Raw genomic sequence first — 56,198 nt, forward strand, 5'->3', positions numbered from 1 at the left:
CATCGCGCCGGGGGACAGCCGCACCGTGACCCTGCCGTTCCGGTTCAGCGCGGACTCGGACTGCACCACCGGTGCCGTCATGGACTTCCAGGTCCAGTACTTCTACTACGAGTACGCCCAGGGCACCTACCAGGCCGGCGAGATCCCCGCCCCGCCCGCCGTCAGCAGCCTGGTCTGCCCGCCCGCACCGTAGCGCCGCCCCCGGTCCTTCCCCTGCTCCCGGCCACCACGGCCGCCGGGAGCAGGGGCCACCGCAGCCCCTCGCGGGGTTGCCGCACGGCTGTGGGCGGCCGAGTTCCTCCCGCTGCGACCAGGCGGGCAGCAGCTCGTCGCCGATCCGGCGCGCACCGCCCTGGTGGAGGACGGACCGGCCGTCGCCGACGGCGGCGAAGGACGCCCACGAGGTGGCACCGTCGTGGATCCAGGCGTCGACCCCGTCCGCGTCCTGGCCGCGCTCCGGCCGCGTCAGAGGTGTGCGGAAGCGCATCCGGGGCGCCCGGAAGAGTGGGAAGTCGGCCGGGCCGACTTCCCACTTCGGCAGAAGCGGATGTCGGGGGCGCCTGGAGGCCGCCTCTGCACGGTGTCCTCGCCGGGTACGGCGGAGATCACGGTGAAGCCACGTGAGGCCCGCCCTGCGCCGGGCGGGCCTCACGGTCGTCGGTCGCGCCCCGTTCAGCGGACCTCCCGCCGGCGGACCAGCAGCCAGGCCACGGCCAGGAACGCGGCCGTGAGGCCCGTGACGGCGAGCGCGGCCGGCCAGGGGGCGAGGATCGCCGTGACGTCCTCGCAGAGGCCCTCGGCGGTGCACTTCGCCGGCGGGGGCGGTGCAAGCTCGGTCGCGGAGGGGATCAGCACGGTCAGCATCCAGGGCCGCAGCCCGGTCAGGACGTTGCGGACCAGGGCCTCCGCGAAGAGCACGTAGACGAACACCGTGGCGAAGGGGACGACCGCGCTGCGCGCCGCCCAGCCGAACGCGACGCCGAGCGCGCCGAGGGCGGCCACGACCAGCGTTCCGCGCAGCGCCGCCTGGAGGATGTCCGCGATCCAGGCGCCGTCGACACCGCCGGTCGTACCGCGGGTCGCGGCGGTCACCGCCGCGGCGGCCCCCACGATCGCCAGAACCACCGCGGCGAGGGCGGCGCCGGCCAGTGCGACGACGGACACCCGGGCGAGCAGGAGGCGGTGCCGGCGCGGCTCGGCCAGGATCCAGACGTTCGCCGAGCGGCTCTGCCAGTCCGCGCCGCCGAGCGACGCGCCCAGGATGAACAGGATGCAGGCGGTCACCGAGGTCGCGACCGTCAGGTCGTCGGGCAGCGCGTCGGCCAGGAGGTACCGGGGGTCCGTGTAGAACTGGTCCGCGTCGACCAGGGACGGGCTCACGCCCATGCGGGCGATCAGCTCGGCGCGCCGGCTCTCGGCGTCCGCGTGGGCGGCGGCCAGGTCCGTGTTGTGGGTGAGCCACAGGCGGACGCCGTAGCAGACCGTGGGCACGGGGGCGATCACGGCCGTGATCCGGAATACCCTGGCGCTGCGCAGCCATTGGCCGGAAACGGCGAGCAGCCGGCCCGCCGGCGGTGCGCCGCGGACGGTCGCAGGCGCGGGGGGGCTCGGGTGGGTCATCGTCATGCTCCGCTTTCCGGCTTCGTCTCGTCGCCGGAAACGCTGGCGAGGAACAGTTCTTCAAGGCTCGGGCGGTGCCGCCGGACTTCCAGCGGTGTCTGCCCGGCGTGGACGAGGGCCTCGACGGCCTTGTCCACGGGAATGCCCCGGACGTCCAGGCCGTCCAGGCCGCCGGTCGCATCGGCGCCGGCGTCCCGCAGGACGTCCGCGGCGGCGTCCGGGTCGGGGCAGGTGATCAGGGCCCGGTCGGCCTGGGGGGGTGATGAGTTCGTCGACCCGCCCCGTCAGGAGGGTCCGCCCGGCCTCCACGACGACGACGCTGTCGCAGACGAGTTGGGCCTCGGAGAGCAGGTGCGAGGAGAGGATCACGGTGCGCCCCTCGTCCCTGAGCCGTCCGAGCAGGGAGCGGAGCCAGCGGATGCCCTGGGGGTCGAGGCCGTTGGCGGGCTCGTCGAGCACCACCAGGGCCGGGTCGTGCACGAGGGCGAGCGCGATGCCCAGCCGCTGGCGCATGCCCAGGGAGTAGCCGGTGACGGCCTCGTCCGCGCGGTCGGCCAGGCCGACGAGTTCGAGCGTCTCGGCCACGCGGTGCCGGGGGAGGCCGGCCAGAGCGGTGACGTGGTGCAGGAAGTGGCGGGCCGTCAGACCGCGTGGCACCGGGGAGGATTCGATCAGCGCGCCGACCGAGCAGGATATCTCCGGCAACTGGTCCGGCACCTTCCGGCCGAGCACGGTGATCGTTCCGCCGTCGGCGCGGGTCATCCCGAGCAGGCAGCGCAGGGCGGTGGTCTTGCCGCTGCCGTTCGGCCCGAGCAGCCCGAGGACCTCACCCGCCCGTGCCGTCATGCTGAGCCCGTCGAGCGCCGCCCGGTGCCGTTTGCCGCGGCCGTAGAACTTGGTGAGCCCGTGCAGTTCGACCGTCATCCAGCCGCTCCGGCGCCCGCGGCCTGCGCCTGGGCGTCGAGCATCGGAGCCCCGAGAAGCCGTCGGTCACTGCTGAAGATCGCGCACACCACCCGCCGCTCGCCGGAGGCCCAGGCCTCCTCGCCCACGGGCGTGACCGGGAACAGGCTCAGGCGTCCGGTGGGGCGCTCGCCCTTGAACACGGCGTTGGCGAGCTTGTCGGCGCAGAACGGCACCAGCGTCTTGACCATGGTGTCCTGCTTGCCCGGGTAGGTCCCGCCGGGCGGGAGGTACGCGAGGGCGGGCGAGATGACCTCGTACATGTGGGGGCTGTCGCAGGGCACCGTGGCGACGTTCCTGCCGTCCTTGAACTCCTCGCCCGAGAAGCACTGCCCGGGCGTGAGATCGTACCAGGCCACCGGCTGCGACTCCGCGGTGACGGTGCTCGTCGCATAGGGCATCGTGTCGTCCACCGGCGTCGGCGCCTGCTTTTCCTCCCCTCCCGAGCAGCCGATCGCCGCCGTCGAGACGATCAATCCCATGGCACACAGAAGACCTTGACGGTGGCTCATTTCAAAAAGACCCACAGCTCACCCCACCCGGCGACCGCGCCGCACGAAAAGAAGGTTTCCCCCGAACCTTCCACACCTTAGGTGCTTCCCGGCGAGGCGGCAGCCTTTTCGCCGATCGACCCAAGGGGTGTAAAGCACCTGTAAAGAAAGGGACTTCGGCCACGATCGGTCGGCTGGCGTCAGGATGGGTGGATGAGGCGGCTCTCGTAGGCGAAGATCACGGCCTGGATCCGGTCGCGGAGTTCGAGCTTGTGGAGGATGCGGCCCAGGTGGGACTTCACCGTGGCCTCCGCGAGGTGCAGGGTGGTGGCGATCTCGGTGTTGGAGAGGCCGTGGGCGACCTCGACGAGTACCTCGCGTTCGCGGGGGGTGAGCCGGTGCAGCCGGTTGTCGTGGGGGGTGTCGGTGCCGGCGGGGAGGTGCGGGCGGACGCTTTCCAGGAGCAGGCGGGTGATCCGTGGGGAGACCACCGCGTCGCCGGCGGCGACGCTGCGGATGGCGGTGAGGAGTTCCTCGGGCCTGGTGTTCTTCAACAGGAAGCCGGAGGCGCCGGCGCTGAGGCCGGCGAAGGCGTACTCGTCGAGGTCGAAGGTGGTGAGGATCAGCACCCTGCTCTCCGGGGAGGCCCGGACGAGCCGCCGGGTCGCCTCGATCCCGTCGGTCCCGGGCATCCGGACGTCCATGAGGACGACGTCGGGCCGCAGTTCGCGGGCGAGGCGGACCGCCTCGGCGCCGTCCGCGGCCTCGCCGACCGCGGTGATGTCGGGCTGGGCGTCGAGGACGGTGGAGAAGGCCATCCGGAGCAGTGCCTCGTCGTCGGCGATCAGGACGCGGATCGTCATGCGGACACCACTCCACTGCCGCCGAGGTTCAGGCGGGTGTGGACGCCCCAGCCGCCGTCCGGGAGCGGTCCGGCGCGCAGCGTCCCCCCGTAGGCGGCCGCGCGCTCGCGCATCCCCGGGATGCCGTGGCCGGCGGGCGCGGCGCCGGGGCGCGGCGAGCCGGGGCCGCTGTCGGTGACGTCCACCGTGACGGCTCCGGCCGTGCACCGCACCCGGACCTGCGCGCGGGTGCCGGGGGGCGTGTGCTTGAGCGCGTTGGTCAGTGCCTCCTGCACCAGGCGGTAGACGGTCAGTTGCGCGGTGGCGGGAACGCCGGTGCCCCCGCCGTCGACCTCGATCCGGGTCGGCAGTCCGGCGGTGCTCATCTGCTCGGCAAGGTCCCGGAGTTGGGCGATGCCGGGCAGCGGGTGGCGCTCGGCGTCGGGCTCGTCGGCGCGCAGGACGCCCAGCGAGCGCCGCATGTCGGTCAGGGCCTGGCGGCCGGTCTCGGAGATCTGGAGCATCGCCGCCGTCGCCTTGTCGGGCGACCGGTGCTGCGCGCAGACGGCGGCGTCGGTGAGCGCGACCATGACGGACAGGTTGTGGGTGACGATGTCGTGCATCTCGCGGGTGATCCGGGCCCGCTCCTCGGCGACGGCCAACCGCGCCTGCTGCTCCTGTTGTTGCTCCAGGCGCGCGGCCCGTTCCTCCACGGCCGCGAGGTAGGCGCGCGTGGTCCGGACGTTCATGCCGAGGACGGCGGCGGCGACGGCCATCGCGCTCACCGCGACGAACGGCGTCAGGAACGCGCCGTCCGCCGCCCAGCGGTTGCAGGCCAGCAGGGCCCCCGCCTCCACGACGGCGAGGGCGGCCAGTGTGCCGCGCCGCCCCGAGGCCGCGGCCACCGTGTAGAGCGCCACCAACAGGGCGACGTCCGCCGGGAGTTGGACGTCCAGTAGCCACTGGACGAGGGCTGCGGCCGCCACCACGCCGAACGCGGCGTGCGGTGCCCGGCGCCGCCACAGCAGCGGCAGCGAGAGCGCGGCCGTCAGCGCCACGGCCTCGGGCAGCTCCTGCGGCGGGTGCGTGGTCAGGACGTTGAGGAGGAGCAGCGCCGGCAGCAGCGCGTCCCACACCACGGCCGGCAGCCGGGAGGCCCGGCGCCGGGCGGCGCCCACCGCTCGCGCCGCCCGTGCGGAGGCCGGGTCGGCGTACCTCGTCAGCGGTGCGGCCATCGACGTTCCTGTCGCTTCGGTGTTCCGGCGGGCCCGGTCGGGCCTGCCACCGCGACCCACGGTAGGCGGACGGTCGGCCGCACCGCATGAGCCCACCGTCTGATCGCGCCGCGCCGGGGTACGACCGCAGGAGGAGGCCCGCCACCGACCGTGGTCGCAAAGCGTCCGTCGATCACGCGGGTTCGCCTGCGACCCCGGTCGCAAAGGGCCCCGCCGAGGGTTGCGCCCCAGGTGGCAGGCGGCGGCGACCCGCGAGCGATGTGGCGGCGCGCACCCCGCGCCGACGATGGCCCGGTGACCGAAATCATCGCGGGACCGCAGCTGTCCCCCCTGGAGATCCTCGCCCTGCTGGGCGCCGTGGCGCTGGTGGCGGCGCGCTGGCTTCCCGCCGCCGCCCGCGAGCCCGTCACCGTCGCGGCCGGTTCGCTGTTCGCGCTGTGCGCGGTCGGGCTGGGCGTGACGGGCCTGCGCTGGCAGTTGCTGCCGGTGCTGGCGGGCGGCGCCCTGGCGTTGCCGTTCGCCGTCGCCCCGCTGGTCCGGCGGCGTACCGGCCGGCCGGCGCGGCGGGCCCGGTGGTGGGTGGCGCTGCCGGGCACGGCGCTCTGCGTCGTCCTGACCGCCACGGGCCCGGCGGCAGCCTGGGCCTTCCCCGTCCCCGAACTCCCCGCGCCGACGGGGCGGTTCGCGGTCGGCACCCGGGTGATGCAGTGGATCGACCCGGACCGCCCCGAGACCGCCACCCCCGATCCCGAGGACCGGCGCACGGTGGTGGTGCAGCTCTGGTACCCCGCGCAGGAGAGTCCCGAGGGCACGCCGCGGGCGCGGTACCTGGGCCGCACCGAGCAGGAGGCGCGCACCGTCGCCGACGCGCTGGCGAGCTACTCCAGTCTCCCGGGCTTCCTGATGGACGGTGTCCCGCGCGCCCGCAGCCACGCGGTCGTCGACGCCCCGGTGGCCGGCGAGGGCGGGCGGTTCCCCGTGGTGCTGTTCTCGCCCGGGCTGGGGGGCGTGCGGACGCAGAACACCGCGTGGGCAGAGGAGTTGGCGAGCCACGGCTATGTGGTGGCCGCCCTCGACCACCCGTACGACTCCGCCGCCGTCGTCCTCGCCGACGGCCGGACGATCGGCACCGAGAACGCCTCCACCGGGGACGACGCCGAGGACGACCGGCGGGCCGCCGAGACCACGCGCATCCGGGCCGCGGACCTGGGCTTCGTCCTCACGCGGCTGGAACGCCTGGACCGGGGCGAGGGCGACGCCGCGCTCACCGGACGCCTGGACACCGCCCGGGCCGCGGCCACCGGCCACTCGCTGGGCGGCGCCGCCGCGCTGCAGGCGGCCCGGCAGGACGGCCGCTTCACCGCCGTCATCGACCTGGACGGCTACCCCCGCGACCCCGAACGGCTCCCCTTCCACCAGCCGGCCCTCGCGCTCACCCAGGCCATCGGCCCGCAGACCGACGAGCGCTACATCCCCCGCCTCACCGAGGTCCTCAAGCTCGGCACCGCGACCGGCTACCGGCTCACCGTCCCCGGCACCGCCCACCTCACCTTCACGGACGCCCCCCTCTACCTGCCGCCCCTGCCCTCCCTGGTCGGCTCCCTGGACGGCCGCGGCGAGGGCCCGCGCGTCGTCGCCGCGGCCACGCTCGCCTTCCTGGACGCCACCCTGCGCCAGGAACCCGGCGACCTGGCCGGCACGCTGTCGGCGTACGGCGACCTCACCGTCCACCGCCCGGGCGGCAGCGGCTGATCGGCGTGCGAGGTGCGCGGAGTGGGAAGTCGGCCCGCCCGACTTCCCACTCCGCCGCGATGGGAGGCGCCCGCCGGGCTCCGCGGATGGGTTCCGCGGAGCCCGGCGATCACCGGTCGGTGCTCAGGTCAGCAGGGGATCGGGGTGCTGATGGAGACCGGGGACGGGTACCAGCCGAACTTGGAGACGCTGAAGGTGCCGCTGACGACGTTGTTGCACGGCACGGTGGCGCTCGGGCCGTTGACGGTGACCGTGCTGGCGAGGAAGTTCACGCCCTGGTTGACGGAGCCGAGCGAGGCGCCGTTGACGACCTGGCCGGAGAGCGTGGTGATGAGGTCCTGGGGCTGCGGCGGGTAGCCGGGGGACGGCGGGCCGGCCAGGGCGATGCGGCCGAGGAACTGGACGCTGGTGCCGTTGACGGAGGCGCAGACCTGGGTGTTCAGACCGCTCTGCAGCGACCACGGGCTACAGGTCTCGAAGGTCGCGGTCGTGGTGGAGGTACCGGTGGTGGCGGCCTGGGCCGGGGCGGCCATCAGCGCGGCGGTGGCCATGCCCGCCGCGATCACGGTCAGGCCCTTCAGGGAACGGTTCATCGGGAGCTGCTCCTTGTTGACGTGGTGTGCCCGGCGCATTGCCGGGCAGTGAATCCCATCTGACATGTGAAATTTCACATGTCAGATGGAATGATCTTGCACCAGTTCTGAAGCCAGATGGGGCTCCTGGCGATGGAGAGTGTGCATCAGGCTGGAAAATGACCTTCGATGGCGAGATCCCATCGAAGCCGCCCGTGGCCGGCGCCGTACAGTTGCCGTCTGTCGGGTCGGGTATCCCGCGTTCCGATCAGGGGGGTGACGGCATGTCGGACGGACTGGCCGGGCTGGACGAGTTCTGCGCCAGGGCGCTGGCCGATCACGGCTGCGCGTCGGTCTCCGTCGCGGTGGCCGAACGGGACGAGGTCGTACTCGCCCGGGCCTACGGCACGGCGAGCGTGGCCGACCGGCGGCCGGCCACTCCGGAGACGGTCTACGGCCTGGCCTCCGTCACCAAGGCCTTCACGGCGACAGCCGTCTGCCTGGCCGCCGACGAAGGCCTGCTGGACCTCGACGCCCCGATTCCCGGCAGCTTCCGGTGGACCGCGCCGACGCCGCGTCAGCTACTGCGGCACCGTGGCGACCTCCCGGCGTTCTACAGCTTCCACTACGGCAACGGTCCGCTGCCCGTCGGCATCGACCGCTACCGCACGCTCGTCCGCGAGCCGGGTACGGACTTCGAGTACGCCAACCTCGGCTACCACGAGCTGGGCCGGGTGGTGGAGGCCGTGACCGGCCGGGACCTGGGCGACCACCTGCGTGAGCGGATCGCCGAACCACTGGGTCTGCGCGGCTTCGCCTACGGGCCGGCCTACGACGGGCCGGCGCCCGTCGCCCGGCGCTACTCCGCCGACGGTCGCGCCTACGCCACCTGCTTCAGCGGCCACCCCGCCGCGACCGCGGGGTGGGCGACCGCCGGCGATGTCGCACTCTTCGCCCGGACGGCCTCCCGGCTGCTCAAGCCCGCCACCGTCGCGGCCATGCACGACGCCGTGCCGATCAGCGAGCACCTCGGTACGGGTTCGGCCGGGTCACATCGCGCGGCGCCGGACCGGTGATCCACAGCCATGGCGGCGGCATGGGCGGCGTCGCCACGATGATGATCGACATCCCCGAGCGCGAACTCTCGGTCGCGGTCCTGGCCAACTCGACGGACAAGGCCGCCCGCGACGCCGTCGTCGGCCATCTCATGGGCGTCCTGGCGCCCGGCTTCTCCAGTGAGCAGATCAACCCGATCACCGAGCAGGCCCGTCCGATGACGCTGGCACAGGGCGATTGGGCCGGGGAGATCGGCACGGGGGAGGGGGAGGTTCCGCTGCGGATCAGGGTCCTGTCCGGCTGCCGGGTGGAGATCCGGCCGGCGGACGGACCGCCGGTCACCGCCCCGGCCACCGCCTCCCGGCGCTGGGACCTGTGCGCGATTGCCCCGATCCAACTGCCCACCGCCGACGCCCGGCTCAACAGCCCCAGCACCGGTCTCGAACTCCGGGCGGAGCGGGACCGGCTGGTGGGCCGGGCCATAGCGTTCAAGGACGGCGACCGGGACGGCTGGCTGGGTTCCTATCTGGTCCACCCCTGCGCGCTGAGGCCGAGCTGATACGACGGGCCTGGCCCGGCAGCACCCAACGGCGCTCGCACCGGCATGCGGACGCCCCCCGGCCCACGGCGACCTCACCGTCCACCGCCCGGGCGGCAGCGGCCGATCACGCGCGAGATGCGTGGAGTGGGAAGTCGGCCGGGCCGACTTCCCACTCCGCCGCCGCCGGGAGCCGGCCGGGGTGTGCGGGATACTTCCGGGGTGCTGTTGACATGGATCGCCGAGGTGGCGGATGAACCGTTGGTGCTGGAGCCGAGCGATCGGCGGGTGGAGTGGGCGACCAACACCTGGTTGCTGGGGGCGGAGGGGGATGACAGGCATGCCTTGTCCGTGTCGGAGGTGGTCGCCGCCTTCGAGCGAACCGCCGAGAGTCTCCGGCTCCGGATAGGCAAGGCGGGCTTCGCAGGTCCGGCGACGTTCTACGTGTGGCACGACGAGCAGGCTGAGCAGCTCCGGTGTTCAACCGGATCGGTGGCGGCAGACGATCTGCCTTTCGGCGGCGCCTACGTGGCGACCGACGATCTTGGTGCTGTCGTTGAGGGCTTCCTGCGTGAGCGGGAGCCGGGCCTGGTTGCCTGTTCGGACCCTGAGGCCGAGGACGGCCGGTCCGAGCAGACCGCTCCCGCGCCGGAGGCCGCACCTTTTCCGGTGTGGGTCCGCAGCGTTGGACCGCTCTCAAGCGACGGCGGGCCTTGATCCGGCTTCGGCGCTCTGTCGGTGGATCAAGTATCCCAAAGTCCGGACGGCCCTGCGAGGGGCCCGAGCGCATGGACGCACGCCGTGCAGTTCTCGATCGCTCCTGTCCAGCCCGCTGGAAGAGGCTGAGAAGCTGTAACAACCACTTACGTGCCGGGATGCCGCGGCAGGGCGAGCCAGTCCGACCAGGAGGTCTCACGGCCGAGGAAGCGCGGCTGCTCGAACGGCCAGTCGGCGGCGATCCACTGCGGCACCAGCGCGTCGAGGGCCTGCTCGACCTCGCCGCCCACCAGCTCGTCCACCACCCACCAGGAGATCTCGCCGTCCGCGCCGGCCCTCTCCGGCGGGTCGATGTAGACACAGCCGAGCAGGACCGTCTCCGCCGCGTCGAACAGCGCGTAGTTGAAGGACTCGTGCGCGGCGATCTCCTTCTCGTGCCGCAGGAGGTCGGCCTGGTCGGACTCGTAGGTCATGGTGTCCGCGGGCCAGCCCCAGGCCGGGCCGAAGATGGTCCACAGCCGCTCGCGCGAACCCATCACCGCCGGATAGTCGAGCGGGGTGTCCGCCTCCCGGATCGGCCGCAGGTGATGGCCACCGCCCGGCAGCGGTACCAGGACGGGGTGGACGAAGTCATCGGGAAGCCAGCTCATGGCGCCCGACCGTAGCAGCGCGCGGCCGTCCGCTCCCCTGGATTTTCCCGCCCATCAGCACGCCGCTGGGGCGGCGAAGAAGGGGGACCTCCGGAAGGAGCCGCCGGGCGGGATCCAGAACCAACGAGCCCTGCCGCAAGCGGTGGCCGTCACGGACGAACGCGGAGACTTCGCGGGCCTCTCCCGCGTTCAACGCGACGTCGCGATCGCAACCAGCCTAGCGACGAGGGCGTGCGGAACCACCTCCTCAACCGGTTTCGCAAGTGAGGGCCTTGCCGTAGACGGCGGAGCTGTGGCGGACCGTCATGCCCACCCGCTGGTACAGGGACAGTGCGCCGGTCTCCGAGTGGGTCCACAGCGTGCACGTGCGGCGGCCTTGGCGGTAGGACGCCTGGAACGACGCCCGCAGCAGCATGCGGGCTATCCCCCGGTTGCGGTGGTCCTTCCGGACGGCGACGCGTTCGACGTAGCCCTCGTCGGTGCCCGGGACGTCCAAGGACAGCACTACACCCACCATCTGGCCGCCGGCGAACGCCACGGGGGAGAGCGCGGGTGCGAAGGTGTCGAGTCCGACGGTGTGCCGGGCCCACTCCTCGTAGGGCTTCCGCCGCATCTGCCACTCGTCGAACGCGTCCTCGGTGAGCCGGTACGCGGCCCGCTCGTCACCGGGCCGGAAGAAACGCCAGGTGATGCCGGGTGGCGGGCCGGGCACCTCGGGTTCGGCGGGCAGCCCGATCTCAAGCTGCCACTGGGCGACGAACGGCTCGTACCCGCGTGACCGCAACAGCCCCACCGCCGCCCGGTCGTTGTCCGGGACCGTCTGGCTCAGCCGTTCGCCACCCGCTTGCCGCGCCCGTGCCTCGGCCCAGTCGAGCAGCGCGCTGCCGAGTCCCTTCCCCTGATGGCCGGGGTGGACGTCGACCGCGCTGCGCCGACCACCGTGGACCCAGGCCCGGCCGACGAGAGACCCGGCCGAGTCGTACACCAGCCGGGTGTCGGCGGCCGGGTCGAGGTCGGGCAGTGCGAGGTCGGCGGCAATGCGGTCGGCTTCGGTGGTGGGACGGCCCAGCAGCCCGCGCTCGCGGGCGCCGACCAGCGCGTGGATGGCGGGGGCATCGGCGACGGTCGCCGCCCGCCACCGGTAGGACGGGGGGAGTGAGGGGGGAGACAGATCGGCCATGACCGTGACTCTGGTCCAACCGATCTCGTTCTGTCGACTCAGATACGGATGTTCGCTGCGAAGTTCACGAAGGCCTGCCAGGCGGCGGGCTCGAAGGTGAGGTGGGGGCCGGTCTTGTCCTTGGAGTCACGGATGTGGACGGTGCCGGGGGTCTCGGCGATCTCGACGCACGCGGCGTCCTCGTTGCTGCTGTGGCTGCTCTTGAACCATGTCAGCTCGGTCATGGGACCAGGATGCGCCGACGGCCCGCCGCGGGGAAGCGGCGGGCCGTCGGGGTGGTGCTGTTTTCAGACGTCGGCGTTCGCGGCGAACGTGACGAACGCCTTCCACGCGGCCGGCTCGAAGGCCAACTGTGGGCCGCTCTTGTCCTTGGAGTCACGAACGTGGACGGTGCCGGGCGTCTCGGCGATCTCGACGCACTGGGCTTCCTCGTTGGTGCTGTGGCTGCTCTTGAACCATGCCAGCTCGGCCATGCCTACCGCTCTCCCAGAATCTTCTCGATCAGGGCCAGGGACTCCTTCAGGCTCAGGGCCTGAGCCCGGATGCTGCTGTACCGTGCGGCCATATTACGGACCTCGACGGGGTCCGTGACCAACCGATTCACGTGCTGAGCAGCCGCGTATCCGATCTGCGGCCGATTGGGCGGTGTCAAGACTGTGAACGAGCCACCCATTCCGGCGTGAGTCAGCCGGTCGAGCGGCATGATCTGAAGTTCAGGGCCTCGCATCTGCCCGATTTTGAGGAGGTGCTGAAGTTGCTCGGCGTGGACGTCCCAACCGCCCACAGGACGCCGAAGAACGCTCTCGTCGATCACCCACGTCACGACCGGCAGCGGCCAACGGGTCAGGATCTCCTGCCGGGTCTGTCGCGCTGCCACCCACTCGTTGATCTGCTCGGGGGAGAGTAGCGGCCGGCGCATTTCGTACAGTGCCCGGATGTACGCCTCGGTCTGCAGGAGTCCGGGAATGACCATCGTGCTGTACTCGTGGATCTCAAGCGCCCTCGACTCCTCCTGCGTGAAGGCCCTGGACGAGGCCGGGTGCCGCTCGCTGATCCGGATCTTCGCCTTCATCACGTCGTCCGCGATGAGCTTCAGCGCACCCCCCGCCCCCACGGCGTCGTCCACCTTGACCAGGATCTCGACTCTCGGCGTCCGCTTCCCCCGCTCGACCGCGCCGAGCATGTCCTCGCTGTAGCCGATGATGTCGGCCAGTTCGCGCTGCGTCAGCCCCGCACGCTCGCGGAACATCTTCATCAACTTGCCCACCGCGCTGTAGAACTCCGCGACCCCGTCCGAGTTCTCCGCCGTCTCCCCGTCGTCGAAGACCGTGCGCTCGACACCACTCACCATGGGAATCACCCCTGCTCACACGTGTTTGCGACCGAATGATCCGGGCCGCCCCGACCTGCCGACCCTCCGCGTCCGCACAACCACCCTCCGTGCTTGCCGGACTCGTGGTCAGCGTACGTCCAGGCCGCCACGCTTTTCCCCATGACGACTGAAATTCCGCTGGACAACCCCCGCCGTCACACCATCACACTCGACGCCACTCCGAAGGGCGCCTGCCTCTGCCGCACCGTCACCAGACGCCAACTCGCCCTCTGGGGAGTCGATTCCGCGTTCGGGGAATCGTTCCACTCCGCGCTGATCATCGTTGCGGAGCTGGCGTCGAACGCCATCAGGCATGGTCGCGTTGCGGGGCGTGGATTCGAGCTGCACCTCTGCTTCACCACCCTTGTGCGCCGGGGCGCCACCCTGCGGATCGAGGTCTCCGACTGCCGGGGCGACCGCTTCCCGGTCCTCCCCGTCCTCCCCGCCTCCCGCACCTCTGACGGCCAGTCCGGCCGGGGGCTCGTCCTGATCGACGCCCTCGCCGACCGCTGGGGCACCGTGCCCCGCCACCCCAACGCCAAGACCGTCTGGGCCGAACTCGACCTCGCCGATGCCGGCTGAACCCCGCGATACCGCGCCGCCGTCGCCCGCCGTCACCGGCAGCGCCGCGCTCGGCACCGTTCTCCCGTTCGTGCTGCTCCTCGCCCTCCTGGTGTGGGCCTACCCCCTCACCACTCGCCACCACGGCGAGCACCACCACCCCGTCCCCCGCCCCACCTCGACCGCCACCCCGCCCCGTTGACCCCCGGTGGAGTGGGAAGTCGGCCCCTCCGACTTCCCACTCCACCCTGCGAGCCGGTCCCTGCCCGTCTGTACTGTCGGGGCATGGATGCCACCCGCCGACCGACTCCTGATGAGATCGAGGAGCGTTTCGTCGCGCTTGTCGAGGGCCGTCTGACCAGGGACGAGGCCGACCGATGGGCCGCCCGGTGGGTGGCCGACGACGGGGTGGAGTGGGACGACACCTCCTGGTGGGCGCTCGGCCTCCTATACGGGATCGACCTGCCCGACGGCGAGCACGGCGCCTACCTGCACGACGACGAGCAACTGCGGGAATGGCTCGTCGAGCTGAGGGAGCGCCGCTCGGCAGACGGCGGTCGGCCGCGAGAGAACCCCGCCATGCGGGCCGTCCACCGTTGCGACGAGGCGCCCGTCGCCGTTGTCGGCGGGTTCGAGTCCGCCGGGGACGCCGCTTCCGGTCCGGGGCCGGCGGTGACGGTTGCCGTGTGCGAGAGCCACCGTGAAGTCGGCAAGGCGTGGCTGGCGGGACTCCGGCCGGCGGTGTGGGCAGTCGAAGGCGGTGAGCAGCGGTGTGGATGGGTGTACGACTTCCGCGAGCCGGAGGTCGTTCTGCGTTCTCATGCCGATGCCTGGCTCGACCGACTGAGCGGCCTGGATCTCGCGGACTACGACGACTGGGCGGCCTACCTCTCGGCGGCACATGAGCGGCTCTGCCTGCTGCACGGGCTGGAGCCGGGCCATCGGGGAGGTGGGGGCGCCGTGTCCTGGATCGGTTCGGCGCTGGATGAGCGCGACCTTGGCGGGGACTTGGCGGCGGCCCTGTACTTCCTCGGCCACGCCGAGATACTGGCCGCCATGGGCAAGGTCATTGAGGGGGGAGGCCACTGCTGCTGAGCGGAAAGTCGGCCGGCCCGACTTCCCACTCCGTTCGCAACATCGACAAAAGAACCGCCAGGCGCTCTTCGTGTCGTGTCGGCTTCCGGTGGACGAGGAGAGCGGCGAGATCGCGGCCGATGTGGCCGGCCAGACCGCCCGGGCGCTGGAGAACGTGCGGAGGGTCGTCGAAGGGGTGGGCGGCCACCGCGCGCGCACGGTGGTTCAAGTCGCGGGACTCCCGCTGGAAGCGAGGATCCAGATCGACGCGGTGTGCACCTACAGCCCATGACCGCCGTACGTCCGTAGGACGAGACGGGGCGCGACTTCGGGATCACGGGCGGGGCGCGCCGCTCGTCCGGTGAGCTGACGACGGTGCGTCAGGGGTCGTGATGTCTTGGGACCACACCCCGCAGAGAGGCATCCCGTGAAGTCGCACCACGTCCGCCTGATGACGGTCGCCGCCGTCGCCGGAACCCTGGCCGTCGCCGCTCCGTCCGCCGTCGCCGCCCACAAACCGGACGCCGTCCAACGGCAGCTCGACGCGCTGGTGAGGGACGACGGGGCGCCCGGGGCCCTGGGCGCGGTCCGCCGGCTGGACGGGCGGACCCGCAGCTACACCGCCGGTGTGGGTGACGTGAGGACAGGCGAAGCGGTGCCCGGGGGCGGGCAGGTGCGGATCGGCAGCAACACCAAGACGTTCACCGCCGTCGTCGTGCTCCAACTCGTCGGCGAGGGGCGGATCCGGCTCGACGCGCCCGTGGAGAGGTACCTGCCGGGCGCGGTCGACGGCAGCGGCATCACCGTCCGCCAGATCCTCCAGCACACCAGCGGGCTGCCCGACTACACGCGGTACCTCGACGACGAGATCCGCCCCTACCGGCCGCGCGAGCTGCTCGACATCGCGCTGCGGCACCCGGCGGACTTCGCGCCCGGCGAGCAGTGGGCGTACAGCAACACCAACTACGTGCTCGCCGGGCTGGTCGTCCAGGAGGTCACCCACCGCCCCCTCGCCGAGCAGATCGACCAGCGGATCATCCGTCACCTCGGCCTGCTGCACACCTACTTCCCGGCCCCCGGCGAAGCGACGATCCGCCAGGCCCACCCCCACGGCTACTACCGGGAGGCGACCGGCGGGCCGCTGATCGACATCACGGAGATGGACCCCTCCTGGGCGTGGGCGGCGGGCCAGCTGGTCTCCACCGCCTCGGACCTCAACCGGTTCTTCGGTGCGCTGGTGGACGGGCGGCTGCTCCGGCCCGCCCAGCTCGCCGAGATGCGGCGGACCGTCGACGCCGGAAGGCCCTTCGCCCAGGGCAGCAAGTACGGCCTGGGGCTGGTGGGTTCGCCGCTCTCCTGCGGCGGGGTCTACTGGGGCCACGGCGGCAGCATCCCGGGCTACGAGACGCGCGGCGGCGCCACCGGGGACGGGCGCGCCGCGAGCATCACCATCACCGTGCAGCCGGGCGACGAAACGACGGCGCGGCACCTGGAGGCGGCCGTGGACACGGCGTTGTGCTCGGCCGGGCGAGCGGCGGATTAGTACCCCTCCAGGAGGACGACAGCCTGTGGTGTCGTCCCTATGGTCCAGACCTATGAGATCAAGAGCACCACTGAGAACCGTCGGCCTCGCCCTCGCCCTGGCGCTCGCCGGAACCGGCGTCGGCGCCGGGGCGGCCGAGGCGGCACCGGAGGAGCGGCCCCGTCCGCTGGTGTGGACGGACTGTCCTGACGACCCGTCCGGGGCGCCGGTGGACCCGCGACTGCGCTGCACCACGGTGCGGGTACCGCTGGACTACCGGGCGCCGAACGGGCGGACGATCGAGATCGCGGTGTCCCGGCTGGAGACCGCCAAGCCGGGGCTGCGGCGCGGCATCCTGGTGCACAACGGCGGCGGGCCCGGCGTGGCCAGTCTGCACATGCCCACCTCCCAGGAGTCCGGCTACCCGCAGGACGTGCTGGACCGCTACGACCTGGTGAGCTTCGACCCGCGCGGCGTCGGCCACAGCACTCCGGTGAGCTGCGGCCGGAGCGCCGCCTCGCTGCCCAATGAGATGGTCTTCCCGTTCCCGGCCCCGGACGGCTCGATCGACCAGAACGTGAGCTTCGCCCGGCAGTTGGCCCGCGACTGCCTGGCCAACAGTGGCGAGCTGATCCGCCACGTGACCACCGCCAACACCGCGCGCGACCTGGACCGCATCCGCGCCGCCCTCGGCGAGCAGCGGATCTCCTACCGCAGCGCGTCGTACGGCACCTACCTGGGCGCGGTGTACGCGGAGATGTTCCCGGGGCGGACCGACCGCGTCGTGCTCGACGCCAACGTCAGCCCCAACGTCACCTGGACCGACCGGCTGGCGAGCTGGGACCACGCCAGCGAACTGCGCTTCGAGGACTTCGCCGCCTGGGCGGCCGAGCGCGACGCCACGCTGCGGTTCGGTGCGACCCCGGCCGCCGTCCGCGCCAACTACCTGGCGCTGGCCGCCAAGTTGGACCGCACGCCGGTGACCCACCCGGTCGCCGGGCCGGTCAACGGGAACCTGTGGCGGGCGATCTACCGCTTCGACTCCTACCATTCCTCGCTGTTCCAGGAGATCGCCGACTGGTGGCGCTTCCTCGCCGACGACGGCGCCGGGCCGGTCCCGTACTGGTGGCTGGTCAAGGGCACCCCGGGCGTCCCTGAGGACAACGACGTGGCCGCGCTGGTGGCGGTCCTCTGCGGTGACAATGCGGCGCCGAAGGACCTCGGCCGGTACCAGCGGAAGGTCACCGAGAGCCGGCAGCGCAACCCGATCGTGGCCGGCATGGGCGCCAACGTCTGGCCCTGCGCCTTCTGGCCGGCCCCGGTGGAGCCGGCGGTCCGGGTCACCGACCGGGGGGCCGCCAACATCCTGCTGCTGCAGACCACGCGGGACCCGGCCACCCCGTACGCCGGCGCGCTGGGCATGCGGGCGACGCTCGGCAAGCGGGCCCGGATGGTGACCGTGGACGGCGGCAACCACGGCGCCTACGACCGGTCCACGCCGTCCTGCGCGGTCGACGCCGCCGACCGGTTCCTCGCCACCGGCGTGCTGCCGGGGCGGGACCTGTTCTGCCGCCCGGACGCGGCGGCCCCGGACGCGACGGCTCCGGCGGCGAAGGCGGGTCCGGCGGCGGGCCGTCCGTCCCCGCTGTTCTGACACGGCGATGCCCGCCGGTACGGGGAGGATCCGTACCGGCGGGCACCTCGGGACGAGGTCAGTTGAGGTCCATGCCCTTGGTCTCGGGCAGCGACCGCACCACCAGCGCGGTGACCAGCAGCAGCGCCACCGCGTAGAGGTTGAACAGCCAGGGCTGCTTCACGACCTCGGTGAACAGCGTCTGGAGGTAGGCGGCGGTGCCGCCGAACGCCGCGACGGACACCGCGTACGGAACGGCGACGCCGACGGTGCGGATCCGCGCGGGGAACAGCTCGGCGTAGGCGGCCGGGGCGACCGCCGCCAGGGCGCCGACGAAGGTGAGCATCACGGCCATGGACACCGTGAGCTGCCAGGCGGAGTCGCGCAGCAGCCAGGTCATCGGGAAGTGCAGGGCGGCGGCGCCGAGACTGCCGATGGCCATCACGGGCCGGCGGCCGATGCGGTCGCTGAGCTTGCCCCAGAGCGGGAGGGAGGCGATGAAGACGAGGTTGGCGAGCGTGCCCGCCCACAGCGCGTGCCCGGTGTCGATCTTGAGGCTGGTCGCCGCGTAGGCCGGGGCCGCCACCGCCCACACGTAGTAGATGACGGTGAAGCCGACCGTCATGCCGACGACCTGGAAGCCCTGCTTGCGGTGGTCGACGATGGACCGGATGAGCGAGGGACCGGCGGCCTTCCCGGCCTTCTCGCGGATGCCCTCGAACGCCTCGGTCTCCGACATCTTGGCCCGCATGACCAGCCCGTACAGGCCGAGCAGCGCGCCGATGGCGAACGGGATGCGCCAGCCGAAGTCGTTCATCTGGCTCTTGGTCAGGGTCTGGGTGAGGACCGCGCCCAGGAGCGTGCCGGCGAGGACGCCGGCGGTGCCGGCGACGTAGATCATCGAGGACCACAGGCCGCGCCGCTCGCGCGGGGCGATCTCGGAGAGGTAGGTCTGGGCCGAGGGCAGTTCGCCGCCGTGGGCGAGGCCCTGGACGAGCCGGGCGAGGAGCAGGAACAGCGAGGCGAAGGCGCCGACCGAGCCGAAGGTCGGGGCGAGGCTGATCATCAGGCTGCCGGTGGCCGCGAGCCCGATGGAGAGGGTCATCGACTTCTTCCGGCCGAGCCGGTCGCCGATCCAGCCGAAGACGAAGCCGCCGAGCGGGCGGGTGATGAAGCCGACGGCGAAGATCGCGAGCGTCTGGAGGACGGCGGAGGTCTGGTCGGCGGGGTCGAACAGTTGCTTGGCGAAGAACGGGGCGAAGGTCGCGTAGATCGCCCAGTCGTAGGCTTCGACGGCGTGGCCGGCACCGGTGCTGAGGACGGCGAGGCGGGGGGACTGCCGCGTGGAGGGTGCGGTTTCGGTGGGGGCGGCCGAGGACAGCTGTGCGGACATGCGCGGCTCCGGAGGGTGGGGGAGGTGCCGGATCAGGGGAGGGTGTTCAGAAGGGTGTTCAGTAGGTGAGGAGGAGGTCGGTCATGACCTCGCGGCCGAAGACGAGCGAGTCGAGGGGGACCCGTTCGTCGACGCCGTGGAAGAGCGCGGGGAAGTCGAGGTCCGCGGGGAGCCGCAGCGGGGCGAAGCCGAAGCCCCGGATGCCCAGCCGGGAGAGCGGCTTGTTGTCGGTCCCGGCGGGGAGCAGGTAGGGCAGGACCTCGGCGCCGGGGTCGTGGTGGCGGAGGGTCTCGGTGATCCGTGCGACGAGGTCGCCGTCGAAGGGGTTCTCCAGGGCGGGCAGGTCGGTCTCCACGTCGAGCCGAACGCCCGGGCCGGCCAGTTCGCGGATGCGGTCCAGGACGGCGTCGTGGTGGCCGGGCAGGCAGCGGACGTCGAGCACGGCGGAGGCGCGTTCGGGGACCACGTTCGCCTTGTAGCCGCCGTCGAACATGGTCACGTTGACGACGTTCTGCAGGGAGGGGCGGATGAAGCGGGCGCCGAAGCCGGCCGCCTCGGCGATCCTGCGGGGGTCGGTGCCCGCCGGTAGCCCGGCCAACAGCCTTACCCGTTCGAGGAGTTCGTCGGTGGTGTCGGTGAGCGTCACCGGCCAGGCGGCGCGGCCGATCCGGGCGACCGCCTCGGCCAGTCTCACCACGGCGTTGTCGTCGTGGAGCTGGGAGCCGTGGCCGGCCGTCCCCTCGGCGGTGAGCCTCGCCCACAGGGCGCCCTTCTCGCCGGTCTGCAGGAGGTAGGCGCGCCGGCCGGCGATGTCGACCGAGTAGCCGCCGACCTCGCTGACGGCGTTGCCGACGCCCTCGAAGAGGTGGGGGTGCTCGTCGACCATCCATCCGGAGCCGTAGGCGCAGCCGGACTCCTCGTCCGCGAAGAGCGCGAGGACGATGTCGCGCCGGGGCTGCTCACCGCGCCGGACGGCCTCCCGGACCGAGGCCAGGATCATGGCGTCGGTGCCCTTCATGTCGACGGCTCCGCGGCCCCAGATCATGCCGTCCCGGATCTCGGCGCCGAAGGGGTCGACGCTCCAGTCCCGCGGGTCGGCCGGGACGACGTCGAGGTGGCCGTGCACCATCAGCGCCGGGAGTCCCGGCTCGCGGCCCGGCCAGCGGGCGACCAGGTTGGTCCGGCCCTTTGCGGCCTCGAACACCTGGCAGGGGAGGCCGGCCTCCTCCAGGAGCGCCCGGCAGTAGTCGGTGGCCTCGGCCTCGCCCTCGGCCCGGCCCGGTCCGTGGTTGGAGGTGTCCATCCGGATCAGGTCCCGGGCGATCCGGACGACCTCGGTGGCTGGATCGTCCGGCCGGTCTTCGTCCGTGGGAATCCGCGCCATGAATGCTCCTGGGGGTCCGTGGGCGGAATGTGCCGCCGTCGGCTTTTGGTTGCCGAAGCTTGCACTCGGCGCCCCCCCTGCTTCAAGGACGATCCCCCCGGACGCAAGAACATTGCGTCGGGCGCTTCGGACGCGTCGGACGCGTCAGGCGAGCGGCAGCGGCGTCATCGGCTTGGTCACCCCGAAGGCGAAGGTCGTCTGCACCGAGGCGAGCGACGGAATGCGGCGCAGTTGGGTGCGCACCAGCTGTTCGTAGGCGACGAAGGAACTCGTCACGATCTTGAGCAGGTAGTCCTGGTCGCCGGCCAGCAGATGGGCCTCGACGATGTGCGGGATCGAGCGGATGTGCTGCTCCACGGCGTCCACCACCTCCGGCTGGTGGTTCTCGATGGTGATCCGGACGAAGGCCGTGATCGGCAGCCCGAGGGCCTGCTGGTCGGCGACGGCGGTGTAGCTGGTCAGCACGCCCGCCTCCTCCAGGCGGCGCACCCGGCGCAGGCACGGCGATGGGGACAGGGCGACCCGGTCGGCCAGCTCCTGGTTGGTGATGCGCGCGTTGAGCTGCAGCTCGTGGATGATGCGGCGGTCGATCTCGTCGAGGGTCGTCATGTGGCAGATCATGCCAATTAGTGGGCGGTTCATGGAAGAGACACGTTGTCGACTGTTAGAACACCTCCCGTATCCACCTCCCCCTTCCACCCCGCTCCGGGAGACCCCGATGTTCCTCGACACCCCCTCGCTCCACCTGGATCCGCTCTGGGACCTGAGCGCCGCCTACGCCGCCGACCCCCGGCCCGAGCGGCTCAACCTGATCATCGGCGTCTACCGCGACGAGTCGGGCGCCTCCCCGGTGATGCCCTCGGTGCTCGCGGCGGAGGCGAGGCTGCTCGCGCGGGCGCCGTCCAAGGAGTACCTGGGCCTGTCCGGGAACACCGGCTTCAACGCGGCGGTGACCGGGCTGCTGCTGGGGGAGGAGGAGCTGGTCGCCCGCGCCACCGCGGTGCAGACCGTGGCCGGCACCGGCGCGCTGCGGCTGCTCGCCGAACTCCTCGCCACCACCGGGCCCGGCCGGACGGTGTACCTCGGCACCCCCTCGTACGTGAACCACCTCGCGATCCTGCGGGCGGCGCGTCTGAACGTGGTCGAGTACCCCGTCTCGCGCGACGGCGTGCTGGACGCGGAGGCCGTGCTGGCGGTCGCGCGCACCGCGCGCCGGGGCGACGCGATCCTGCTCCAGGGCTGCTGCCACAACCCGACGGGCCTGAGCATGCCGGGCCCGCTCTGGGACGAGCTGGCGGCGGTGATGGCCGTGCGCGGCGTCGTCCCGTTCGTCGACCAGGCCTACTTCGGCCTCGGCGACGGGCTGGAGGAGGACCTCGCGGGCATGCGGCGGATGCTGCGCGTGGTGCCCGAGGCGGTGGTCGCGGTGAGCGGGTCGAAGGCGTGGGGCCTGTACAGCGAGCGCACCGGCTGCGCGATCGTGCTGACCGAGGGCCGGGAGCGGGGCGAGTACGCGCGCGGCGTGCTGGAGGTGACCGCCCGCGCCGACTACTCGCAGCCCCCCGCGCACGGCGCGCTGATCGTCGCCGAGATCCTCGGTGACCCGGGGCTGCGCGCGCAGTGGCGCGCCGAACTGGAGGAGATGCGGCTGCGGTTGACCGGGCTGCGGGAGGGGCTGGCGGACGCGCTGGCGGCGGGCCCGGGCGGCGCGGCCTTCGCCGCCCTGCGCGAGCAGCGCGGCATGTTCCTGCGGCTGCCGCTCGCACCGGGGCAGATGGACCGGCTCCGCGAGGAGCACGCCGTCTACGGCATCCCGTCCGGGCGGATCAGCCTCGCGGGCGTGCCGACGGCCCGCATCCAGGATCTTGCGGACTCGATCGCCGCTGTGGCAGATCCTGCCCTCATAGGGGCCTCTCGCGCATGAATTAGCAATCGCATGCCCCGCCCTGAGGCATACAGTCTTGCCATCCCCACCGGCCCCACCATCCCCACCGGCCCCACCGGCCCCACCGATTCAGACGGAGGTCCCATGGACGTTCAGAAGTTCCAGGAGAAGAAGGACAGGCTCTTCGGCAACCACGTCCTGCTGGTGACGCCGATGCGCCCCGACGGCAGTCTGGACGAGGAGTCCACCCGCTCGCTCATCGACTTCGTCGTGGGCCGGGGCGTCCACGGCATCCTCACCCTGGGCAGCACCGGCGAGGTCTTCGCCCTCACCGACGAGGAGCGCCGCCGCTTCGCCGAGCTGGTGGTCGAGCACACCGCGGGCCGGGTGCCGGTCGGCGTCGGCGTCGCCCACTCCTCCGCCGACGCCAGTGCCGCGCTCGCCGAGCACGCCGAGGCGTCCGGCGGCGACTACGTCTTCACCACCGGCCCCTACTACCACCCGCACGGCGCCGAGGGGATCTTCCGGCACGTCAAGCACGTCGGCGACGCCAGCGGGCTGCCGCTGATGGTCTACGACGGCGGCGCCGGCATCGAGTTCTCGCTGCCGCTGCTGCGCCGGATGGCCGAGAACATCCCGACCCTCTTCTCCTCGAAGCTGTTCCTGCCCTACCCGGCCAAGATCGCCCAGTACGCGGACGCGACCGACGGCCGCGTCCAGGCCTGGGCCGGCCACGACCAGCTCAACTTCCTGATGCTCCAGTACGGCGCCGAGGGCATGACCTCCGCCGCGAGCTGCGTGCTCCCGGCCGAGCAGTCGCAGATCTTCGACAGCATCCGCGACGGCAGGCTGGAGGAGGCGCGCCGGCTCTTCCACGAGCGGGTCGGCCCGCTCAACTCGATCGCCTTCGCCAACGTCCTGCAGTACCCGCAGGCCTACAAGCGGGCGCTGACGTGGATGGGCGTCATCGAGCACGACGCCTGCAAGACGGTCATGGAGCCGCTCGACGACGTCCGCACCCGCGAGCTGCGCGCCGTGCTCGAAAGGATCGGGGTCGTCTCCGCGTGACGGGCACCGGTGGAGGCCGCAGCCGGCCGCGTTCGGCGGCCGTCGTGGTCATCGTTCTCTCGCAGTGGCTCGGCACGTCCCTCTGGTTCAGCCCCAGCGGCGCGACCGAGGACCTCTCGCGCTGGCTGCACCTGGACTCCGGGGACTTCGGCTGGCTGCTGGCCGCCACCCAGCTCGGCTTCATCCTGGGGACCCTGGTCCTCACCCTGACCGGGGTGGCCGACCGCTACTCCGCGGAGCGCGTTTTCGCGGCCGGGGCGCTCGTCGGCGCCGTCCTCAACTGCGCCTGGACGCTGGTCGATCCGGGCTTCGGCCTGGCCTGGGCGGCCCGCTTCGGGGTCGGCGTCGCGCTCGCCGGGATCTACCCGATGGGCATGAAGATGATCGTGCGGCGGGTCGGCCCGAACGCGGGCTGGGCGCTGGGCTGGCTGGTGGCCATGCTCACCCTCGGCACGGCGATGCCGCACATCCTCCGCTCGGCCGGGGCGGCGCTGCCCTGGCAGGCGGTGATCTGGGGCTCCTCGGTGCTGGCGCTGCTCGCCGCCGTGCTGGTGCTGCTGATCCGGGAACCCGGGCGGGAGCGGCCGGCCGCCGCGCCGCCGGCCGCGTCCGAAGGCGCGTCCCGGTCCGTGCGGACGCTGCTCGCGCTGCCGGACTTCCGGGCGTCCTGCGCCGCCTACCTCGGGCACATGTGGGAGCTGTACGCGTTCTGGGGCGTCGTCCCGCTGCTGTGCGCCGAACTCGTCGCCACCCGGGGCGACATCGCCGCCGTGGCCGCGCTCAGTGCGGGCGTCATCGCCGCCGGCAGCGTCGGCTGCGTCCTCGGCGGCGTCCTGAGCCGGCGCTGGGGCAGCGAGGCGGTCGCCGCGCTCGCCCTGGCCGGCTCCGGCCTCACCTGCCTGCTCTACCCCCTGCTCCCGGACGGCGCCGCCGGGCTCAAGGCCGGCGTCCTGGCGCTCTGGGGCCTCCTCGTCGTCGCGGACTCGCCGCAGTTCTCCGCGATGAGCGCCCGCTACGTCCCGTCGCGGCTGGTCGGCACGGCGCTGACCGCCCAGAACAGCGCGGGCTTCCTGGTGACCGTGGTGAGCATCCTCGTGCTGCAGAACGCCATGACCGCCTGGGGCGACCACGCGCTCTGGCTGCTCCTGCCGGGCCCGGCCCTCGGACTGCTCGCGATGCGGCCCCTGCTGACCCGCGTCCGGACCGGCGCGGCAACCCTCGACCACCACCCTCACGCCGCAAGACATAAGGAGGCACGCTCGTGACGTGCACCCACCTGCCGGACCTCGACAGCGCGCCGTTCGGCGTGCTGCGCCTGCCGCGCACCATCCTGGCCGGCGCCGGCCAACTCCGGGGACTCCCGCACGTCGCACGGGAGTTCGGGACCTCGGTGCTGATCTGCACGGACCCCAGGCTGGCCGACTCCGACGAGCTGCGCGACCTCGTCACCGCCCTGGAGGGACAGGGCCTGGAGGTCGCGGTCTTCGGCGACACCGAGGCCGAACTGCCGGTGCCCGGCATCATGGCCTGCGTCGAGGCGGTGCGCGGGCGGCGGATCGAGGCCGTCATCGGCTTCGGCGGCGGCAGCTGCATGGACATGGCCAAGATCGTGGCGGTGCTGCTCACCCACGGCGGCACTCCGCGCGACTACTACGGCGAGTTCGCCGTACCCGGCCCGGTCCTGCCGGTGATCGCCGTCCCCACCACGGCCGGCACCGGCTCGGAGGCGACGGCCGTCGCGGTGGTCTCCGACCCGGACCTCGGCATGAAGACGGGAATCTCCAGCCCCCACATCATCCCCGCCGTCGCGGTCTGCGACCCCACGCTGACCCTGACCTGCCCGCCCGCGCTCACCGCCGCCACCGGCGCCGACGCCTTCGTCCACCTGGTCGAGTCCTACACCGCCGTCGCCCGCCCCGGCACCCCCGGACTCGCCCGCGAGCGCGTGTTCATCGGCCGCAGTCCGCTCACCGACACCCTCGCCGTCGAGGGCGTGCGGCTGGTGGGCCGCAGCCTGGTGAAGGCGTACCGGCAGCCCGGCGACGAAGGCGCCCGTGGCGACATGATGCTCGCCGCGCTCTACGGCGGCGTGGCCCTCAGCAACGCCGGAACCGCCGCCGCCCACGCGATCCAGTACCCCGTCGGCACGCTCACCCACACCCCGCACGGCGTCGGCGTCGGCCTGCTGCTGCCCTACGTGCTGCGCCACAACTTCCCGGCGATCCGGCCCCGGCTGGCCCGCATCGCCGAGGCGCTCGGGGCGGACGTGCGCGGCCTCGGCCTCGACGACGCCGCCCGCGCCGGCGTCGAGGCCGTCGACGCGATCCTCGCCGCGATCGGCATCCCCGCCACCCTCGCCGACCTCGGGGTGCGCGAGGCCGACCTCGGCCTCATCGCGGAGCGCTCGCAGAACTCCAAGCGCCTCATCGACAACAACCCGGTCCCCCTCGGCCTGGAGGGCCTCACCGCGATCACCCGCGCCGCCTTCGCGGGCGACCGGACCTTCCGCGCCTGACCCACGAGAAGAGAACCCCCCACATGAACACCACGGACACCACCGACACCGCCGAACTCCTGGTCGACGGCCTCACCGTCCCGCTGCGGCTGCTCATCGGCGGCGCCTGGACCGACGGCGCCCGCGGCGACACCATCCCCGTCGTCAACCCCTCCGACGGCAGCACGCTCGCCTCGATCGCCGACGCCACGCCCGCCGACGGCACCCACGCCGTCGGCGCCGCCGCCGCCGCCCTGCCCGGCTGGTCCGCCACCGCACCCCGCAAGCGCGCCGAAATCCTGCGCTGCTGCTACGAGTTGATGACCGAGCAGAGCGAGCAGCTGGCCCGGCTGATCTCCCTGGAGAACGGCAAGGCGCTGCCCGACGCACGCGGCGAGGTCGCCTACGCCGCCGAGTTCTTCCGCTGGTACTCCGAGGAGGCCGTGCGCATCATCGGCGAGATCTCCACCTCGCCGTCCGGCGGCAACCGCATCGTGGCCCAGCACCAGCCGATCGGCGTCTGCGCGCTGATCACGCCCTGGAACTTCCCCGCCGCGATGGCCACCCGCAAGCTCGCCCCCGCCCTCGCGGCCGGCTGCACCGCCGTGCTCAAGCCGGCCACCCTCACGCCGCTCACCGCGCTCGCCATCGCGCGGATCATGACCGAGGCGGGCGTCCCGGCCGGCGTCGTCAACGTCATCACCACCAGCCGCACCGGCGCCGTGATGGACGTCGTGCTGGCCGACCCCCGGGTGCGCAAGCTCTCCTTCACCGGCTCCACCGAGGTCGGCCGGCACCTGCTGAAGCAGGCCGCCGACAACGTCCTCAGCTGCTCCATGGAACTCGGCGGCAACGCCCCCTTCCTGGTCTTCGACGACGCCGACCTGGACAAGGCCGTCGACGGCGCCATGGTCGCCAAGATGCGCAACGGCGGCCAGGCCTGCACCGCCGCGAACCGCCTCTACGTGCAGCGCGGCATCCACGACCGGTTCGCCCGCCGGCTGGCCGAGCGGATGGCCGCCCTGCGGGTCGGCGCCGGCCACCGGGACGGCGTGGACGTCGGGCCGCTCGTCGACGACGCGAGTGTGCGCAAGGTCGACGAACTGGTCCAGGACGCGGTGCAGCGCGGCGCGAGCGTCGAGGTGGGCGGGGCACCGCTGGACGGCCCCGGCTTCTTCTACCCCCCGACCGTCGTCACCGGCGTGCCGGTCGACGCGCGCATGGTCACCGAGGAGATCTTCGGGCCGGTCGCCCCGCTGATCCCCTTCGACACCGAGGAGGAGGCCGTCGAGGCCGCCAACTCCACCGAATACGGCCTGGCCGCCTACGTGTTCACCGAGGACCTGGGCCGCGGCCTGCGGGTGGCGGAGCGGCTGGAGAGCGGCATGGTCGCCGTCAACCGCGGCCTCGTCTCCGACCCGGCGGCCCCCTTCGGCGGCGTCAAGCACAGCGGCCTCGGCCGCGAGGGCGCCCACGAGGGCATGCTCGAATTCACCGAGACCAAGTACATCGCCGTCGACTGGTAGCCGCCCGCCGGCGTTCCCGGGCCCGCTCGGGAACGCCGCCCGTCCTCACCTGCAGCAACCCCCTGGAGTTCCCGTGCTCATCCCCGTCGACGACATCCGATCGACCGCGACCGGCGTGCTGCTGCGCGCGGGCGTGTCGCAGCCCAACACCGAGATCCTGGTGCGCTCCCTGGTGGAGGCCGAGCTGCGCGGGCTGCCCTCGCACGGGCTGCTGCGCCTGCCCCGGGTCGTCGAGCGCCTGCGCAACAAGGTCGCCGACGGCACCACCACCGGGCGGCACACCTGGACCACGGGGGCGCACCTGAGCGTCGACGGCGAGCGCGGCATCGGCCCGGTCGTCGCCCACCACGCGCTGGCGGCGGTCTCCGCCCGCGCCAGGTCCACCGGCATCGCGCTCGCCTCGATCGCCAACAACAACCACATCGGCATGCTGGCGCTCTACGCCGAGGACATCGCCCGGGCCGGCCAGGTGGTCATCGGCTTCACCACCAGCGAGGCGCTCGTCCACCCCTGGGGCGGCCGCAGGGCGATGGTGGGCACCAACCCGGTGATGATCGGCGTGCCCGCCGAGCCGCACCCGTTCGTGATGGACATGGCCACCAGCCTGGTCTCCATGGGCAAGGTCCACGACCACGCGCACCGCGGCGAACCGCTCCCCGACGGCTGGGCCCTGGACGCCGACGGCAACCCGACCCGGGACGCCGAGGCGGCGAAGGCCGGGGCGATCGCGCCGTTCGGCGGGCCCAAGGGGTACGCGCTGGGCCTCGCCTTCGAACTGCTGGTGGCCGCCCTCACCGGCACCGCCACCGGCCGCGACGTCGCGGGGACGCTCGACTCCACCGAGGTCTGCAACAAGGGCGACGTGTTCATCGTCGCCGAGCCCGTCGGCCCCGTCGAGGCGATCTCCCGCTACCTGCGGGACATCCGCGCCACCGAGCCGAGCGACCCCGCCCGCCCCGTCCTCGTCCCGGGCGACCGCGCCCTGCGCACCCGGGAGGCCGCCCTCGCCGAGGGCCTGGACGTCGCCCCCGAGGTCTGGCAGCGGATCACCGCACTCGCCTGACCGCCGCCCCACCGAGCCTCACCCCCGGCCCCACCGACTCCCGCCCGGTTTACGCGCCGTTGCCCGGGCGGGGCCCAGCCCGTGGTGCGCGCCCGATCCCCTGTCAGGGCGCGCACCACGGAACCAGGTCCGCCGACCCGGTAGGTTGGCGGCATGGACGATGCCGAACTCGCCGCCCTGCTGGCCGGATGCGCCGACTGTCCCTACCCCGGCGCCTGGCAGGAGGCGCCGTTCCCGGAACGCGCCGTCGACGGGGTGCGCTACGCCGTGGTCGCGGTCGACCCGGGGGTGGGCGTGCTCGGGGTGCGGCGCGGCGACGGATCGCTGTGGGAGCTCCCCGAGGCGGACGGCGGGCCCCACCTGGTGAACAGCGGCGTCCCGGCCTTCGTCGCCTTCAACGCGGCCTACCGCGAGGCCGCCGTCGAGGCCGACGCGTACGAGGGACCGGGGGACGGCCTCGACGACGGGGCGGCCCTGGAGGCGGCGGAGGAGGCCGCCGACGCCCTCACCGAAGCGCTGCTGGAACGCTTCGCCGCCGTCGACGCCGAGGCCGTCGCCGACGAGGACTCCTTCTGGTCCGTCGCCGCCGAGGAACTCGGGTACGGCATGAGCGTGTGAGCCCGCCGCAGGCCCCGGCGAGATTTTGCCGAACGGTCGACCAACGGGCCCGCCCGCCCGGGTAGCGTCCTGATCCGTTCCCCTTCGAAACGGATCGCGGGCCGCTGCCGCCGGGCAGGCCGGGCCCGCCGAGAGGTGTGCCATGAACCCGGTCGACCTGTACGAGGCGGCGTCCGCGCTGCCGACGCCGTGGGACTCCCGTGCGCTCGGGCGGGTGGGAACCGCCGTCGTGAAGGTGCTGAGGATGGACGGCCGGCCGCTGCCGGTCGAGGTGCACGACGCGGCCGAGCTGCTCCTGGTGCTCGACGGCCGCCTCGAACTCCTCGTGGACGGCGTGGAGTTGACCATCGGCCCGGGCGAGCTCCACGAGGTGGCGGCCGGTGCCCGGCACGCCGTGCGGCCGGGCAGCACGGGCACGCTGCTCCTGGTGGAGGCGGCCGGCTGAGCAGCCCGGTCAGGGGCGCCAGACCGCCACCTGGTGGGTGGGGTAGAGGTTGCCCGGCGGGCGGTACAGGGCGAGGCCGACGACCAGCCCGGCGTTGTTGACGAACAGGGCGTTGTTGCCGGTGCGGGCCGGGTCGAGGTCGGTGACGGTGCCGCCGGAGGCCCAGGTCCGACCCGACTGGTACTGGCGGGCCGGGATGCCGCTCCAGCCGTAGCCGATCGCGGTACCGGCGTCGTTGATCCCGACGGCGATCGAGTTGCCGCCGCTCGGCGGGGTCGGGGACAGCGGGGTGAGGGTGCCGTCCGGGCTCCAGCGGGCGGCCTCGGTGACGAGCTGGTCCGGGTCGGGGCGGTACTCGCCGACGACGGTGCCGGACGCGTTGACGGCGGTCGGCAGGGTGTGGGCGCCCAGGTCGCGCAGGGCGCCGGAGGGCGAGCGGACCAGGCCGTGCCGGGTGCTGCCGACGTCCAGCGGCCGGTCGGCGACGCCGATCACCGTGCCGGCGTCGTTGATCGCCACCGGCCAGTCGCCGCGCCCGGCGGTCGGGCCGGTCTGGAACCTGGTCGGGGTGCCGTCCGGGCTCCAGACGATGCCGTGGAAGGCGCCGATTCCGGTGTAGGAGCGGCCGATGGCGAGTCCGGCGGCGTTGACGCCGGTGGCCGCGCTGGACGTGTCACCCGGCAGCGGGGCGAGGGCCACGGTGGTGCCGTCCGGGCGCCAGGCCACCGCGTGGGGGTCGACGGAGCTGCTGTAGGAGGTACCGACCACGATGCCGCTGCCGCCGATCGCGGTGGCCGTGCTGTACAGGTCGCCGGGCAGCGGGGGCAGCGCGGTGGGGGTGCCGTCGGCGGCCCAGCGGACGGCGGTCGGCTGCCAGTGGTCGCGGGTGGCGGGCCAGGAGATGCCGATGGTGACGTCGGCGTCGTTCACCCCCAGGGCCTGCGCGAAGTCCTCGCCCGGCAGCGGCGGGAGGGTGACGGGCGTGCCGTCGGCGGCCCAGCGTACGGCGCTCGCCTCGCGGCCCTGGGTCCAGGCGTAGGCGTAACCGACGGCGACGCCATGGCCGTTGACCCCGGTGGGGTCGCTGTAGGGCTTCGAAGGCACCCCGGTGGGCAGCAGGGTCATGGCCGGTGCGGCGGAGGCGGCGGGCGCGGCGCCGGCCGGGGCGGCTCCCAGCAGCGCTCCGGTGCCGAGGACGGCGGCCACGGCGGCGGTGGCCGTCCGGCGGCCTGGGCGGATGGTCATGGCACGGGTTCCCTGTCTGCTCGGCGGCATGTCGGCCCGGCCGGCGGTGCTCGCGGTAGGGGCGGGCCGCTGGTGCGTGCAGGCGTGACTCTAGCCGCGCCGCCTCGCCTTCGCAGGTGAACCGGCCACTCCGGTTGGCTTCCGCAGGTGAGGGGCTGTCATGGCCGTCCGAGATGGGGGAGAGGACCGCCGGCTCAGCACCACTCCTCCAGATAGAGCAGGGTCCGGCGGTCGGCGGAGGCGAACTCGAAGGGCCGGTAGGTCGGGGACTCGCCCAGGTCGGCCGGCCGGTTCTTGACGGCCTGCCAGGTGCCGGCCCGGTCCTCCGGGGCGACGCGGCGGAGCGTGGTGCCGCCGCCGCTGCCGATGATCACGGCGTCGGCCGAGGCGAGCAGCCGCTTCACCAGCCGGGGGTGGAGCGGTCCGCGGACCTTGCGCCAGCGCTGCCCTTCGTCGTCGACGAACTCGGTGCGGCCGCCGGGCGACGGTTCGCTGTCGCCGTAGGAGTACTGGACCGGCAGCAGGTCGGCCGTCAGTTCGGCCAGGGTGGCGGCGCGCGGGCGCTTCTTGGGCATGGCGCCAGCCTCCCAGGCGCGGCGGGGGCGTACGTGCGCCGGGGCCGGTCGCGAGGGGATCGCGGCCGGCCCCGGTCGTGGGGGCGGGTCAGCGGAGCCAGGTGTGGTCGCGGACGACCGGGAGGGCGGCCCAGCGGCGGGCGAGGCCCCAGGTGCGGCCGGCGCCGGTGACGGCGAGGGCAACCAGCAGCAGTGCGTAGAGGACGTGGTAGTCGAGCAGCGGGTTGGTCGAACCGCTCGCGCTGCCGTCGGCGAGGTGCCGGGCGGGCGGCCACTCGGCGGCCCACATCAGGGCGAGCAGCACGGTTCCGCCGGCGGCGGCGATCCGCAGGGCGACGCCGCCGGCCAGCGCGAGCCCGATGCCGAGCAGGCCGAGCATGAACAGCCAGTCCGCCCAGGTCTGGCCGGCCATCGCGTGGAAGGTGCCGCGCAGCGGGCCGGCGGCGACGTGGCTGAGGAAGCCCTTGGTGGGAGACGCGCCGTCGAACCAGGCGCGGCCGTCGGCGGTGGAGTAGCCGAGCCCGAAGGCCTTGTCGGCGAAGGCCCAGAGGAACACCGCCCCGAGGGCGATCCGGGCGGCGGCCAGGGCGGCGCCGCCCGCGGTGACGGGAGCGGAGGCGGCGGCGGAGGCGGCGCGGCGCAGGGAGGTGCCGGAGGTCCGGGCGGTGCGGGCGTTGCGGGCGGCGGAGATGTGCTGAACGGCCATGGCGGGGCTCCTCGGTGAGGGCGGGTCCACGGACGGGACCGGGTGCGGCCCGACGGGCGTCGGACCGGCCGTGCGGCGGAGCGGCGGAACGGCGGTGCGGTTCATCTGCGTCAAGCCTGCCGCCCCGGGGCCGGCCGGTCTGCGGGCCGTTGGTCCCGGCCGGGGGAACAAGGGTCCCGGCAGGCGATAACCTTGGGTGCCCCGGAGGCGGGCCGGCCGACCCCAGAGGAAAGAAGCGTGGCGCACGACAGGAAGGACCCGGCCCTGATCGGACGGCAGCGGGAGACCGACCTGCTGGCCGCGGCCCTCGGCCGGGCCGAGGACGGCACCGGCGGCGCCACCGTGCTGCTGCGCGGCGAGGCGGGCGTCGGCAAGAGCACCCTGCTGGCCTGGGCCGGGCAGGCCGCGCGCGAGCGCGGGTTCACCGTGCTGCGCGCCGTCGGCGCCGAGGCCGAGACCGACCTCGCGTTCGGCGCCCTCCACCAGGCGCTCTGGTCGCTGCTCCAACGCTCCGACGCGCTCTCCGCCCACCAGCGCGACGCCCTGGAGAGCGCCTTCGGCGCCCGCTCCGGCACCCCCAGCGGCTTCGCCGTCAGCGCCGCCGCCCTGGCCCTGCTCGACGACGCGGTGCGCACCGCCCCCGTGCTGCTGGTCCTGGACGACCTGCACTGGATCGACTCCTCCAGCGCCACCGTCTTCGGCTTCCTGCACCGGCGCTGCGCCGAACTGCCGCTGGTGATCGTCGGCGCCACCCGCCCGGACGGCCAGGCCGTGCAGAGCTGGGCGGCCGAGGCCGTCGACGTCCGGGCGCTGCCCCGGGCGGACGCCGCCGCGCTGCTCGGCACCCGCTACCCCGAGCTGGCCGGCCGCACCCGCGACCGGGTGCTCGCCGAGGCGGACGGCAACCCGCTGGCCCTGGTCGAGCTGCCCCGGCAGCTCGCCGCCGCCCAGCAGCGCGGCGTCGCCCCGCTGCCCGAGCGGCTGCCGCTCGGGGGCCGGCTGGAGCGGCTGTTCGCCGACCGGCTGGACGCGATGACCCCGGAGGTCGGCCGCCTGCTGCTGCTCGGCGCCCTGGCCGCCGGCCCGGACCTCAGCGGCGGCGCGTGGCTGCGCGCCGCCGCGGACGGCAACGTGCGCGAGACCCTGGAGCGGATCGAGGCCGACGGCCTGGCCCGGCTCGACGCCGCCGGACAGCTGGTGTTCCGCCACCCGCTGGCCCGCACCGCCGTGGTCGCCGCCGCCTCCGACGCCGCGCGCCGCGAGGCCCACCGGGCGCTGGCCGGCACCCTCGCGCCGGAGGACCCCCGGCGGCTGGTCCACGAGGCCGCCGCCGCGCTGCTGCCGGACGGCGACCTCGCGCACCGCCTGGAGGCCGCCGGGCGCGACCTCGCCCTGCGCGGCGGCGACGCCGAGGGCGCGCTGCTGCTGGAACGCGCCGCCGTGCTCAGCCCCGGATCCGACGACCGCGTCCGCCGGCTGACCTGGGCCGCCGTGATGGCCGCCCGCGGCGGGCAACTGCGCCACACCGCCGCCCTGGTGGAGGACCTGAAGACCCGCACGATCCCGCCGGACGTCGAGCCGCTGTTCGCCTACGCGGTGGTCTACGCCGACCAGAGCCACCACGTCGACTTCGCCTCCTCGGCCGCCCTGCTGCCGGCCACCCTCGACACCCTGACCGCACCGGGCGCCGACACCTTCGGCGGACTGGCCGAGCAGGCCTTCTTCAAACTGCTGCTGGCCGCCAGCTACACCGACGACCCGTGGGCCTGGCAGGCGCTGCAACGGCACCGGGACGCCGTCTCCGAGGTCGGCCGGCTCTGCCTGCTGGCCTGGACCGAGCCCGGCCCCGGCGTCGCCGACGCCCTGCTGGCGGCGGCCGGGGACATGACCGAGGAGCAGGAGGCCGGCGCGGCCTGGCTGCTGCTCTGGACCAGCTCCGCCCTCGACTGCCCCCAGCCCGGCCTCTGGCAGCGCTTCACCGGACTGCACGGCTACGCGGGCCAGGGCTCGGTGGCGAAGGCCAAGTGCCACCAGGACTTCCTGCTCGGCGACTGGGACCGGGCCGAGGACTGCCTGCGCGAGGCGGAGATCGCCGAGGAACTCGGCTACCGCACCAACGCCCTGCTGTTCCGCCAGTACCACGCCGCGTTCCTGGCCGGCCGCGGCGACGAGGCCGGCCTGGAGGCGGCCGACCGGGCCGTCCGGCCGACCGCCACCCGCGCCCGGATGCGCCACGTCCTCGACCGGCTGACCCATCTGCGCGGGCTGGCCGCGCTCGCCCACCAGCGCCACGAGGAGGCGTACGCGCACCTGTGCGAACTGCTCCCGGCGGGCCGGCCGGCCGGCGGCCCGCCCTGGCACCACGCGCTGGTGTTCGACCTGGTCGCCGCCGCCGTGCACACCGGCCGCCGCGAGGAGGCGCACGCCCACCTCGCGGCCGCGCGGGCGGCCCGCTCCGCCGGGATCTCCGGCCGGCACGCCTTCCTGGTCGCGGCCGCCGCCGCGGTGGCGGCCGAGGACGACGACGCCGACGACGCCTACCGCGCCGCCTACGACGTACCGGGCGCCGGGCGCTGGGCCTTCGACCTCGCCCGGCTGCGGCTCGCCCACGGCTCCTGGCTGCGCCGCCGCCACCGCGCGGGCGCCCGGGAGGTGCTGCGCGCGGCCCACCACGTCTTCCGCCGGCTGAAGGCGGAGCCGTGGGCGGCGCAGTGCGAGGAGGAGCTGCGCGCCGCGGGCGACCTGGTGGTCCCGCCGCAGCGCGGACCGTCCGCCGCGCCGTCCGCCCCCGACCTGCTGACCGGCCAGGAGCAGCGGATCGCCCGGCTGGCGGCGACCGGACTGACCAACAAGGAGATCGGCCAGCGGCTCCAGCTGTCGCCGCGCACCGTCGCGGCCCACCTCTACAAGATCTTCCCCAAGCTCGGCATCACCTCCCGGGCCGCCCTCGCCCACGCCCTCGTCCAGACCGCCGGACAGACCGCCGGACAGACCACCGGACAGACCGCCGGACAGACCGCCGGACAGACCACCGGCCGGACCGCCGGCCAGGGCTGACCTACCGACCCGCCCGGCCGTCGCCCAGTACGGCAGTCAGATGACCTAACCCCCCGCTTGCCCCTTCGGTCAGGCTGATCGGGCAGGGATTCGACGGAAGGCGGTCAGATGGGCGTAACGGTGACGACCGCGGCGGTCCCGGACGGCGAGAAGGCGGCCTACCTGGGCGGGGCGGTGTCGCGGACGCTGGTGCCGGTCGAGCTGCGCCCGCTCACCGGACGGCCGTTCGACGGGCGGCTGGTCTCGCACCGGCTCGGGTACGTGCGGGTCTCCACCCTGGAGGCGGACGCCGCCCGGTTCTCCCGCACCGCGGCCCTGATCGCCCGCACCCCGCGCAGCGAACCGCAGGTCGGGGTCGGCGTGCAGGTGTCGGGCCGGGCCGTGCTGGAGCAGGACGGCCGCCGGGCGGAGGTGGCGGCCGGCGGGCTCGTCCTCTACGACACGACGCGCCCGTACGCCGTCGACTACCCCGAGCGCTTCCGCACCCACCTGTTCCACCTGCCGCGCCGGCTGCTGGGGGTGCCGGAGCGCGACCTGCGGCAGGCCTCGGCGACGGCCGTCGGCCCGGCGGACGGGTGCGGGCCGGTCCTGCTGTCCTTCCTCGACGGCCTCGCCGCCTCCGCCGACTCCTACCCCGCGCCGGTCGGCGACCGGCTGGCCGGCAGCGTCGCCGACCTGCTCAGCGCGCTCGTCGCGCAGCTCACCCTGACCCGGGCCGCGGAGGAACCGGAGACCCCCAACGCGCAGCTGGTCCGCCGGGTGCGGCAGTACATCGACCGGCACCTGGGCGACCCCGCGCTCGCGCCCGAGCGGATCGCCCAGGCCCACCACATCTCCGTCCGGTACCTGCACCGGCTGTTCGAGGGCGAGGGAGTGACGGTGAGCAGACTCATCCAGCAGCGCCGGCTGGAGGCGTGCGCCCGTGAGCTGGCCCGGCGCGGCCGGACCGCGCCGACGGTCTCGGCGGTCGCCCAGCGCTGGGGCTTCGTCAATCCGGCACACTTCAGCCGGGCCTTTCGGGCAGCCTACGGCGTGCCGCCGCGTGAATGGCGGGCGCGCGGGTTAGGAGCGGAGCAGACCGGCTGACGAGGCCGGCCGACGAGCCGGCGCGCCCGACGGATCCGACCGCCCCCGCGCCGCCGGGCGGCGTCGCAGCGCACCACCGACCGCGAGCCAGGAGCGAAGAGTTGTCCGACCCCACCCCCTTTCCCGACCAGGGACCGGTGCTCGACCGGGCGCTCCAGGAGTTCCTGGCCGCCCGGGTGGCCGACCGGTCGGCGGGGGAACCGCCGGACCTCCTCGCGCTGCTCGCCGCCGCCGACCGGCCCGACGGCGGGCCCGAGCGCGCGGCCGACGGCGGGGGCGAGCCGGGCGACCCGGACGACCCCTACGGCATCACCACCGAGTGGCTCGCCCTGCCCTGCGGCCCCACCGGGCGGGTGTCCGTCCAGGTGACCAGGCCGGCCGGCGCCGCCGAGCCGTGCCCCGTGGTGCTGTTCCTGCCCGGCCTCGGCTGGTCGCCCGGCGACGCCGCCGGCTACCGCCGGCTGGTCCGGGAGGTCGCCCTGGGCACCGACGCCGCCGTGGTGTTCGTCGACTACGCGCGGGCGCCCGCCGCGCGCTACCCGGTGGCCGTCGAGCAGTGCTACGCGGTGGTCCGGTGGATCCAGGCGCACGGCCACGAGATCGGGCTCGCGGGGGAGCGGGTCGCCGCCGTCGGCGACTCCGCGGGCGCCAACCTGGTGGCCGCCCTGACGCTGCTGGCCCGCGAGCGCGGGGACGTCCGGCTGGTCCACCAGGTGCTGGTCTGCCCGGTCACCGACGCGGACTTCGACACGCCGTCCTACCACCGGTTCGCCACCGGCTACCTGCTGCACCGCGACCACATGCGCCGGTACTGGGACGCCTACCTGCCGGACGAGCGGCGGCGCCGGGAGGCCACCGCCGCGCCGCTGCACGCCACCCTGGAGCAGCTCGCCGGGCTGCCCCCGGCGCTGGTGGTCACCGCCGAGGCCGATGTGCTGCGCGACGAGGGCGAGGCGTACGCGGCCCGGCTCCGGGCGGCCGGGGTGCCGGTGGTGGCGATCCGCTACCAGGGCACGGTGCACGGGTTCCTGCTGCTGGACGGGTGCTGTCCGACCGGCACCGCGCGGGCCGCGCTGGTCCAGGTCGTCGACACCGTGCACGTCGCCCTGCACCGCCCCGCCTGGTAGCCCGGTCGGCCGGTCAGGGCGGTGCGGGGCGGTGCGGGGCGTCAGTCGGCAGCGCGCGCACCGGCCGGCGCTCCCGCCGTCGGGTCCGTGCGGTGCAGGACGGCCCGCGTGAGCAGACCGCTGACCGGCCCGGACAGCGCGGCGGCGAGCACCAGCCAGAGCGGCCAGGAGGTCAGACCGAGGGCGTGGTCGACGGAGTAGCGGCCGGCGCCGGTGAACGCGAGCGAGCCGGTGACCACCACCAGCACCAGCGGGTACTCGTAGCCGTCGTTCTGCACCCAGAGCCCGTGCGGCACCTTGACGGTGATCGCCACCGTCATCACGCCCATGGCGACCATGGCCGCCAGCGGGGTGAGCGCGCCCAGGGCCAGGAACAGGCCCGAGCCGATCTGGCCGGCGCCGGCGGCGAGCGCGGTGAGCGTGCCGCCCCGGAAGCCGTCGTGCCGGAACTCCTCCGTGCCGCCCGTGAGGCCGTTGCCGCCGAGGCGGAAGCTCACCTTCTGTACGCCGTGTCCGGCGATGAGCAGGCCCACCACCGCCCGGATGATCAGCAGTCCGGTATCCATCGTGTCCTGTTCCTGTCCCTGGTCATGGTGTCTGTGGGCGTCCGTGTCCGTGCCCGGCCCGCGGCGGGCGGGCCGGGCACGGTGGCGGCTTCAGAGGACGAAGCACGGGTCGAACGGCAGCTCCCGCTCGACGGTCCGGCCGCGCGCGACACGCCAGTCGCGGTGCAGTGCGGACTCGGCGACGACCTCGCCGAGCAGCTCCGCCTGGCGGGCGCCGGTGGACCGGTAGCCGCCGAAGCGGGCGACCGGGCTCCACTCGGGGCTGATCGGCGGGAGCTCCTCGTCCAGGCCCTCGTACTCGGCCGCGGCGTGCACGATCCGGCCGCCGACGACGGTCAGCACCGACTCGATGTGCGGGATCTCCTGCTCGGGCACGGTGAAGAAGTCGTCGGAGAGCACCGCGAGGTCGCCGTAGCAGCCGGGCCGCAGCACGCCCTTGACGTCCTGCTCGCCGGTGAGCGCGGCGCCCGCCGTGGTGTACATCGCCAGCGCGGTCGCCCGGTCCACCCGGTTCTGCGGCGGGCGCATCGCCAGGCCGCCGACCGTGCGGCCGGAGACCAGCCAGTGCAGGGCGACCCACGGGTTGTAGGAGGAGACCCGGGTGGCGTCGGTGCCGGCGGCGACGTTCAGGCCGCGGTCCAGCATGGCGCGGATCGGCGGGGCCTCGGCGGCGGCGCCGGCGCCGTGGCGGCGGGTGAACGTCTCGCCCTGGAAGGAGAGGCGGTTCTGCACGGAGAGCGCGCCACCGAGCCGGGCGATCCGGTCCAGGCTCTCCCGGGAGACGGTCTCCGCGTGGTCGAACAGCCAGCGGTTGCCCTGCGGGAAGAGGCCCTCGGCGGCGAGCTTCTCGAACACCGCGAGGTCGCGCCGGATCGTCTCGTCGTAGGTGGCGTGCAGCCGGAAGCCCCAGCCGTTCTCCATGAGCAGCCGGACGGCCTTCTCGAACTCGCCTTCATAGGAGCCGAGTTCGGGGCGCGGTTCGGCGAAGTTCTCGAAGTCGGCGGCGGCCCAGGTGAGGTTCTCGCCGGCGCCGTTGAGCCGCAGCCACTGGTCGCCGTCCTCGGGGCGGACCATCTCGATCCAGCGTTTGAGGTCGTCCAGTTCCTGCCCGGCGGTCTGCGGGAACAGGTGGTAGGCGATGCGCAGCGAGAGCAGGCCCTCCCGGGCGAGCTCGGTCACCGTCGCGTAGTTCTCCGGGAAGTTCTGGAAGCCGCCGGCGGCGTCGATCGCCGAGGTCAGGCCGAAGCGGTTCAGCTCGCGCAGGAAGTGCCGGGTGGAGGCCTTGCGGTCCTCGGGCGGCAGGGTGGGGGCCTTGGCGAGGGTGGAGTAGAGGACCAGGGCGCTGGGTGCGGCCAGCAGCATGCCGTTCGGCTCGCCGTTGCGGCCCCGGACGATCTGGCCGCCCTTCGGGTCGGGGGTGGCCGCGTCGTAGCCGACGGCCTTCAGTGCGGCGCGGTTGAGGATCGCCGACTGGTAGAGGTGGAGGACGAACACCGGGGTGTCCGGCGCGGCCTCGTTCAGCTCGGCGGGCGTCGGCAGCCGGCGCTCGGCGAACTGCTCGGCCGACCACCCGCCGACCACCCGCACCCACTGCCCCTCGGGCGTGCGGGCGGCCTGCTCGCGCAGCATCGCCAGCGCCTGGCGCAGCGAGCGCACGCCGTCCCAGCGCAGTTCCAGGACGTAGCTCAGGCCGCCCCGGATGACGTGCAGGTGCGAGTCGTTGAGGCCGGGCACGACGCGCCGGCCGAGCGCGTCGACCACGGTGGTGGACGGTCCGACGAACGGGGCGACGTCGGCGTCCTCCCCGACGGCGGTGATCACGCCGTCCCGGATCGCGAGGGCGCCGGCCTGCGGGCGGCGGGCGTCCCCGGTGTGGATCCTGGCGTTGCGGACGACGACGTCGGCGGCGGTCCCGGCCGCCTCCTCCGCCGTGCGGGGGACGAGCCCGCCGACCGGCATGACAGACACCTCGGAGCCTCCTGTGCTGGGGGTTCGGACCGCCGTCCGGTGCGGGCGGCGGAGGGGGTGGCGGCGGCCGAACGGGCCCGGAGGCCGGGCCCGTTCCTCCCACCGACTCCCCGACGGTAGGCCGGGCGTCCGGGGCCGAATTTGCGCACAGCGCACCGTCACCGTCCCGTCAGTGCACCCGCGTCACCGGGGCTCGGCCGGGCACGGCGAAGGCCCCGGCCTGCTCCGTCCGGCGGGACGGGAGGAAGGCCGGGGCCGAGGTCGCCGGGGCGGTGTCCGGGGTCAGCCGGGGCGGACCGGGGTGCGCTCGGGGGCGCGGCGCTGGGCCGGGACCACGGTGACGGCCGGGCGCAGCGGGTGCAGGGCGAGGACGGCGCGGGCGATGGCGTCGGAGTCGCCGAGGGTCACCGAGTTGACGCCCGGACGGATGCCGGCCGCGGTGACCCAGTGCACCGCCTCGGTGGGGACGCCGTAGGCGAAGCGGCGCGGGTGCGCCCGCCCCGAGGCGTCCAGCAGCCGGTACGGGCGCTCGGTGACGGCCAGTCCGCCCGTCTCGTACCCGGGCCCGGCGGTGTCGGGTATCCGGTAGACGCCGGCCTGGCCCTCGTCCAGCAGGCCGCGCAGCAGCCGGTCGCCGGTGCGCCGCAGGTCGGGCTCGGGCAGCCGGGCCTCCACCAGGACGCCGGCGCGCAGCGGCGGTGCGTCGATCGCGGGCGAGTGGGCGGTGAAGGCGGGCCGGGCGCCGCGCGGGTCGAGTTCGATCCGGACGTCCGGGCCGAGCAGGTCGACCACCCCGGCCTCGATCAGGGCGCGCAGTTCGTCGATCCGGGAGGCGGGCGGGCCGATGGACAGGAAGGCGTTCAGCGGGGTGTACCAGGACTCCAGGTCGTCGCGGTAGGAGGAGCCCTCGATGCCGCCGTGGTCGACCGCCAGCCGGATCTCGTTGCGCAGGTCGCGCAGCACGTCCAGGGCGGCCTTCAGCGGGCCGCTGAGGTTGCCCGCCCGGGCGTCGCGCACATCGCGTTCCAGGCGCTCGACGATCCAGGCGCGGTGCTCGGCGCGGGAGGCGAAGCGCCGGCCGGCGTAGGGGTGGGCGACGGCGTGCCAGTCCCAGCGCTGCTCGGCGCGGACGCCGAAGCGGTCGAGGATGCCCGTCGTGCGGCCGGGGGCGGCGGTCAGGTACTCCTCGGCGAGGTCCTCGCCCTCCTCCGGGCGGCCGGCGGCGGCGAGCAGGGTGCGGTAGTAGACGGCCTCCACCTCGCGGGAGACCAGCGGCCACAGGTCGCGGGTGAAGCGCACCGGCTCGCCGGCGGCGGCCTGCCGGCGCAGCCGGGCGGTGTACTCCTCGGTGAGCAGCCGGGGGTGGTGGCGGCCGTGCGCGCCCTTCTCGTTCTCGCCGCGCGCGTGGTACGGGACGCCGCGCCGCGAGCCGGCGAGGATCAGCGGCTCCTCGCCGGAGGGGTGGTAGACGAGCCGGCCGCCCTGCTTGGCGAACCGGCCGCCGCGGCCCCGGGTGAGCAGGGCGAGGTGGTCGAAGAAGTTGAGGCCGAGGCCGCGGACCAGCACCGGGCGGCCGGGCAGCAGGGCGGCGAGGTCGAGGTCGGCGGGGTTGGCGGGCGGCAGGTGGACCAGGCCGTGCGCGGTGGCGGCCCGGGTCAGGGTGCGTTCGGCGGTGGTCGGGCCGGTCGCCAGGTGGCCGAGCGCGAGCACCACCGCGTCCAGGTCGGCGATCCGGCGGCCGTTGGCGAGGACGAGCACCTGGGCGGCGCCGGGCAGCGGGTCGGCGTCGGTCAGCCCGACGGCGCGGGTGCGGTGCTCGACGATCCGGCAGTGCGCCGGGGCGGCGGTGCGCACCCGGCGGTGGACGTCGCGCAGGTAGCGGCCGTAGAAGGCGCGGGTCGGGTAGGTGTCGGGGGTGAGCGCGCGGGCCTCGGTGCGCACCTGTTCGTCGTACTCGCCCGGGCCGCCCTGCGGGACGGCGGACTTGGCCCATTCGTAGAGGCTCGGGCCCTCCTCGACGGGGCCGTCGATGGTGACGCTCGGGTCGGTGTAGACGGTGACCTGGGAGGCCACCGTGTTCATCAGCAGCAGCCGGGACTGGTTGGTGCGCCAGACCCGGCCGGCGCCGGGCGGGTAGGGGTCGACGAGGTGGACGGTGAGGGCGGCGGCCGACGGGCGGGAGCGCTCGTTGGCCAGCAGGCGTTCGAGGACGGACAGGCCGCGCGGGCCGGCGCCGACCACGGCGATCCGGCGGTGGCGGGCGGTCGGGCCGGGGGAGTGGGGAGCCATGGGGTGATGTCCTCCCGTGCTGTGGGCCGTTCGGACCGGTCATGGGGGTGACGCCCCGCCGGGCGAAGGCGGAGTCCGGCGGGGCGTCGGTCGGAGGGGACTGCGGAGTGGCGGGTGTGGCGGGTGGCGGGTGCTACGGGTGGCGCAGCAGGATCTTGCCGAGGCTCTCCCGGCCCTCCAGCCGGGCGTGCGCGGCGGGGGCGTCGGCGAAGTCGTAGGTGCGGTCGATCCTGGCCCGCAGGGTGCCGTCGAGCAGGCCCGCGAAGAGGTCGTCGGTGCGGGCGGTGAACTCCTCGCGGGTGAGGACGTGGTGGGTGAGGCTGGGCCAGGTGAGCTTCAGCGAGCCCTTCTGGACCAGCGTGAACGGGTCGATCGGGTCGGGCTTGCCGCTGGCCCGGCCGTAGGCGACCAGGGTGCCGCGCGGGCGCAGTGAGTCGAGGCTGTCGAGGAAGGTGTCCTTGCCGACCGAGTCGTAGACCGCGTCGACGCCCGTGCCGTCGGTGATCCGGCGGACCGCCTCGCGGAAGTTCTCCCGGTCGTAGCGCACCACGTGGTCGGCGCCCAACTCGCTGACCAGCGCGGCCTTCTCGTCGCTGGAGACGGTGCCGATGACGTGCGCGCCGGCCCGCTTGGCGAACTGGACCAGGAACTGTCCGACCCCGCCGGCGGCGGCGTGCACCACGACCGCCTGGCCCTTGGCGATCGGGTGCGCGTCGTGCGCCAGGTAGTGCGCGGTGAGTCCCTGGAGCATCGCCGCGGCGGCCGTGCCGGAGTCCAGGCCGTCCGGAACGGTGGTCGCCAGCCGGACCGGTACGGTGACGAACTCGGCGTAGGCGCCGGGCAGTTCGCCGTAAGCGACGCGGTCGCCGACGGACAGTTCGGTGACGCCGGGGCCGACCGCGTCGACCGTGCCGACGGCGTCCATGCCGGGGACGAACGGCAGGGCGACGGGGAAGACGCCCTGGCGGTGGTAGACGTCGACGTAGTTGACGCCGATGACCTCGGTGCGGATGCGGATCTCGCCGGCGGCGGGCTCGGTCACCGGCACGTCGTCGACCTGGAGCCGCTCGGGGCCGCCGGGGGCGTGGACGCGGATCGCCTTCATGGGGTGGTACCTCGGCTGTTCTGGTAGGCGGGTCGGGTGGTGGGAACGGGCGGCGGCGGGTCGCCGGAGCCCGGGTCGTGGGCCGGCGTCGGTGCCGGCTCGGGTGTGGGTTCGGGTGCGGGGCCGGCGGCGGGCGCCGGCGCCGGAGCGGGCCGGTTGGCGACCAGGCCGCCGCCGATCATCAGCGCCCCGCCCAGCAGTTGCAGCGGCGTCGGCGCGAGGCCGAGCGCCACCAGGGCGACGAGCACCGTGAACGCCGGCTCCAGCTGGAGCACGCTCGCCGTCTCCCACGGCCGCAGCCGCTCCAACGCCAGGTGCAGGGTGACGTAGGCGAGGCAGAAGTTGGTGACGGCGAGCAGGAGTTGGAGGCCGATCGTGCCGGCCGTCGGGTGCCAGCGCAGCGGGCCGGGCGTGAGCAGCAGCACCGGCAGCAGCACGACCGCCGCCGGGACCAGCCGCCACAGGCCCAGTTGCAGCGCCGGCACCTTGGCCATCAGGGATTTGGCGGGCAGGAAGGCGAGACCGGCCAGCACCGCGCCGGCCAGCACCAGCGCGTCGCCGGCGCCGACGCCGGTGAAGCCCGCACCGGGGTCGCGCAGCACCACCAGCACCCCGCCGGCCAGGGTCACCGCGAGCCCGGCCGACTGCCGTGCGCGCAGCCGGTCGCCGAGCAGCAGCACGGAGGCCAGGACGGCCGCCGGTCCCTGGAGCTGGATCAGGAAGCCGCCGTTGACCGGGCTGGTCCGGCTCAGCCCGCTGATCACCAGGGCCAGCGAGAGCCCGGTGCCGATCACCGAGACGAAGGCCAGCCGCAGCCAGTCCCGCCCGCTGAGGCCGCGCGGGACCAGCGGCCGGCGCCGTACCGCGAGCTGGACGGCCAGCAGCACGGCGCCGATCGACAGGTTGATCTCGGTGGTCAGCAGCGGGTCGATCTCGCGGGTGACCCGGTTGGCCAGCACGGCGCCGGCGCCGAAGAAGGCGGCGGTCAGCAGCGCGAAAGCGTACCCCTGCGTGCGCATCGTGGGCTCAGCGCGCCTTCACGCGGACCGCGTGCCCGCGCTCGACCCCGTACCGGGCGGCGAAGTCGCCCTGGTTGAGGGCGAGTCCGAGCTGGTCGCGGCTCGCGATGTAGGCGAGCGGCTCGCCCTCGCCGGTCTCGCCGAAGGTGCGGCGCAGCGGGGTGGTGAGCCGGGTGCCGCCGATCTCGATCTCCAGTTCGGCGTCGAAGGCGATTCCCCGGGCGTCCAGGAATTCCCTGGTGATGCTGGTCCAGACGTTCCCGTAGTTCTTGTCGAGAATGGCCACCTCGCCGACTATCCAGTCGCCCTCGACGACCGGTTCGGCGACCTCGAGAAGGGTTATTTCGGCGGCCTCGATTTCCTCGCCGATTTCGCTGAAAGGTACTCCGTTGGCGATGTGCGCGGCGGCCGAAATGACGATGTCGCGCCCGTAGAACGTCGGGTCGATGACGGGCCGGCGGACCTTCTCGGCGGTGATCCGGCGGACCTCGGCGACGCCCGCCTCCTTGACGATCCGGGTGAGCAGGCCGTTGTCGGGGGCGAAGTAGGTGTGCCCCTGGGGCGTGCGCAGCCCGATCGCGTTGTCCTGGACGCCGGTGTGCGGGAAGGTGACGCAGGCGAAGACCGCGTCGGCCGGGAAGTAGCGGAACGAGTCGCGGATGTACAGGCCGGCCTCGTAGATGTCGAACGGTGTGACGTCGTGCGTGACGTCGACGATGTTGGCGTGCGGGGCGATGCTGAGGACCATGCCCTTGCAGATGCCGACGGCGTCGTCGACGAGGCCGAAGTCGGTGAGCAGTCCGACGATCGGTCGGGGCGCGAGCAGGCCGGGGCCGGTGGACGGGGCGGCGGTGTTCGTGGGAACGGACATGCTGAACCCTTTCAGGATTACCGAAACGGGGTGGCGTGCATGGCGGTCCGGGATTTTCCGGCGGTGAATCGCCCGCCCGGGTAAAGGACGGTTCAAGCGGCTTGAGATTGAAGTGAGGCTAGCATCCGGTCGGCCCCGAAGAAAGCGCGTGCTGTTGCGGCCGTATGAAGTCGTTTTTAATAAACGGAACGATACCGGCCGTTTGTCGGCAAAGTGGCCGGCGGACCGAATCCCCGTTGCCTGTCTACAGTCTGACGGGCCGTCGGTTCGTGTGAGCGGCAGGTTTGCGGGCGGACGGCGCGGCGTGATTGGCTGCCGCCCGATGGTCGGCGCCCGCCCGCCTGCGAGCGGGCATGGCCAGCGGGCCGAGTGGGGCGGGCGGGTCCGCGCCGGCCGCCCCACTTCGGTGAGTCCTCCGCCTGTGGCGCGGCCGTCCGTCCGGTGGGCGCGCCCGCGATACGGCCGGGTTGACGGAAGGTCACCGTTGTGACACCGCTGCCCGCAATCGGGTGAAGACGAGGACAACACGCGTCCGGACGGCTACGGTCGGTCGGACAGCCGGAAGACCTGGGGGGTGGGACATCGCATGAGCATGTCCACGATGGTGAACGCCGGCCCCGACCCGGGAATGCCGGAGCAGGAACCCTTCGCCCAGCGCCCCCAGAAGGCCTCGCCGGTGGTCGGCGGCGGCAACCCGCACACCGAGCAGCGGACCGTCGTGCTCACCGCCGAGGCGGAGGCGGCCGCCCGGACCACCGCGGCCCCGCCCGGCTCGCACAACCTCCCGCCCGGACCGACCGCCGAACTGGTAGGCCGCACCGACGCGTTGGCCGCGCTCGGGGCCGCGCTGGCGGGCGGCGGCGGCCTGGTCACCCAGGCGACCACCCTGCACGGGCTCGGCGGCGTCGGCAAGACCGCCCTCGCCCTGCACTACGCCTACGCACACCTGCACGAGTACGACCTGGCCTGGTGGATCACCGCGGAGTCGCCCGAGCAGCTCGCCGAGGCCTTCGCCGACCTCGCCGTCCACCTGCACCGGGACTGGGCGCTGGCCGAGTCGCCGAGCCGCCAGGTCGAATGGGCGCTGGCCTGGCTCCGCGCCCACGACCGCTGGCTGCTGGTCTTCGACAACGTCGAGGACCCGGTCCATCTGACGCCCTATCTGGGCCGGCTGCTCGGACGGGGACACCAACTGGTCACCAGCCGCCGCGCCGACGGCTGGCACCACGGCATCCGGCCGATCCGCGTCGACGTGCTCGACGGGCCGCTCGCCGTGCGGCTGCTGCACCGCGCCGCCGGGCGGGGCGAGGACATCGACGAGGCCGAGCTCGGTGAGGCCCGGGCCCTGGCCGACGAACTCGGCCACCTGCCGATCGCCCTCGCCCAGGCCGGTGCCCACATCCGGCAGACCGACACCACCTTCCGGGCCTTCCGGGAACTGCTGCGCACGGTGGCGCCGTCGAGGTCCGGCGCCATGCCGAGCGCCCTCGACACGGTCGCCCGGCTCTGGCGGACGACGCTGCGCACCGTCCAGGAGACCGCCCCGTTCGCCGTCGAGCTGCTGCGCACCCTGGCCTGGTACGCCCCGGAGGCGCTCCCGCGCGAGGCGCTGCTGCCGTTCGGCGCCCGGCGCCCGGACGAGGTGGACACCGCCCTGAAGGTGCTGGCGGACTACAGCCTGGTCACCCTCGGCCCGCACACGGTGGCCGTGCACCGGCTGCTGCGCAGCACCCTGCGGGCCGGCGACGAGGACCGCAGGGTGTGGGCGCGGGCGGAACGCAACCTCGCCGGCGCGGTGGCACGGCTGTGGCCGCGGGCGGACCAGGCCGTCCGCCGGGCGCTGCTGCCGCACGTCCGGGAGCTGACGACGGCCGGGCTCACCTCGCCCGACCCCACCCCGGAGACCGTCGGCCTGTACCGGCTGGCCGCGGCGGAACTGGCCGCGCCGGAGCAGCGGGTCTTCGTGATCCCGCTGGTCACCGCGGTCGTCGAGGGACAGCGGCGGCTGCTCGGCCCGGACCACCCCGACACCCTCGACGCGCGGGGCCGGCTCGCCGAACTCCACGCCCGGGTGGGCGACCCGGTCAGGGCCGTGGAGCTGTGCGAGGCGGTGGTGGCCGACCGCTCCCGGGTGCAGGGAGCGGAACACCCCGCCGTCCTCGCCGACCGCTTCTCGCTGGCCCACGCCCGCCGGAAGGCCGGCGACCACCGGCGCGCGGTCGAGGAGTTCCGGACGGTGGTGGCGGAGCGGACCCGGGTGCTCGGCGCCGCGCACCGGGACACCCTGGCCGCGCGCGGCGGCCTGGGCTACGCGCTCCAGCTCGCCGGCCACCACCGCGAAGCCGTCCGCGAGTTCGAGCAGTTGCACGCCTGCCTGGTGCGGGAGCTGGGCGAGGACCACGAGGACACCCTGGCCAACCGCAACAGCCTCGCGTACGCCCACCTCAGCGCGGGCGAGCACCGGCTCGCCCTGGAGCTCTACGCGCGGGCCGTCGCGGACCGGACCAGGGTGCTCGGCGCCGACCACCCCGACACCCTCACCAGCCGGGGCTGGCTGGCCGCCGCCCACGCCGAGGGCGGCGACCACCCGGCGGCGGTCGCCGAGTACGCGGAGGTCGTCCGCGACCGCACGCGGGCCCAGGGCGCGGACCACGTGCAGACCCTGGAGGCCCGGGCCGGGCTGATCACGGCACGGGCCGACGCGGGGGACCTCACGGACCTGGTGGCCGAGGTCGCGGCGCTGCTGGCCGACTACGGCCGGGTGCTCGGCCCGGACCACCCGGAGACCCTCGACGCCCGCTCCGGGCTCGCCTGGGCCTACCGGACGGCCGGGAAGCACCGCCGCGCGGTGGCCCTCTACGAGGCCGTGGTCCAGGACCGGACACGGGTCCAGGGGCCGGACCACCTGGACACCCTGGAGGAGCGCTCGGACCTGGCGCAGGCCCGGCAGGTCGCCGGCGCGCCCGAGCAGGAACTGGCCGACCGCGAGCGGCTGGTGGCGGACCGGCTGCGCGTCCAGGGACCGCACCACCCGGACACCCTGGCGGAGCGGCAGCGCCTGGTCCGCGCCTGCCAGCGGGCCGGCCAGGACGACCGGGCGATCGCCCTGACCGAGGTGCTGGTCGCCGACCGGACGCGGGACCAGGGGACGGACCACCCCGACACCCTGGACGCCCGCTGGACGCTGGCCTGGCTCTGCGCCACCGCCGGCCGGCACGACCGGGCGACGGCCCTCTTCGAGGACCTGGCCACCGACCGCACCCGGCTGCACGGCGCCGACCACCACGAATCCCTGGAAGCGCGCTGGTGGCTGGCCTGGGCGTGCCGGTGCGGCGGCGAGCACCGCCGCGCGGTGGCCCTCTACGAGGCCCTCAACGCCGACCGGCGGCGGGTCTCCGGGGCGTACCACCCGGAAACCCTCTCCGTCCGGAACGGCCTCGCCTGGGCCCACAGCGACGCGGGCGAGCACGCCCGGGCCCTCGAACTCTACGAAGCCCTGCTCGCCGACCGGGAGCACGTGTCCGGCCCGGACCACCCCGGGACGCTGGACGCCCGCGCCGAGGTGGCGGCGGCGCTCTCGCGCGTCGGCGACCACGGACGCGCCGTGGCGGGCCACCGGGCCCTCGTCGAGCACCGGACCCGGCTGCAGGGGCCGGATCACCCCGAGGTCCTCAGCGCGCGCTGGGACCTCGGCCACGCCCTCCAGAACGCCGGCCGGTACGACGAGGCGATCGCGTACTACGAGGCGCTGAGCGCCGACCAGTCCCGGCTGCGCGGCCCCGACCACCCCGCGGCGCTCAGCGCCCGGTTCGGCCTGGCCTCGGCCTGCGGGACGGCGGGCGACCGGCGGGCGGTCGGACTCTTCGAGGCCTTTGTCGCCGACCGGACCAGGCTCCAGGGGGCGGACCACCCGAACACGCTGAACGCCAGGTCGTGGCTCGCCTGGGCCTGCCGCCGGACCGGCGAGCACGGCCGGGCCGCCGAGGTGTACGACCGGCTGGTGGCGGACCGCGAGCGGGTGCAGGGCGCCGACAACCCGGCGACCCTGATCACCCGCTCGGAACAGGCCCACGCGGCCCGGGAGCGGGGCGACCACCGGCGGGCCGTCGAGCTGCACGAGCGGGTGCTCGCGGACGGCGCCCGGGTGTGGGCGGCGGAGCACCCCCGCACGTTCCAGAACCGGCGGGCCCTCGCCCAGGCCTGCGCGGACGCGGGCGAGCACCGCCGGGCGGCGGCCCACCTGGAGGAGCTGGCGGCGGACTGGGAACGCGCCTGGGGAGCCGACCACGAGGAGGCCCTGGGCACCCGGCTGTGGCTCGCCCTGGCGTGCCGCAGGGCGGGCGAGCACGACCGGGCGCTGGGGCTGTACCGGGCCGTGGTCGCGGACCGGACCCGGGTGACCGGCGCCGACGCGCCCGCGACCCTGGTCGCGAGGTACGGTCTGGCGTGGGCCCACCAGGACGCCGGCGAGCCGCAGCGGGCGGCCGCGCTCCACGAGGACCTCCTGCGGGACCGGACCCGGCTGTTCGGGCCGGACCATCCGCTGACCCTGGACGACCGCTCCGCGCTGTTGCACGCACTGGTCCTGGCCGGCCGTCACCGCGAGGCCGTCGCGGGGTACGAGGCGCTGGTGGCGGACCGGATCCGGATCCACGGAGCCGACCGCGCCGAGGCGTTCCACGAGCGGTCGCAGCAGGCCTGGGCACTGGGCGAGGCGGGGCGCCACCCGGAGGCGCTGGCGGCCCGCGAGGCATTGCTGCGCGACCGGCTCCGCGTCCTGGGACCGGACCACCCCGACACCCTGGCGGCCCGGGGCGCCGTGGCGTACGCCCTCGAACAGGTCGGCCGGATCCGCGAGGCGCTGGCCGCGCGGGAGGCGCTGGCCGCGGACCGGACGAGGGTCCAGGGGCCGGAGCACCCGGACACCCTGGCCGCGCGGTCGTGGGCGGCGGCGCTGCGCCGCAACAGCGGTGACCACCGCGCGGCCGCCGAGCAGTACGAGGCGCTGGTCGCCGACCGGGTCCGGATCCAGGGCCGGGACCACCCGGACACGCTCTTCGACCGCCGGCACCGGGCCTTCGCCCACCGGTCGGCGGGCCGCTACCGCCGCGCGGTGCGCGAGCGCGAGCTGCTGCTGGAGGACACCGCTCGGCTGTCCGGGCCGGACCACCCCGACACCCTCGCCGAGCGGGCCAGCCTGGCGCACGCGCTGCGCTGGGGCTGGGACCACGAAGCGGCCGCCGAGGTCTACGAGGCCGTCCGGGCCGACCTCGTCCGGCTGCGCGGGGCGGGCCACCAGGACACCCTGGACGCCCTGGACAGCATCGCGCTCAACCTGCGCGAGGCCGGGCGGTACCCGGAGGCGCAGGCCCGCTACCGGGAGCTGGTCGCCGCTGCGGCGGACGCCCTCGGCCCGGACCACCCGATCGTGCTGGGCGCCCGGGCGGAACTCGGCCTCGTCCTGCGCGAGGCGGGGGAGCACGGCGCGGCGGCGGACGAACTCTCCGCGCTGCTGGCCGACCTGGCACGGGCGCTGGGCCCCGGCCACCCCGGGGTCTTCCGGGCCGGGCGCCGGCTCGCCCACGCCTCCCGGCTGGCGGGCGACACCGGGGCCGCCGTGACCCTGCTGGCCTCGCTGGCCGACCGGGCGGCGCGGGCGCTGGGCGCCGCGCACACCGAGACGGTCGAGACCCGGGCGGCGCACGCGCTGCTCCAGGTCTTCGGCGAGCGGCCGTTCCGCGCGGTGGTGCTGCTGGGGGTGCTCGTCGAGGAGTGCGTCGAGAGCCGCGGCCCGCGTCACCCGCTCACCCTCGGCGTCCGCCAGACCCTGGCGTTCGCCCGGCTGTCGGCCGGCGACCACGGCGGGGCGGTGCGGACGTACGAGGCCCTGCTCGCGGACTGCCGGCTGTGGCCGGAGTCGTCCTCCCCGGGCGCCGCCGCGCTGTTCGCGGCGGGACACCGGGCGACCGACGAGCCGATCGTGGCCGCCGGCTGCCGCCGGACCGGCGGCGCCGGGATGTTCCCCACCCTGGCCGTCGGCTTCGCCCGGGCGCTGGCGGCGAGCGGGCGCACCGAGGCGGCGCGGGAGCTGCTGCTCGCCGTCCGCGCGGGACGCGACGCCCTGATGGCGCCCGATCACCCGCTCGCCGTGGAGAGCCGGACGGCGACGGCGCGCCTGGAGGCCGGGGAACCGGACGCCGGGCCGGCCGCGGAGCTGCCGCCGCGGCCCGCCGCCCCGGCCCTGCCGGCCGAGCCGGCCGCTTCCGCCGAGCCGGCCGCGCCCGCAGAATCGGCCGCGCCCGAGGCGCCCTCCGGCGCGGAGCTCACCGAGCGCCCCCGGCCCGGCCGGCCCGCCGTGCCCGCGGCCCCGGTGGCGTGGCGGCCCCGGATCACCCTGCTCGACGAGCCCGAGGCGGGCGTCCCGGCCCGGCTGTGCCTGCGGCTGGAGGCGGACGGCGACCGGGCCGGGGCCGATCCGGCCGTGCTGCCGGAGCTGCGGCTGGTCGCCGCGCCGCTCTCCGACGCGGTGATCGAGCCGCCCGTCGCCGACTGGGCGCCCACCGGCGAGCCGGCCGGGTTCGCCCTGACCCCGGCCGTGCCGGGACGGCACCGGATCCGGTTCACCCTCTTCGACCGGGGGTTCGGGGTCGCGCTGCAGGACTTGGTGACCGTCGTCGACGTCGCTCCGGCGGCGGCCGGCGAGGAACACGGACAGGAGCAGGAGTAGCCACGTGCCCCGGGACCTCGTCGTCGAGATACGGCAGAACCCCTCCGCCGACTACACGTTGCTGCCGCGCCAGGGCGGGCCCGGCGAGCGGCCCGGCGCGCGGGGGCCGGCGCCGCTGGACCTCAAGGTCTCGCTGCGCCGCCACGGCACCGCCGACCTGCTGCACCTGGCGGTCGACCGGGCGGGCGTGCGGGAGCCGCTGACCCGCGGCCACCACGCCTACCTGGATGTCTCCGCCGCCCGGCTGCTCCAGCTGGCCAACCGGGTCCGGGGGGCCTGGACGAAGGAGCTGGTCAACTACCCGGTGGTGGACCAGGACGGGATGCCGCTGGGCTACCCGTTCGCGTCGGCCGTCGACCTGTCCGAATGGACGCCGCTGGCCCGCAGCCGGACGGAGGAACTCCTGGAGGAGGGCCGCTACGCGTTCGACGAGATGCTCGCCGGGCCGGGCCGCGACCTCGCGGAGCTGCGGGCGTTCCTCACCGGGACGCTCACCGAGGAGGGACCGCTGCGGGTCAGCTTCGACTCCGACCTCCATCTGCCCTGGCCGATGCTGGCCGTGACGGTCGGCCAGGGGGAGCCGTGGCAGGACTTCCTCGGCTACCGGCACCAGATCGAGCAGACCGGAGCCGCCTACCCGAGGGCCCAGGCGTCGTACCCGCCCCGGACCCGGGCGGTGACCAGCCTCAACACGGACAGCGCCCTGGAGTCGGTCGGCCGGGCGCCGGAGGTGCGCAAGCTGCTGGAGGAGCGGACGGAGCTGACCGTCCGCACGGAGTCGACGCGCTTCCTGGAGGCCTTCTCCGGGGCGGTGCTCGACGAGGACGTGATGTACTTCTGGTGCCACGGCCAGTTCGTCGCCAACGGCTCCCTCTACACCCAGCTGAGCGTCCGGCTCTCCGATCCGCGGGACATCGACGCGGACCTGGTCCGCCGGCTGCGCCGGAACCACCAGGACGTGCCCGAGGCCCTGTTCCGGCCCTTCGTGCTGCTGAACGCCTGCTTCGCCGGGCAGTCGGCGGAGGCGGAGCTGGAGCACCTCGGCCGGGCCCTGGTCGAACTCGGTGCCAGCGGCGTCCTCGGGCCGCAGATCGAGATCCCGCAGGTGTTCGGGGCCGAGTACGCCTTCGCGTTCCTCGACCGCTACCTGACGGGGCGGTTCACGGCGGGGGAGATCACCTGGTGCCTCGCCCGCCTGTTCGCCGACGACTACCGCAATCCGCTCGCCCTCACCTACTCGCTGCACTGCGGGATCGACAGCATGCTGGAGCTGACGCCATGACCCACGCCGTGGTGGACCTCGACGAGGACGGCCGGCTGCTCGTGCCGGGCACCCGGACCCCGGTGCCCGAGGCCAGGGTGGCCGAGCACCTGGCGCGCCATCTGCGGGTTCCGGAGCGGGCCACCGACCTGTACGTCTACGTGCACGGCTGGCAGACCGGCGCGCAGGCGGCCGGCCGGGCGGCGGACGCCCTGATCGGGCGGGCCGTCGAGCTGGCCCGGACGGCGCCGGTCGCGTACCCGGGGCTGGCGGCGCGCGGCTACCGGCCGTGGTGCGTGGTGGTGCGCTGGCCGTCGTCGAGCCTGCCCTCGCCGGGCGGCTACCGGCGGATCCGCGACCGGGCGCACGCGATGAGCCGGCCCGGGCGGGGGCAGGCGGCGTTCGTGATCGGGCACCTGCTCGGCTACCTGGACGCGGCGCGCGGGCGGCTGGGCGGACCGAAGGTGCTGGCGAACCGGTCGGGCCAGTACCTGCACCTGCTGGGGCACTCCTTCGGCGGCCGGTTCCTGTGCGAGGCGGTGCAGTGGGCGGCGGAGCGGCCGGCGGCCGGGCCGCGGGTGCTGGGCTGGAGCGGGCCGGGCGACCCGGCGCGGCCGTTCACGGTGGACAGCGCGCTGGTGTTCCAGATGGCCGCGCCGCGCGACGCCTTCGACCGGCTGTTCCCCCGGCTGTTCCCGGAGCCCGGACGGCCGGGGGCGCCGCTGCGCGGGCCGCTGGTGCTGACGCACTCGCGCTGGGACCGGGCGACCGGGTTCTGGCACCTGCGGGCCGAGGGCCTGCCGGGGATCGGGCACTCGGGGGTGGGGACGGCGCCGGTCCGGCAGTTCTCCACGGCGCTGCTGGCGACGGACACGCCGTACCTGAAGAAGGCGCTGGACCACCCGATCGTCAACGTCGACGCGGGCCGGGTGTTCCGGGGGAGCGTGGCGGGGCGCCGGCTGGCACCGGCGGGCGCGCACTCGGACTTCCAACACCCTGAGTCGGCCCACCTGTTGCTGAGCCTGGCGGCCTTCTCGCGGTGACGCCGGGAGGTGACGCCGGGAGGTGACGGCGCGGGTGCGGTATCGGTCGATTGCCCGATTCGGCCGGTGTCATCACCTGATGATCACTTGCCGGCCCGGACCGCGACGCCCCCCGTACGGCGAGGTCCAGTCCAATCCCCTCCGTACACAGCCGGTGTTCCCTCGCCGGCCCAGCCCAGCGTACGGAAGGCAGCCCAGACCCATGGCCCGCACAGACGACCAGGCCCCGCACGACCAGCGGCTCCAGGAGGCCGCGACCCGGCTCGGGATCGGCCGCCGCCGCTTCCTGACCGTCACCTCGGCCGCCGCCGCACTGGCGTTCACCACCAACCTGCCGGGCGCCCACGCCGCGGACACCGAGATCGCGCCCCGTACGCTGACCGAGAACCCGTTCACCCTCGGTGTCGCCTCCGGCGACGCGCTCAGCGACGCCGTCGTGCTCTGGACCCGCCTCGCCCCCCGCCCGCTGGAGCCCGGCAACGGCCTGCCGCCCGCCGGCGTGGTCAAGGTCGACTGGGAGATCGCCCGCGACGAGGCGTTCCGCAAGGTCGCCCGCCGCGGCACCGCCAAGGCCCACGCCGAGTTCAACTACACGGTGCACGTGGACGCCGAGGGCCTCGACGCGGACCGCGTGTACTGGTACCGCTTCAAGGTCGGCGGCTGGACCAGCCCGGTCGGCCGGACCCGCACCTCACCGGCGCGCGGCCGGCACATCGACGAGGTCCGCTTCGGCCTGGTCTCCTGCCAGGCCTACGAGGACGGCTACTTCACCGCCTACAAGCACCTCGCCGACGAGGACCTCGACGCCGTCTTCCACGTCGGCGACTACATCTACGAGTACGCGGTCAACGCCACCGGCGGCGACCGCAAGTACACCGACCGCACCCTGCCGGCGCTGTTCAACCACGAGACCACCACGCTGGAGGACTACCGCCTGCGGTACGCCCTCTACAAGAGCGACCCCGACCTCCAGGCCGCGCACGCCGCGCACGCCTGGTACGTCACCTGGGACGACCACGAGGTCGAGAACAACTACGCGGCCGGCATCCCGGAGAAGAACCAGTCGGTCGAGGCCTTCGTCGCCCGCCGGGCCGCCGCCACCCGCGCCTACTGGGAGAACATGCCGCTGCGCATGCCCCGGCCGGACGCCACCGACCTCAAACTGTACCGCCGCCACCACTACGGCAGGCTGGCGCAGTTCGACATCCTCGACACCCGCCAGTACCGCTCCGACCAGGCCAACGGCGACGGCTGGCAGTTCCCCACCCCGGAGTCGGAGGACCCGAAGCGCACGCTGATGGGCGCCACCCAGGAGCGCTGGCTGCTGGACGGCTTCCGCAAGTCCAAGGCGGTGTGGAACGTCGTCCCGCAGCAGGTGGTCTTCTCCCGGCGCAAGAACACCACCGAGGCGAAGTCCCGGCTCTCCATGGACGCCTGGGACGGCTACCCGGCCGCCCGCGAGCGGCTGCTGGCCGGTGTCGAGGACATCGGCGTGGAGAACCTGGTCGTCCTCACCGGTGACGTGCACGTCGCCTACGCGATGGACGTCAAGCGGAACTTCGACGACCCGGACTCGCGGACCGTCGGCGTCGAGATCGTCGGCACCTCGATCGCCAGCGACGGCGACGGCCAGGAGCACCCGGCGAACTGGGCCACCCTGACGGCCGCCAACCCGCACATGAAGTTCTACGACGGGCGGCGCGGCTACACCGCGATCACCCTCAACGAGGAGCACGCGCGGGCCGACTACCGGGTGGTCTCGCACATCACCCGCCCGGGCGGCACCGTCAGCACCGCCGCCTCCTTCGTCAGCGAGGCCTACAACCCGGGCATGCAGCGCGCCTGACGCCCCGGCCCGGGCGCCCCGTCCCCCGACCCGGTGCGCCCGGGCCGTTCGTC

At 74.3% G+C, this 56,198-nt stretch carries 50 protein-coding genes (2 of these 50 running past the window's edge); 26 read left to right on the top strand and 24 right to left on the bottom strand.

Annotated features, from left to right (window positions below; all coding sequences use genetic code 11):
- Positions 1-193, top strand: the end of a protein-coding gene (locus tag ACFZBX_RS19125) for a hypothetical protein (RefSeq protein WP_391534911.1). 359 nt of this gene lie to the left of the window's left edge; the window shows 193 of its 552 coding nt (coding positions 360-552); the start codon falls outside the window, past its left edge; it ends in the stop codon at positions 191-193.
- A gap of 479 nt (positions 194-672) precedes the next feature.
- Here ACFZBX_RS19125 and ACFZBX_RS19130 read toward each other — a convergent pair whose 3' ends face one another.
- The 5 genes from ACFZBX_RS19130 to ACFZBX_RS19150 form a co-directional block, all read right to left on the bottom strand.
- Positions 673-1,620 carry a hypothetical protein gene (locus ACFZBX_RS19130; protein ID WP_391534912.1) on the bottom strand — a complete coding sequence of 316 codons (948 nt, stop codon included), beginning with the start codon at positions 1,618-1,620 and terminating at the stop codon, positions 673-675.
- 60 nt (positions 1,621-1,680) lie between these two features.
- Positions 1,681-2,544, bottom strand: a complete 864-nt coding sequence (locus tag ACFZBX_RS19135; protein WP_391534913.1) for an ABC transporter ATP-binding protein — start codon at positions 2,542-2,544, stop codon at positions 1,681-1,683.
- The gene (locus ACFZBX_RS19140; RefSeq protein ID WP_391534914.1) at positions 2,541-3,065 is read right to left on the bottom strand and encodes a septum formation family protein; all 525 of its coding nucleotides are present in this window, start codon (positions 3,063-3,065) and stop codon (positions 2,541-2,543) included. The genes ACFZBX_RS19135 and ACFZBX_RS19140 overlap by 4 nt, the downstream gene beginning before the upstream one ends.
- A gap of 209 nt (positions 3,066-3,274) precedes the next feature.
- On the bottom strand, positions 3,275-3,937 hold the full coding sequence (locus tag ACFZBX_RS19145; RefSeq protein ID WP_391534915.1) for a response regulator: 663 nt from the start codon (positions 3,935-3,937) through the stop codon (positions 3,275-3,277).
- Positions 3,934-5,151 (bottom strand): sensor histidine kinase, encoded by a 1,218-nt coding sequence (locus tag ACFZBX_RS19150; RefSeq protein ID WP_391534916.1) that lies wholly within the window; start codon positions 5,149-5,151, stop codon positions 3,934-3,936. The genes ACFZBX_RS19145 and ACFZBX_RS19150 overlap by 4 nt, the downstream gene beginning before the upstream one ends.
- Positions 5,152-5,409: 258 nt before the next feature.
- Here ACFZBX_RS19150 and ACFZBX_RS19155 point away from each other — a divergent pair, with 258 nt between their 5' ends.
- Entirely contained in the window at positions 5,410-6,903 is a 1,494-nt protein-coding gene (locus ACFZBX_RS19155) for an alpha/beta hydrolase family protein (protein ID WP_391534917.1), read from the top strand.
- Positions 6,904-7,031: 128 nt separating this feature from the next.
- Here ACFZBX_RS19155 and ACFZBX_RS19160 read toward each other — a convergent pair whose 3' ends face one another.
- Positions 7,032-7,496, bottom strand: coding sequence for a hypothetical protein (locus tag ACFZBX_RS19160; RefSeq protein WP_391534918.1), 465 nt, complete (start codon positions 7,494-7,496; stop codon positions 7,032-7,034).
- A gap of 263 nt (positions 7,497-7,759) precedes the next feature.
- On the opposite strand from ACFZBX_RS19160, the gene ACFZBX_RS19165 reads away from it, so the two are divergent.
- From ACFZBX_RS19165 to ACFZBX_RS19175, 3 genes are all read left to right on the top strand, one after another.
- A complete protein-coding gene (locus tag ACFZBX_RS19165; RefSeq protein ID WP_391534919.1) occupies positions 7,760-8,551 on the top strand; it encodes a serine hydrolase domain-containing protein in 792 nt (263 codons plus the stop codon).
- Positions 8,548-9,090 (top strand): hypothetical protein, encoded by a 543-nt coding sequence (locus ACFZBX_RS19170; RefSeq protein ID WP_391534920.1) that lies wholly within the window; start codon positions 8,548-8,550, stop codon positions 9,088-9,090. The genes ACFZBX_RS19165 and ACFZBX_RS19170 overlap by 4 nt, the downstream gene beginning before the upstream one ends.
- A gap of 201 nt (positions 9,091-9,291) precedes the next feature.
- Positions 9,292-9,786 carry a hypothetical protein gene (locus tag ACFZBX_RS19175; protein ID WP_391534921.1) on the top strand — a complete coding sequence of 165 codons (495 nt, stop codon included), beginning with the start codon at positions 9,292-9,294 and terminating at the stop codon, positions 9,784-9,786.
- A gap of 146 nt (positions 9,787-9,932) precedes the next feature.
- Here the strand turns inward: ACFZBX_RS19175 and ACFZBX_RS19180 are convergent, their stop codons facing one another.
- From ACFZBX_RS19180 to ACFZBX_RS19200, 5 genes are all read right to left on the bottom strand, one after another.
- Positions 9,933-10,436 (bottom strand): N-acetyltransferase, encoded by a 504-nt coding sequence (locus tag ACFZBX_RS19180; RefSeq protein WP_391534922.1) that lies wholly within the window; start codon positions 10,434-10,436, stop codon positions 9,933-9,935.
- Positions 10,437-10,683: 247 nt separating this feature from the next.
- Positions 10,684-11,616 (bottom strand): GNAT family N-acetyltransferase, encoded by a 933-nt coding sequence (locus ACFZBX_RS19185; protein ID WP_391534923.1) that lies wholly within the window; start codon positions 11,614-11,616, stop codon positions 10,684-10,686.
- 38 nt (positions 11,617-11,654) lie between these two features.
- Entirely contained in the window at positions 11,655-11,840 is a 186-nt protein-coding gene (locus tag ACFZBX_RS19190; RefSeq protein WP_391534924.1) for a DUF397 domain-containing protein, read from the bottom strand.
- Between the two features lie 63 nt (positions 11,841-11,903).
- Complete coding sequence (locus ACFZBX_RS19195; protein ID WP_391534925.1) at positions 11,904-12,089, bottom strand: DUF397 domain-containing protein; 186 nt, start codon at positions 12,087-12,089, stop codon at positions 11,904-11,906.
- A 2-nt stretch (positions 12,090-12,091) separates the two neighbouring features.
- Entirely contained in the window at positions 12,092-12,967 is an 876-nt protein-coding gene (locus ACFZBX_RS19200) for a helix-turn-helix domain-containing protein (protein ID WP_391534926.1), read from the bottom strand.
- Positions 12,968-13,108: 141 nt separating this feature from the next.
- Here ACFZBX_RS19200 and ACFZBX_RS19205 point away from each other — a divergent pair, with 141 nt between their 5' ends.
- The 6 genes from ACFZBX_RS19205 (at position 13,109) to ACFZBX_RS19230 (ending at position 17,799) form a co-directional block, all read left to right on the top strand.
- Positions 13,109-13,570, top strand: coding sequence for an ATP-binding protein (locus ACFZBX_RS19205; RefSeq protein ID WP_391534927.1), 462 nt, complete (start codon positions 13,109-13,111; stop codon positions 13,568-13,570).
- Positions 13,560-13,751: a hypothetical protein gene (locus tag ACFZBX_RS19210; protein WP_391534928.1), complete on the top strand. Its 192-nt coding sequence runs from the start codon at positions 13,560-13,562 to the stop codon at positions 13,749-13,751. Before ACFZBX_RS19205 ends, ACFZBX_RS19210 begins: the two co-directional genes overlap by 11 nt.
- Before the next feature lie 83 nt (positions 13,752-13,834).
- Complete coding sequence (locus ACFZBX_RS19215; protein ID WP_391534929.1) at positions 13,835-14,644, top strand: hypothetical protein; 810 nt, start codon at positions 13,835-13,837, stop codon at positions 14,642-14,644.
- Between the two features lie 88 nt (positions 14,645-14,732).
- Positions 14,733-14,915 (top strand): RidA family protein, encoded by a 183-nt coding sequence (locus ACFZBX_RS19220; RefSeq protein WP_391534930.1) that lies wholly within the window; start codon positions 14,733-14,735, stop codon positions 14,913-14,915.
- Positions 14,916-15,074: 159 nt separating this feature from the next.
- Positions 15,075-16,166 (top strand): serine hydrolase domain-containing protein, encoded by a 1,092-nt coding sequence (locus tag ACFZBX_RS19225; RefSeq protein ID WP_391535038.1) that lies wholly within the window; start codon positions 15,075-15,077, stop codon positions 16,164-16,166.
- 52 nt (positions 16,167-16,218) lie between these two features.
- Positions 16,219-17,799, top strand: a complete 1,581-nt coding sequence (locus ACFZBX_RS19230; protein ID WP_391534931.1) for an alpha/beta hydrolase — start codon at positions 16,219-16,221, stop codon at positions 17,797-17,799.
- 58 nt (positions 17,800-17,857) lie between these two features.
- On the opposite strand, the gene ACFZBX_RS19235 is transcribed toward ACFZBX_RS19230, so the two are convergent.
- From ACFZBX_RS19235 to ACFZBX_RS19245, 3 genes are all read right to left on the bottom strand, one after another.
- Entirely contained in the window at positions 17,858-19,171 is a 1,314-nt protein-coding gene (locus ACFZBX_RS19235; RefSeq protein ID WP_391534932.1) for an MFS transporter, read from the bottom strand.
- Positions 19,172-19,229: 58 nt separating this feature from the next.
- Positions 19,230-20,555, bottom strand: coding sequence for a M20/M25/M40 family metallo-hydrolase (locus ACFZBX_RS19240; RefSeq protein ID WP_391534933.1), 1,326 nt, complete (start codon positions 20,553-20,555; stop codon positions 19,230-19,232).
- Positions 20,556-20,699: 144 nt separating this feature from the next.
- Entirely contained in the window at positions 20,700-21,164 is a 465-nt protein-coding gene (locus tag ACFZBX_RS19245) for an Lrp/AsnC family transcriptional regulator (RefSeq protein WP_391534934.1), read from the bottom strand.
- Positions 21,165-21,273: 109 nt separating this feature from the next.
- Between ACFZBX_RS19245 and ACFZBX_RS19250 the strand changes: the two genes are divergently transcribed.
- The 8 genes from ACFZBX_RS19250 (at position 21,274) to ACFZBX_RS19285 (ending at position 29,654) form a co-directional block, all read left to right on the top strand.
- Positions 21,274-22,479: an aromatic amino acid transaminase gene (locus ACFZBX_RS19250; protein WP_391534935.1), complete on the top strand. Its 1,206-nt coding sequence runs from the start codon at positions 21,274-21,276 to the stop codon at positions 22,477-22,479.
- A 105-nt stretch (positions 22,480-22,584) separates the two neighbouring features.
- On the top strand, positions 22,585-23,508 hold the full coding sequence (locus ACFZBX_RS19255) for a dihydrodipicolinate synthase family protein (protein ID WP_391534936.1): 924 nt from the start codon (positions 22,585-22,587) through the stop codon (positions 23,506-23,508).
- 44 nt (positions 23,509-23,552) lie between these two features.
- Positions 23,553-24,773 carry an MFS transporter gene (locus tag ACFZBX_RS19260; protein ID WP_391534937.1) on the top strand — a complete coding sequence of 407 codons (1,221 nt, stop codon included), beginning with the start codon at positions 23,553-23,555 and terminating at the stop codon, positions 24,771-24,773.
- Positions 24,770-26,023 carry an iron-containing alcohol dehydrogenase gene (locus tag ACFZBX_RS19265; protein WP_391534938.1) on the top strand — a complete coding sequence of 418 codons (1,254 nt, stop codon included), beginning with the start codon at positions 24,770-24,772 and terminating at the stop codon, positions 26,021-26,023. The genes ACFZBX_RS19260 and ACFZBX_RS19265 overlap by 4 nt, the downstream gene beginning before the upstream one ends.
- Positions 26,024-26,046: 23 nt before the next feature.
- Complete coding sequence (locus tag ACFZBX_RS19270) at positions 26,047-27,528, top strand: NAD-dependent succinate-semialdehyde dehydrogenase (protein WP_391534939.1); 1,482 nt, start codon at positions 26,047-26,049, stop codon at positions 27,526-27,528.
- A 73-nt stretch (positions 27,529-27,601) separates the two neighbouring features.
- Entirely contained in the window at positions 27,602-28,591 is a 990-nt protein-coding gene (locus ACFZBX_RS19275; RefSeq protein WP_391534940.1) for an Ldh family oxidoreductase, read from the top strand.
- A gap of 153 nt (positions 28,592-28,744) precedes the next feature.
- On the top strand, positions 28,745-29,209 hold the full coding sequence (locus tag ACFZBX_RS19280; protein WP_391534941.1) for an SUKH-4 family immunity protein: 465 nt from the start codon (positions 28,745-28,747) through the stop codon (positions 29,207-29,209).
- A gap of 142 nt (positions 29,210-29,351) precedes the next feature.
- A complete protein-coding gene (locus tag ACFZBX_RS19285; RefSeq protein ID WP_391534942.1) occupies positions 29,352-29,654 on the top strand; it encodes a cupin domain-containing protein in 303 nt (100 codons plus the stop codon).
- 9 nt (positions 29,655-29,663) lie between these two features.
- Here ACFZBX_RS19285 and ACFZBX_RS19290 read toward each other — a convergent pair whose 3' ends face one another.
- The 3 genes from ACFZBX_RS19290 to ACFZBX_RS19300 form a co-directional block, all read right to left on the bottom strand.
- Positions 29,664-30,899: a hypothetical protein gene (locus ACFZBX_RS19290; protein WP_391534943.1), complete on the bottom strand. Its 1,236-nt coding sequence runs from the start codon at positions 30,897-30,899 to the stop codon at positions 29,664-29,666.
- Positions 30,900-31,093: 194 nt separating this feature from the next.
- On the bottom strand, positions 31,094-31,474 hold the full coding sequence (locus ACFZBX_RS19295) for a hypothetical protein (protein ID WP_391534944.1): 381 nt from the start codon (positions 31,472-31,474) through the stop codon (positions 31,094-31,096).
- An 88-nt stretch (positions 31,475-31,562) separates the two neighbouring features.
- Positions 31,563-32,180, bottom strand: a complete 618-nt coding sequence (locus ACFZBX_RS19300) for a hypothetical protein (RefSeq protein WP_391534945.1) — start codon at positions 32,178-32,180, stop codon at positions 31,563-31,565.
- 237 nt (positions 32,181-32,417) lie between these two features.
- Between ACFZBX_RS19300 and ACFZBX_RS19305 the strand changes: the two genes are divergently transcribed.
- The 3 genes from ACFZBX_RS19305 to ACFZBX_RS19315 all read left to right on the top strand — a co-directional run bounded on the left by ACFZBX_RS19305 (position 32,418) and on the right by ACFZBX_RS19315 (position 37,450).
- Positions 32,418-35,237, top strand: coding sequence for an AAA family ATPase (locus ACFZBX_RS19305; RefSeq protein WP_391534946.1), 2,820 nt, complete (start codon positions 32,418-32,420; stop codon positions 35,235-35,237).
- Between the two features lie 108 nt (positions 35,238-35,345).
- Positions 35,346-36,323 carry a helix-turn-helix domain-containing protein gene (locus ACFZBX_RS19310; RefSeq protein WP_391534947.1) on the top strand — a complete coding sequence of 326 codons (978 nt, stop codon included), beginning with the start codon at positions 35,346-35,348 and terminating at the stop codon, positions 36,321-36,323.
- A 101-nt stretch (positions 36,324-36,424) separates the two neighbouring features.
- The gene (locus tag ACFZBX_RS19315) at positions 36,425-37,450 is read left to right on the top strand and encodes an alpha/beta hydrolase (protein ID WP_391534948.1); all 1,026 of its coding nucleotides are present in this window, start codon (positions 36,425-36,427) and stop codon (positions 37,448-37,450) included.
- A gap of 41 nt (positions 37,451-37,491) precedes the next feature.
- On the opposite strand, the gene ACFZBX_RS19320 is transcribed toward ACFZBX_RS19315, so the two are convergent.
- The 6 genes from ACFZBX_RS19320 to ACFZBX_RS19345 form a co-directional block, all read right to left on the bottom strand.
- On the bottom strand, positions 37,492-38,016 hold the full coding sequence (locus ACFZBX_RS19320; protein WP_391534949.1) for a DoxX family protein: 525 nt from the start codon (positions 38,014-38,016) through the stop codon (positions 37,492-37,494).
- Positions 38,017-38,106: 90 nt separating this feature from the next.
- The gene (locus tag ACFZBX_RS19325) at positions 38,107-39,975 is read right to left on the bottom strand and encodes an amidohydrolase (protein WP_391535039.1); all 1,869 of its coding nucleotides are present in this window, start codon (positions 39,973-39,975) and stop codon (positions 38,107-38,109) included.
- 291 nt (positions 39,976-40,266) lie between these two features.
- On the bottom strand, positions 40,267-42,273 hold the full coding sequence (locus ACFZBX_RS19330) for an FAD/NAD(P)-binding protein (RefSeq protein ID WP_391534950.1): 2,007 nt from the start codon (positions 42,271-42,273) through the stop codon (positions 40,267-40,269).
- Between the two features lie 133 nt (positions 42,274-42,406).
- Positions 42,407-43,378 carry a quinone oxidoreductase family protein gene (locus ACFZBX_RS19335; protein WP_391534951.1) on the bottom strand — a complete coding sequence of 324 codons (972 nt, stop codon included), beginning with the start codon at positions 43,376-43,378 and terminating at the stop codon, positions 42,407-42,409.
- On the bottom strand, positions 43,375-44,397 hold the full coding sequence (locus tag ACFZBX_RS19340) for a DMT family transporter (protein WP_391534952.1): 1,023 nt from the start codon (positions 44,395-44,397) through the stop codon (positions 43,375-43,377). The genes ACFZBX_RS19335 and ACFZBX_RS19340 overlap by 4 nt, the downstream gene beginning before the upstream one ends.
- 7 nt (positions 44,398-44,404) lie before the next feature.
- Positions 44,405-45,268 carry an S-adenosyl-l-methionine hydroxide adenosyltransferase family protein gene (locus tag ACFZBX_RS19345; protein ID WP_391534953.1) on the bottom strand — a complete coding sequence of 288 codons (864 nt, stop codon included), beginning with the start codon at positions 45,266-45,268 and terminating at the stop codon, positions 44,405-44,407.
- Between the two features lie 586 nt (positions 45,269-45,854).
- Here ACFZBX_RS19345 and ACFZBX_RS19350 point away from each other — a divergent pair.
- The 4 genes from ACFZBX_RS19350 (at position 45,855) to ACFZBX_RS19365 (ending at position 56,145) form a co-directional block, all read left to right on the top strand.
- Positions 45,855-51,995, top strand: coding sequence for a tetratricopeptide repeat protein (locus ACFZBX_RS19350; RefSeq protein ID WP_391534954.1), 6,141 nt, complete (start codon positions 45,855-45,857; stop codon positions 51,993-51,995).
- A 4-nt stretch (positions 51,996-51,999) separates the two neighbouring features.
- Complete coding sequence (locus tag ACFZBX_RS19355) at positions 52,000-53,277, top strand: hypothetical protein (protein WP_391534955.1); 1,278 nt, start codon at positions 52,000-52,002, stop codon at positions 53,275-53,277.
- Positions 53,274-54,299, top strand: a complete 1,026-nt coding sequence (locus ACFZBX_RS19360; RefSeq protein ID WP_391534956.1) for a hypothetical protein — start codon at positions 53,274-53,276, stop codon at positions 54,297-54,299. Before ACFZBX_RS19355 ends, ACFZBX_RS19360 begins: the two co-directional genes overlap by 4 nt.
- Positions 54,300-54,501: 202 nt before the next feature.
- A complete protein-coding gene (locus ACFZBX_RS19365; RefSeq protein ID WP_391534957.1) occupies positions 54,502-56,145 on the top strand; it encodes an alkaline phosphatase D family protein in 1,644 nt (547 codons plus the stop codon).
- A gap of 51 nt (positions 56,146-56,196) precedes the next feature.
- On the opposite strand, the gene ACFZBX_RS19370 is transcribed toward ACFZBX_RS19365, so the two are convergent.
- Positions 56,197-56,198, bottom strand: partial view of an ankyrin repeat domain-containing protein gene (locus ACFZBX_RS19370; protein ID WP_391534958.1) — a 2-nt sliver only. Its footprint extends 943 nt past the window's final position; a 2-nt sliver of its 945-nt coding sequence is all that appears in the window; its start codon lies off the right edge, out of view; its stop codon straddles the right edge of the window (only 2 of its three bases are visible, at positions 56,197-56,198).

The sequence above is a fragment of the Kitasatospora sp. NPDC008115 genome (assembly GCF_042957205.1).
Taxonomy (GTDB): domain Bacteria; phylum Actinomycetota; class Actinomycetes; order Streptomycetales; family Streptomycetaceae; genus Kitasatospora.

Excerpts from the sequence above, each read along its gene's own strand:
- ACFZBX_RS19250 (WP_391534935.1), top strand. The coding sequence starts at position 21,274 with ATGTTCCTCGACACCCCCTCGCTCCACCTGGATCCGCTCTGGGACCTG.
- ACFZBX_RS19320 (WP_391534949.1), bottom strand. The coding sequence starts at position 38,016 with ATGGATACCGGACTGCTGATCATCCGGGCGGTGGTGGGCCTGCTCATC.
- ACFZBX_RS19270 (WP_391534939.1), top strand. The coding sequence starts at position 26,047 with ATGAACACCACGGACACCACCGACACCGCCGAACTCCTGGTCGACGGC.
- ACFZBX_RS19210 (WP_391534928.1), top strand. The coding sequence starts at position 13,560 with ATGCCGGCTGAACCCCGCGATACCGCGCCGCCGTCGCCCGCCGTCACC.
- ACFZBX_RS19240 (WP_391534933.1), bottom strand. The coding sequence starts at position 20,555 with ATGGCGCGGATTCCCACGGACGAAGACCGGCCGGACGATCCAGCCACC.
- ACFZBX_RS19330 (WP_391534950.1), bottom strand. The coding sequence starts at position 42,273 with ATGGCTCCCCACTCCCCCGGCCCGACCGCCCGCCACCGCCGGATCGCC.
- ACFZBX_RS19295 (WP_391534944.1), bottom strand. The coding sequence starts at position 31,474 with ATGCCCAAGAAGCGCCCGCGCGCCGCCACCCTGGCCGAACTGACGGCC.
- ACFZBX_RS19225 (WP_391535038.1), top strand. The coding sequence starts at position 15,075 with ATGACGGTCGCCGCCGTCGCCGGAACCCTGGCCGTCGCCGCTCCGTCC.
- ACFZBX_RS19185 (WP_391534923.1), bottom strand. The coding sequence starts at position 11,616 with ATGGCCGATCTGTCTCCCCCCTCACTCCCCCCGTCCTACCGGTGGCGG.
- ACFZBX_RS19340 (WP_391534952.1), bottom strand. The coding sequence starts at position 44,397 with ATGCGCACGCAGGGGTACGCTTTCGCGCTGCTGACCGCCGCCTTCTTC.
- ACFZBX_RS19325 (WP_391535039.1), bottom strand. The coding sequence starts at position 39,975 with ATGCCGGTCGGCGGGCTCGTCCCCCGCACGGCGGAGGAGGCGGCCGGG.
- ACFZBX_RS19310 (WP_391534947.1), top strand. The coding sequence starts at position 35,346 with ATGGGCGTAACGGTGACGACCGCGGCGGTCCCGGACGGCGAGAAGGCG.
- ACFZBX_RS19255 (WP_391534936.1), top strand. The coding sequence starts at position 22,585 with ATGGACGTTCAGAAGTTCCAGGAGAAGAAGGACAGGCTCTTCGGCAAC.
- ACFZBX_RS19205 (WP_391534927.1), top strand. The coding sequence starts at position 13,109 with ATGACGACTGAAATTCCGCTGGACAACCCCCGCCGTCACACCATCACA.
- ACFZBX_RS19150 (WP_391534916.1), bottom strand. The coding sequence starts at position 5,151 with ATGGCCGCACCGCTGACGAGGTACGCCGACCCGGCCTCCGCACGGGCG.
- ACFZBX_RS19300 (WP_391534945.1), bottom strand. The coding sequence starts at position 32,180 with ATGGCCGTTCAGCACATCTCCGCCGCCCGCAACGCCCGCACCGCCCGG.
- ACFZBX_RS19235 (WP_391534932.1), bottom strand. The coding sequence starts at position 19,171 with ATGTCCGCACAGCTGTCCTCGGCCGCCCCCACCGAAACCGCACCCTCC.
- ACFZBX_RS19360 (WP_391534956.1), top strand. The coding sequence starts at position 53,274 with ATGACCCACGCCGTGGTGGACCTCGACGAGGACGGCCGGCTGCTCGTG.
- ACFZBX_RS19200 (WP_391534926.1), bottom strand. The coding sequence starts at position 12,967 with ATGGTGAGTGGTGTCGAGCGCACGGTCTTCGACGACGGGGAGACGGCG.
- ACFZBX_RS19135 (WP_391534913.1), bottom strand. The coding sequence starts at position 2,544 with ATGACGGTCGAACTGCACGGGCTCACCAAGTTCTACGGCCGCGGCAAA.
- ACFZBX_RS19160 (WP_391534918.1), bottom strand. The coding sequence starts at position 7,496 with ATGAACCGTTCCCTGAAGGGCCTGACCGTGATCGCGGCGGGCATGGCC.
- ACFZBX_RS19280 (WP_391534941.1), top strand. The coding sequence starts at position 28,745 with ATGGACGATGCCGAACTCGCCGCCCTGCTGGCCGGATGCGCCGACTGT.
- ACFZBX_RS19335 (WP_391534951.1), bottom strand. The coding sequence starts at position 43,378 with ATGAAGGCGATCCGCGTCCACGCCCCCGGCGGCCCCGAGCGGCTCCAG.
- ACFZBX_RS19140 (WP_391534914.1), bottom strand. The coding sequence starts at position 3,065 with ATGGGATTGATCGTCTCGACGGCGGCGATCGGCTGCTCGGGAGGGGAG.
- ACFZBX_RS19245 (WP_391534934.1), bottom strand. The coding sequence starts at position 21,164 with ATGACGACCCTCGACGAGATCGACCGCCGCATCATCCACGAGCTGCAG.
- ACFZBX_RS19190 (WP_391534924.1), bottom strand. The coding sequence starts at position 11,840 with ATGACCGAGCTGACATGGTTCAAGAGCAGCCACAGCAGCAACGAGGAC.
- ACFZBX_RS19290 (WP_391534943.1), bottom strand. The coding sequence starts at position 30,899 with ATGACCATCCGCCCAGGCCGCCGGACGGCCACCGCCGCCGTGGCCGCC.
- ACFZBX_RS19145 (WP_391534915.1), bottom strand. The coding sequence starts at position 3,937 with ATGACGATCCGCGTCCTGATCGCCGACGACGAGGCACTGCTCCGGATG.
- ACFZBX_RS19130 (WP_391534912.1), bottom strand. The coding sequence starts at position 1,620 with ATGACCCACCCGAGCCCCCCCGCGCCTGCGACCGTCCGCGGCGCACCG.
- ACFZBX_RS19230 (WP_391534931.1), top strand. The coding sequence starts at position 16,219 with ATGAGATCAAGAGCACCACTGAGAACCGTCGGCCTCGCCCTCGCCCTG.
- ACFZBX_RS19345 (WP_391534953.1), bottom strand. The coding sequence starts at position 45,268 with ATGTCCGTTCCCACGAACACCGCCGCCCCGTCCACCGGCCCCGGCCTG.
- ACFZBX_RS19180 (WP_391534922.1), bottom strand. The coding sequence starts at position 10,436 with ATGAGCTGGCTTCCCGATGACTTCGTCCACCCCGTCCTGGTACCGCTG.
- ACFZBX_RS19350 (WP_391534954.1), top strand. The coding sequence starts at position 45,855 with ATGAGCATGTCCACGATGGTGAACGCCGGCCCCGACCCGGGAATGCCG.
- ACFZBX_RS19155 (WP_391534917.1), top strand. The coding sequence starts at position 5,410 with ATGTGGCGGCGCGCACCCCGCGCCGACGATGGCCCGGTGACCGAAATC.
- ACFZBX_RS19285 (WP_391534942.1), top strand. The coding sequence starts at position 29,352 with ATGAACCCGGTCGACCTGTACGAGGCGGCGTCCGCGCTGCCGACGCCG.
- ACFZBX_RS19195 (WP_391534925.1), bottom strand. The coding sequence starts at position 12,089 with ATGGCCGAGCTGGCATGGTTCAAGAGCAGCCACAGCACCAACGAGGAA.
- ACFZBX_RS19365 (WP_391534957.1), top strand. The coding sequence starts at position 54,502 with ATGGCCCGCACAGACGACCAGGCCCCGCACGACCAGCGGCTCCAGGAG.
- ACFZBX_RS19215 (WP_391534929.1), top strand. The coding sequence starts at position 13,835 with ATGGATGCCACCCGCCGACCGACTCCTGATGAGATCGAGGAGCGTTTC.
- ACFZBX_RS19165 (WP_391534919.1), top strand. The coding sequence starts at position 7,760 with ATGTCGGACGGACTGGCCGGGCTGGACGAGTTCTGCGCCAGGGCGCTG.